This window comes from Streptomyces sp. NBC_01474, from assembly GCF_035918215.1.
Classification (GTDB): Bacteria; Actinomycetota; Actinomycetes; order Streptomycetales; family Streptomycetaceae; genus Streptomyces; species Streptomyces aureus.
The window spans coordinates 3,663,106-3,719,749 of sequence record NZ_CP109449.1 but is presented as its reverse complement, the minus strand read 5'-3'; the positions used below and the strand labels follow the sequence as shown (position 1 = coordinate 3,719,749).

The 56,644-nt window shown below is 71.3% G+C and carries 53 protein-coding genes and 2 pseudogenes (2 of these 55 running past the window's edge); 34 read left to right on the top strand and 21 right to left on the bottom strand.

Features of this window, described 5'->3' with window-relative positions; translation table 11 throughout:
* From recA to OG758_RS17140, 4 genes are all read left to right on the top strand, one after another.
* Window positions 1-340: the final stretch of a recombinase RecA gene (recA, locus tag OG758_RS17155; RefSeq protein ID WP_326710830.1), read on the top strand. It extends 785 nt beyond the left edge of the window; only the last 340 of its 1,125 coding nucleotides appear in the window; its start codon lies beyond the left edge, outside the window; the stop codon is at window positions 338-340.
* Between the two features lie 3 nt (window positions 341-343).
* Entirely contained in the window at window positions 344-1,108 is a 765-nt protein-coding gene (gene recX / locus OG758_RS17150) for a recombination regulator RecX (RefSeq protein WP_326710829.1), read from the top strand.
* A 290-nt stretch (window positions 1,109-1,398) separates the two neighbouring features.
* Window positions 1,399-2,229: a helix-turn-helix domain-containing protein gene (locus OG758_RS17145; RefSeq protein ID WP_326710828.1), complete on the top strand. Its 831-nt coding sequence runs from the start codon at window positions 1,399-1,401 to the stop codon at window positions 2,227-2,229.
* Window positions 2,226-4,766, top strand: a complete 2,541-nt coding sequence (locus OG758_RS17140) for an FtsX-like permease family protein (protein WP_326710827.1) — start codon at window positions 2,226-2,228, stop codon at window positions 4,764-4,766. The genes OG758_RS17145 and OG758_RS17140 overlap by 4 nt, the downstream gene beginning before the upstream one ends.
* 77 nt (window positions 4,767-4,843) lie before the next feature.
* On the opposite strand, the gene OG758_RS17135 is transcribed toward OG758_RS17140, so the two are convergent.
* The 7 genes from OG758_RS17135 to OG758_RS17105 all read right to left on the bottom strand — a co-directional run bounded on the left by OG758_RS17135 (window position 4,844) and on the right by OG758_RS17105 (window position 11,256).
* Window positions 4,844-5,269: a rhodanese-like domain-containing protein gene (locus OG758_RS17135; RefSeq protein WP_326710826.1), complete on the bottom strand. Its 426-nt coding sequence runs from the start codon at window positions 5,267-5,269 to the stop codon at window positions 4,844-4,846.
* A gap of 23 nt (window positions 5,270-5,292) precedes the next feature.
* On the bottom strand, window positions 5,293-5,826 hold the full coding sequence (locus OG758_RS17130; RefSeq protein ID WP_326710825.1) for a cysteine dioxygenase: 534 nt from the start codon (window positions 5,824-5,826) through the stop codon (window positions 5,293-5,295).
* Between the two features lie 209 nt (window positions 5,827-6,035).
* Window positions 6,036-7,643, bottom strand: coding sequence for an FAD-dependent monooxygenase (locus OG758_RS17125; protein ID WP_326710824.1), 1,608 nt, complete (start codon window positions 7,641-7,643; stop codon window positions 6,036-6,038).
* 185 nt (window positions 7,644-7,828) lie between these two features.
* Window positions 7,829-8,716, bottom strand: coding sequence for an amino acid ABC transporter permease (locus tag OG758_RS17120; RefSeq protein ID WP_326710823.1), 888 nt, complete (start codon window positions 8,714-8,716; stop codon window positions 7,829-7,831).
* A complete protein-coding gene (locus OG758_RS17115; protein ID WP_116509108.1) occupies window positions 8,713-9,360 on the bottom strand; it encodes an amino acid ABC transporter permease in 648 nt (215 codons plus the stop codon). The genes OG758_RS17120 and OG758_RS17115 overlap by 4 nt, the downstream gene beginning before the upstream one ends.
* 135 nt (window positions 9,361-9,495) lie before the next feature.
* Complete coding sequence (locus OG758_RS17110) at window positions 9,496-10,416, bottom strand: glutamate ABC transporter substrate-binding protein (protein WP_326710822.1); 921 nt, start codon at window positions 10,414-10,416, stop codon at window positions 9,496-9,498.
* A 63-nt stretch (window positions 10,417-10,479) separates the two neighbouring features.
* The gene (locus OG758_RS17105) at window positions 10,480-11,256 is read right to left on the bottom strand and encodes an amino acid ABC transporter ATP-binding protein (protein WP_326710821.1); all 777 of its coding nucleotides are present in this window, start codon (window positions 11,254-11,256) and stop codon (window positions 10,480-10,482) included.
* 293 nt (window positions 11,257-11,549) lie between these two features.
* On the opposite strand from OG758_RS17105, the gene OG758_RS17100 reads away from it, so the two are divergent.
* Together OG758_RS17100 and OG758_RS17095 are read left to right on the top strand one after the other, a co-directional pair.
* Complete coding sequence (locus tag OG758_RS17100) at window positions 11,550-12,236, top strand: response regulator transcription factor (protein WP_326710820.1); 687 nt, start codon at window positions 11,550-11,552, stop codon at window positions 12,234-12,236.
* A gap of 9 nt (window positions 12,237-12,245) precedes the next feature.
* Window positions 12,246-13,652, top strand: a complete 1,407-nt coding sequence (locus OG758_RS17095; protein ID WP_326710819.1) for a HAMP domain-containing sensor histidine kinase — start codon at window positions 12,246-12,248, stop codon at window positions 13,650-13,652.
* 17 nt (window positions 13,653-13,669) lie between these two features.
* Here OG758_RS17095 and OG758_RS17090 read toward each other — a convergent pair whose 3' ends face one another.
* The gene (locus tag OG758_RS17090) at window positions 13,670-14,665 is read right to left on the bottom strand and encodes a TAXI family TRAP transporter solute-binding subunit (RefSeq protein WP_326710818.1); all 996 of its coding nucleotides are present in this window, start codon (window positions 14,663-14,665) and stop codon (window positions 13,670-13,672) included.
* 147 nt (window positions 14,666-14,812) lie between these two features.
* Here OG758_RS17090 and OG758_RS17085 point away from each other — a divergent pair, with 147 nt between their 5' ends.
* Complete coding sequence (locus OG758_RS17085; protein WP_326710817.1) at window positions 14,813-15,271, top strand: nuclear transport factor 2 family protein; 459 nt, start codon at window positions 14,813-14,815, stop codon at window positions 15,269-15,271.
* A 98-nt stretch (window positions 15,272-15,369) separates the two neighbouring features.
* Here the strand turns inward: OG758_RS17085 and OG758_RS17080 are convergent, their stop codons facing one another.
* From OG758_RS17080 to OG758_RS17065, 4 genes are all read right to left on the bottom strand, one after another.
* Window positions 15,370-15,519: a hypothetical protein gene (locus OG758_RS17080; RefSeq protein ID WP_326710816.1), complete on the bottom strand. Its 150-nt coding sequence runs from the start codon at window positions 15,517-15,519 to the stop codon at window positions 15,370-15,372.
* A 65-nt stretch (window positions 15,520-15,584) separates the two neighbouring features.
* Window positions 15,585-16,517: an MBL fold metallo-hydrolase gene (locus tag OG758_RS17075; RefSeq protein ID WP_326710815.1), complete on the bottom strand. Its 933-nt coding sequence runs from the start codon at window positions 16,515-16,517 to the stop codon at window positions 15,585-15,587.
* Window positions 16,514-17,059 (bottom strand): flavin reductase family protein, encoded by a 546-nt coding sequence (locus OG758_RS17070; RefSeq protein WP_326710814.1) that lies wholly within the window; start codon window positions 17,057-17,059, stop codon window positions 16,514-16,516. The genes OG758_RS17075 and OG758_RS17070 overlap by 4 nt, the downstream gene beginning before the upstream one ends.
* A 36-nt stretch (window positions 17,060-17,095) precedes the next feature.
* Window positions 17,096-17,881 (bottom strand): SDR family NAD(P)-dependent oxidoreductase, encoded by a 786-nt coding sequence (locus tag OG758_RS17065; protein ID WP_326710813.1) that lies wholly within the window; start codon window positions 17,879-17,881, stop codon window positions 17,096-17,098.
* 207 nt (window positions 17,882-18,088) lie between these two features.
* Between OG758_RS17065 and OG758_RS17060 the strand changes: the two genes are divergently transcribed.
* On the top strand, window positions 18,089-18,580 hold the full coding sequence (locus tag OG758_RS17060; RefSeq protein WP_326710812.1) for an SRPBCC family protein: 492 nt from the start codon (window positions 18,089-18,091) through the stop codon (window positions 18,578-18,580).
* On the top strand, window positions 18,577-19,725 hold the full coding sequence (locus OG758_RS17055; RefSeq protein ID WP_326710811.1) for a hydrolase: 1,149 nt from the start codon (window positions 18,577-18,579) through the stop codon (window positions 19,723-19,725). Before OG758_RS17060 ends, OG758_RS17055 begins: the two co-directional genes overlap by 4 nt.
* A gap of 67 nt (window positions 19,726-19,792) precedes the next feature.
* On the opposite strand, the gene OG758_RS17050 is transcribed toward OG758_RS17055, so the two are convergent.
* Complete coding sequence (locus OG758_RS17050; protein WP_326710810.1) at window positions 19,793-21,061, bottom strand: NAD(P)/FAD-dependent oxidoreductase; 1,269 nt, start codon at window positions 21,059-21,061, stop codon at window positions 19,793-19,795.
* The gene (locus tag OG758_RS17045; protein WP_326710809.1) at window positions 21,061-21,384 is read right to left on the bottom strand and encodes a 2Fe-2S iron-sulfur cluster-binding protein; all 324 of its coding nucleotides are present in this window, start codon (window positions 21,382-21,384) and stop codon (window positions 21,061-21,063) included. The genes OG758_RS17050 and OG758_RS17045 overlap by 1 nt, the downstream gene beginning before the upstream one ends.
* A gap of 158 nt (window positions 21,385-21,542) precedes the next feature.
* On the opposite strand from OG758_RS17045, the gene OG758_RS17040 reads away from it, so the two are divergent.
* Window positions 21,543-23,054 (top strand): MFS transporter, encoded by a 1,512-nt coding sequence (locus tag OG758_RS17040; RefSeq protein ID WP_326710808.1) that lies wholly within the window; start codon window positions 21,543-21,545, stop codon window positions 23,052-23,054.
* A gap of 73 nt (window positions 23,055-23,127) precedes the next feature.
* On the opposite strand, the gene OG758_RS17035 is transcribed toward OG758_RS17040, so the two are convergent.
* The gene (locus OG758_RS17035) at window positions 23,128-24,354 is read right to left on the bottom strand and encodes a cytochrome P450 (protein WP_326710807.1); all 1,227 of its coding nucleotides are present in this window, start codon (window positions 24,352-24,354) and stop codon (window positions 23,128-23,130) included.
* A gap of 162 nt (window positions 24,355-24,516) precedes the next feature.
* Here OG758_RS17035 and OG758_RS17030 point away from each other — a divergent pair, with 162 nt between their 5' ends.
* From OG758_RS17030 to OG758_RS16985, 10 genes and pseudogenes are all read left to right on the top strand, one after another.
* The gene (locus OG758_RS17030) at window positions 24,517-25,563 is read left to right on the top strand and encodes a CaiB/BaiF CoA transferase family protein (RefSeq protein ID WP_326710806.1); all 1,047 of its coding nucleotides are present in this window, start codon (window positions 24,517-24,519) and stop codon (window positions 25,561-25,563) included.
* A 127-nt stretch (window positions 25,564-25,690) separates the two neighbouring features.
* Entirely contained in the window at window positions 25,691-27,340 is a 1,650-nt protein-coding gene (gene cimA / locus OG758_RS17025; RefSeq protein WP_326710805.1) for a citramalate synthase, read from the top strand.
* A 17-nt stretch (window positions 27,341-27,357) separates the two neighbouring features.
* Complete coding sequence (locus OG758_RS17020) at window positions 27,358-28,389, top strand: ketoacyl-ACP synthase III family protein (protein WP_326710804.1); 1,032 nt, start codon at window positions 27,358-27,360, stop codon at window positions 28,387-28,389.
* A 94-nt stretch (window positions 28,390-28,483) separates the two neighbouring features.
* A complete protein-coding gene (locus OG758_RS17015) occupies window positions 28,484-29,473 on the top strand; it encodes an aromatase/cyclase (protein WP_326710803.1) in 990 nt (329 codons plus the stop codon).
* Window positions 29,460-30,092, top strand: coding sequence for an antibiotic biosynthesis monooxygenase family protein (locus tag OG758_RS17010; protein WP_326710802.1), 633 nt, complete (start codon window positions 29,460-29,462; stop codon window positions 30,090-30,092). The genes OG758_RS17015 and OG758_RS17010 overlap by 14 nt, the downstream gene beginning before the upstream one ends.
* 118 nt (window positions 30,093-30,210) lie before the next feature.
* A complete protein-coding gene (locus OG758_RS17005) occupies window positions 30,211-30,390 on the top strand; it encodes an acyl-CoA carboxylase subunit epsilon (protein WP_326710801.1) in 180 nt (59 codons plus the stop codon).
* A 128-nt stretch (window positions 30,391-30,518) separates the two neighbouring features.
* Window positions 30,519-32,258, top strand: a complete 1,740-nt coding sequence (locus OG758_RS17000) for a fatty acyl-AMP ligase (protein WP_326710800.1) — start codon at window positions 30,519-30,521, stop codon at window positions 32,256-32,258.
* Window positions 32,255-33,982, top strand: a complete 1,728-nt coding sequence (locus OG758_RS16995; protein ID WP_326710799.1) for an acyl-CoA dehydrogenase — start codon at window positions 32,255-32,257, stop codon at window positions 33,980-33,982. The genes OG758_RS17000 and OG758_RS16995 overlap by 4 nt, the downstream gene beginning before the upstream one ends.
* Before the next feature lie 39 nt (window positions 33,983-34,021).
* Window positions 34,022-35,272: an acyltransferase domain-containing protein gene (locus OG758_RS16990; RefSeq protein WP_326710798.1), complete on the top strand. Its 1,251-nt coding sequence runs from the start codon at window positions 34,022-34,024 to the stop codon at window positions 35,270-35,272.
* A gap of 109 nt (window positions 35,273-35,381) precedes the next feature.
* Window positions 35,382-35,978, top strand: a pseudogene (locus OG758_RS16985) (4'-phosphopantetheinyl transferase family protein); the annotation flags it as partial.
* Window positions 35,979-36,107: 129 nt separating this feature from the next.
* On the opposite strand, the gene OG758_RS16980 reads toward OG758_RS16985, so the two are convergent.
* The 4 genes from OG758_RS16980 to OG758_RS16965 form a co-directional block, all read right to left on the bottom strand.
* Window positions 36,108-36,722 carry a response regulator transcription factor gene (locus OG758_RS16980; protein WP_116509063.1) on the bottom strand — a complete coding sequence of 205 codons (615 nt, stop codon included), beginning with the start codon at window positions 36,720-36,722 and terminating at the stop codon, window positions 36,108-36,110.
* 21 nt (window positions 36,723-36,743) lie between these two features.
* Complete coding sequence (locus tag OG758_RS16975) at window positions 36,744-37,955, bottom strand: sensor histidine kinase (RefSeq protein WP_326710797.1); 1,212 nt, start codon at window positions 37,953-37,955, stop codon at window positions 36,744-36,746.
* 87 nt (window positions 37,956-38,042) lie between these two features.
* A complete protein-coding gene (locus tag OG758_RS16970) occupies window positions 38,043-40,316 on the bottom strand; it encodes a TOMM precursor leader peptide-binding protein (RefSeq protein WP_326710796.1) in 2,274 nt (757 codons plus the stop codon).
* Window positions 40,313-40,633, bottom strand: a complete 321-nt coding sequence (locus tag OG758_RS16965) for a hypothetical protein (protein ID WP_326710795.1) — start codon at window positions 40,631-40,633, stop codon at window positions 40,313-40,315. The genes OG758_RS16970 and OG758_RS16965 overlap by 4 nt, the downstream gene beginning before the upstream one ends.
* Window positions 40,634-40,883: 250 nt before the next feature.
* Here OG758_RS16965 and OG758_RS16960 point away from each other — a divergent pair, with 250 nt between their 5' ends.
* From OG758_RS16960 to OG758_RS16910, 11 genes and pseudogenes are all read left to right on the top strand, one after another.
* Complete coding sequence (locus OG758_RS16960) at window positions 40,884-41,678, top strand: AfsR/SARP family transcriptional regulator (protein WP_326710794.1); 795 nt, start codon at window positions 40,884-40,886, stop codon at window positions 41,676-41,678.
* Between the two features lie 63 nt (window positions 41,679-41,741).
* Complete coding sequence (locus tag OG758_RS16955; protein WP_326710793.1) at window positions 41,742-43,331, top strand: acyl-CoA carboxylase subunit beta; 1,590 nt, start codon at window positions 41,742-41,744, stop codon at window positions 43,329-43,331.
* A gap of 261 nt (window positions 43,332-43,592) precedes the next feature.
* Window positions 43,593-44,858: a beta-ketoacyl-[acyl-carrier-protein] synthase family protein gene (locus OG758_RS16950; protein ID WP_326710792.1), complete on the top strand. Its 1,266-nt coding sequence runs from the start codon at window positions 43,593-43,595 to the stop codon at window positions 44,856-44,858.
* Complete coding sequence (locus tag OG758_RS16945) at window positions 44,855-46,069, top strand: ketosynthase chain-length factor (protein ID WP_326710791.1); 1,215 nt, start codon at window positions 44,855-44,857, stop codon at window positions 46,067-46,069. The genes OG758_RS16950 and OG758_RS16945 overlap by 4 nt, the downstream gene beginning before the upstream one ends.
* Before the next feature lie 112 nt (window positions 46,070-46,181).
* On the top strand, window positions 46,182-46,451 hold the full coding sequence (locus tag OG758_RS16940) for an acyl carrier protein (RefSeq protein WP_266674876.1): 270 nt from the start codon (window positions 46,182-46,184) through the stop codon (window positions 46,449-46,451).
* Between the two features lie 113 nt (window positions 46,452-46,564).
* Entirely contained in the window at window positions 46,565-48,352 is a 1,788-nt protein-coding gene (locus OG758_RS16935; protein WP_326710790.1) for an acyltransferase domain-containing protein, read from the top strand.
* Window positions 48,271-48,492, top strand: a pseudogene (locus OG758_RS49075) (DUF6059 family protein); the annotation flags it as partial. The gene OG758_RS16935 and the pseudogene OG758_RS49075, both read left to right, overlap by 82 nt.
* Entirely contained in the window at window positions 48,405-50,432 is a 2,028-nt protein-coding gene (locus OG758_RS16925; protein ID WP_442810335.1) for a 2-oxoacid:acceptor oxidoreductase subunit alpha, read from the top strand. The pseudogene OG758_RS49075 and the gene OG758_RS16925, both read left to right, overlap by 88 nt.
* Window positions 50,425-51,504, top strand: a complete 1,080-nt coding sequence (locus OG758_RS16920) for a 2-oxoacid:ferredoxin oxidoreductase subunit beta (RefSeq protein ID WP_326710788.1) — start codon at window positions 50,425-50,427, stop codon at window positions 51,502-51,504. Before OG758_RS16925 ends, OG758_RS16920 begins: the two co-directional genes overlap by 8 nt.
* Window positions 51,505-51,562: 58 nt before the next feature.
* Window positions 51,563-53,083, top strand: coding sequence for a tRNA (N6-isopentenyl adenosine(37)-C2)-methylthiotransferase MiaB (gene miaB / locus OG758_RS16915; protein WP_326710787.1), 1,521 nt, complete (start codon window positions 51,563-51,565; stop codon window positions 53,081-53,083).
* A 47-nt stretch (window positions 53,084-53,130) separates the two neighbouring features.
* Window positions 53,131-53,841 carry a class III extradiol dioxygenase subunit B-like domain-containing protein gene (locus OG758_RS16910; RefSeq protein WP_326710786.1) on the top strand — a complete coding sequence of 237 codons (711 nt, stop codon included), beginning with the start codon at window positions 53,131-53,133 and terminating at the stop codon, window positions 53,839-53,841.
* Between the two features lie 73 nt (window positions 53,842-53,914).
* Here the strand turns inward: OG758_RS16910 and OG758_RS16905 are convergent, their stop codons facing one another.
* A complete protein-coding gene (locus OG758_RS16905) occupies window positions 53,915-54,172 on the bottom strand; it encodes an antitoxin (RefSeq protein WP_326710785.1) in 258 nt (85 codons plus the stop codon).
* A 23-nt stretch (window positions 54,173-54,195) separates the two neighbouring features.
* Window positions 54,196-54,492: a hypothetical protein gene (locus OG758_RS16900; RefSeq protein ID WP_326710784.1), complete on the bottom strand. Its 297-nt coding sequence runs from the start codon at window positions 54,490-54,492 to the stop codon at window positions 54,196-54,198.
* A gap of 182 nt (window positions 54,493-54,674) precedes the next feature.
* Between OG758_RS16900 and miaA the strand changes: the two genes are divergently transcribed.
* From miaA to dapF, 3 genes are all read left to right on the top strand, one after another.
* Window positions 54,675-55,613, top strand: coding sequence for a tRNA (adenosine(37)-N6)-dimethylallyltransferase MiaA (gene miaA, locus OG758_RS16895; protein ID WP_326710783.1), 939 nt, complete (start codon window positions 54,675-54,677; stop codon window positions 55,611-55,613).
* A gap of 107 nt (window positions 55,614-55,720) precedes the next feature.
* The gene (locus tag OG758_RS16890) at window positions 55,721-56,188 is read left to right on the top strand and encodes a hypothetical protein (protein WP_326715945.1); all 468 of its coding nucleotides are present in this window, start codon (window positions 55,721-55,723) and stop codon (window positions 56,186-56,188) included.
* Between the two features lie 55 nt (window positions 56,189-56,243).
* Window positions 56,244-56,644: the start of a diaminopimelate epimerase gene (gene dapF / locus OG758_RS16885; RefSeq protein ID WP_326710782.1), read on the top strand. It continues 478 nt past the right edge of the window; the window shows 401 of its 879 coding nt (coding positions 1-401); the start codon lies at window positions 56,244-56,246; the stop codon falls past the right edge of the window.

The following is a 56,644-nucleotide window of genomic DNA, read 5'->3' as shown; positions in this document are numbered from 1 at the left end:
CCTCTACGGCCAGGGCATCAGCCGCGAGGGCGGCCTGATCGACATGGGCGTGGAGAACGGCTTCGTGCGCAAGGCCGGCGCCTGGTACACGTACGAGGGTGACCAGCTCGGCCAGGGCAAGGAGAACGCGCGCAACTTCCTGAAGGACAACCCCGACCTGGCCAACGAGATCGAGAAGAAGATCAAGGAGAAGCTGGGCGTCGGTGTGAAGCCGGAGGCGCCCACGGCCGAGCCCGGTGCCGACGCGGCGGGTGCCACCCCCGCCGAGGACGCGGCCAAGTCGGTGCCCGCGCCCGCGAGCAAGGCCACCAAGTCCAAGGCCGCGGCGGCCAAGAGCTAGTCCGTGACGCGACGAACCGACTGGGCCGATCACGCCTACCCCGCCTCTCCGACGGATCTGGGCGACGGGGGCCCGGGTGACCCGGACGGGCACGGGGCGCCGCGTGACGGCGACGGACCGAGTGACGGCGACGGGGCATGGGGCGGTGGCGGTACCCGTGGCAGCGGGCGCAGCCGTCGGCGGCGCGGCGGCTTCGGCGAAGCTGCCGGAGGGCAACAGGACAGCGGCTCCCCGTCCTCGTCGAGGGCTGAGAAGGGGGAGCCGCCTGCGGACCCGGCGGAGCGGGCGCGCGGCATCTGCCTGCGCCTGCTCACCGGGCAACCGCGCACGCGCAAGCAGCTCGCCGACGCGCTGGCGAAGCGGGACATCCCCGATGAGGTGGCGGAGGAAGTGCTGTCCCGCTTCGAGGAGGTCGGTCTGATCAATGACGGCGCCTTCGCGGATGCCTGGGTGGAGTCTCGCCATCACGGCCGGGGGCTGGCCCGGCGGGCGCTCGCCCGGGAGCTGCGGACCAAGGGGGTGGACTCGGCGGTGATCGACGAGGCCGTCGGGCAGCTCGACTCCGAGCAGGAGGAGGAGACCGCCCGCGAGCTCGTGGCCCGCAAGCTCCGCTCCACACGTGGCCTCGACCGCGACAAGCGCCTGCGCCGCCTCGCGGGCATGCTCGCCCGCAAGGGATACCCGGAGGGCATGGCGCTCAGGGTGGTCCGTCAGGCCGTGGAGGAAGAGGGCGAGGAGACCGAGGACCTCGGGCTGGGAGATTTCTGAGCTCCCCCCCGTCGGGGGACTTCCGAGCCCCTGGGCGAGGGGATTTCTGAGCTCCCCCTGGTGAGGGGCTTTCGAGCCGACGCGGCGATTGCGGCCGCGTCCGCCTGGCGAGGGGCTTTCGAGCTCGGCCGGGTGAATGGGTTGCTGAGCTCCGCCGGGTGAGGGAGAGGGCGGCGTCGGTACGGGGGTCCGACGCCGAACTCGCCCTCACCCAGGTGGGGTTAACCCCCGGGTCATGACGCCTGGTCGCCGCAGTGCACAGGGATGTGTGCACAGGCGAGTGTGTACGCATGACACCGGAACCCGGCTCCGCCACTCCCGCCGGCGGCCAGGAGCTGAGCGATCTCAGCGCTCTGAAGGCGCTGGCTCAGCCCCGCCGCCAGCAGATCCTCCAGCACCTCACCCTCCACGGCCCCGCGACCTCCGCGATGCTGGCCCGCGACCTCGGGATGAACACCGGCGCCACCAGCTACCACCTGCGTGAGCTGGCCCGCTACGGATTCACCGAGGAGAGCTCGACCCAGGGCCGGAGCGTGGGTGGGCGTGAGCGCTGGTGGCGAGCCGTCCCGGGTGACCGCCGCTTCCCGCCCCGGAGCCGCCAGAACCCCGAAACCCGGCTCGTCATGGACGAGTTGAACCACCTCTCGTACGCCGCCGACCTCGAACTCTTCGAGCGGCTCCAGCGGCAGGGGCAGGACCTGGGGGAGTGGGCCGACGCCTTCCCCTACTCGCGCGGCACGATCCGGCTCACGCTGCCCGAACTCCGCGCGTTCTTCGAGGAGTTCATCGACCTCCTCAACCGCTACAAGCGCCCCGACAGCGAGACACCGGACGGCGCACGCACCGTCCTGACCCGCTTGCTCGCCTTCCCGGCGCCGGCCCGCGCCGATGACGCACGCGCCGACGGCACCCGCCTCGACGGCACCCGCGCCGACGGCGCTCCGGCGCACCAGGCTCCGGAGCACCGGCCCTCCGCCGGCGACCCCCCGGCGCGCCAGGATCCGGCGTACGAGGCTCCCGCCGCCGACCCCCCGGCGCACCAGGCTCCCGCCGGCGGAAGTCAGGCCCCGGCCGAGGAAATCCCGGCCCCCCACACCACCACAGAGACGGACACGCCATGATGCTGCGCTACGCACTGCACACCGTCCGGGACCGCAAAGGGGGGTTCCTCGGTGCCTTCCTCGCCCTCATGTGCGCGGCCGCCCTCATCACGGCCTGCGGCACCCTTCTGGAGACCGGTCTGCGCGGCACCATCCGCACCGAGCGGTACGCGGCCGCCCCCGTAGTCGTCTCCGCCGACCAGAACGTCCACAAGACCACGGTCAAGCACAAGAAGGGCAAGACCAAGGTCAAGCACAAGGCCAAACCCATTGCCGAGCGGGCCTGGTTGCCCGAGGACACCGCGGGACGGCTCCGCGACCTCCCGGGCGTCGAGCGGATCGTCCCCGAACTCACCTTCCTGGCACAGCCCTTGGCGCCCGGAGCCGCCGCCCCCGACAGGCCCGCGTACGGCCACGCCTGGGACTCCGCCGCGCTGACCCCCTACGCCCTGACAGCCGGGACCCCACCCGCCAAGTCCCAAGACCTCGTAGTGGACCGGGACCTGGCGGACCGTGCCCACCTGACGCCCGGAGACAGCCTCACCGTCCAGTCCACCCAAGCTCCGCGCACCTACCGCGTCACCGGGATCGCCGCGCCCGCCGGGCATGCGTCAGTGACTCACCAGACCTCCCTGTTCTTCACCACTTCGGAGGCCCGCCGCCTCGCCGACCACCACGGCCAGGTCACCGCCCTCGGCGTCATCCCCGCCCCCGGCCAGAAGCCGGCAGAGCTGGCGCGTGCCGTCGCCAAGGCACTCGACGGCACGACCGCCCAGGTCACCACCGGCGACGCCCGTGGCCCCGTCGAGTTCCTCGACGCAGCGGGTGCCCGCATCAAGCTCGTCAGCATGGGTGGCGCGATGGGCGGCACCTCCCTCCTCGTCGCGGTCCTCGTCGTCGTCGGCACCTTCGCGCTCTCCGTTCAGCAACGCCACCGCGAACTCGCCCTGTTGCGCGCCATCGCGGCCACGCCCGGGCAGATCCGCAAGCTCCTGGGCCGTGAGGCGCTCATCGTCGGCGCCGCCGCGGGTGTCCTCGGCTCCCTCGCCGGGCTTCCTCTCGGAGGGTGGCTGTATCACCGGTTCGTCGAACTCGGAGCGGTGCCGCCGACCCTCGAACGGACCGTCAGTGTCTTCCCGTTGTTCGCGGCCGTCGGCGCCACGCTCCTCGGAGCCTGGGCCGCCGCCCGGATCTCGGCCCGGCGCATCGCCCGTATCCGCCCGGCTGAAGCACTCACGGAGGCCAGGGCCGAGCGTGCCCGGCCGGCCTGGGGTCGCGTCGCAGCCGGGATCGCGCTTCTCGCGGGCGGCGCTGTCCTCGTCGCCGTACTCAGCGTGCTGCGTACCGAACCGGCGTCAACTCCCGTGACGTTCCTGGCTGTTGTCGTCCTCACCTCCTCCGTCGCACTGCTCGGCCCGCTCCTCGTGAAGGGCGCAGCGGTCCTCCTGGCCGGACCGTTGCGCCTCACCGGGCCCGGCGGCAAGCTGGCCGTCGCCAACCTCCGCGGCAACGCCGCCCGCATGGCCGCCGCCGTCACCCCGCTCGCCCTCCTCATCGGCATGACCTGCACCGTCCTCTTCACCCAGCCGACCCTGGGCAACGCGGCACGGGCTCAGGCGCGCGAAGGGATCCGGGCCGACTGGATCGTCGCGGCCCAAGGCCCCGGCGTCCCCGCCGAGGCCGCACGCAGGCTCCGTACCGCCAAGGGCACCGTCGCGACCGAGGTCGTCCGTACCACCGTGCGCGTAGGACTCGACAAGTACCCGGCTCAGGGCGTCACCCGCGAAGGCCTCACACGTACGTGGGACCCGGACGTCACCGCGGGATCACTGAAGGGCTTCCGGCGGGACGGCGTCGCCGTCAGCGAACTCGCCGCCGATCAGCTCCACGTGAAGCCAGGCGGCAGGCTGAAGCTGACACTCGGGGACGGCACGCCGGCCACCCTCATCGTGGCGGCCGTCTACGCGAAGGGTCTCGGCTTCGGCGATCTGACCCTGGCCCATGACCTGGTGGCCCGGCACGTCGACAATCCCCTCGCCTCCTCCGTGCTCGTCAGGACCAGCCGTACACAGGAACAACTCACGAGCACCGTCCGGGAGTTCCCCGGTCTGCGCGTCCTCGCTCCCGAGGCGGCCGACGACCTGCAGGCCGAACGCCAGCAGGACAACGCCGAGGTCAACCTCCTCGCCATGGGCCTGATCCTCGCGTTCACCGCGATCGCCGTCGTCAACACCCTCGCGATGTCGGTCTCCGAACGCATCCGGGAGTTCGCGATGCTCCGCCTCGCCGGCGCCACCCGCCGTCAGGTCCTGAGGATGCTGCGCACCGAGGCCCTCGCCGTGCTGTTCATCGGCACGGCCCTGGGCAGCGGTATCGCACTGGCCGTCCTGTCGGCGTTCAGCGTCGGCATGACCGGCAGCGCCGCCCCCGCCGTCACACCCCTCGTCTACGTGGCAGTGGTCGCCGCCGCCGGACTCCTCGCGCTCACCGCGACCGCGCTGCCCGGCCGCGCCGCCCTGAGGCCCCGACCGGTAGAGGTGGCAACAGCCAAGGAGTAAGGGGCAGTACGCAATGGTGGGCGCCCCTTACACCGGGGGCGCCCACCCTCACGTACTCCTGCAGCCGCACGCGACCGTCACCCGGCCACCGGCAGCCCCGCCGCCTTCCACGCCTGGAAGCCGCCGACCAGATCCGTGGCCCGGTGCAGCCCCAACTGCCGCAGGGAGATCGCGGCGAGGCTCGACGCGTAGCCTTCGTTGCAGACGACCACGACGCGCAGATCGTGGCTCGTGGCCTCGGCCGCGCGATGGCTGCCCTGCGGATCGAGCCGCCACTCCAGTTCGTTGCGCTCCACCACGAGTGCTCCGGGTATCAGCCCGTCCCGCTCGCGCAGCGCCGCGTAGCGGATGTCGACGAGGAGCGCGTCGCCCGCCGTGGCGGCCGTGTACGCCTCATCGGCCTCGACCCGGTCCAGGCCGAGGCGCACCCGGTCGAGCAACTCGTCGATGCCCTCGGGCCGTTCACCGCGCGACCCGCTCACATCACTCACCCCAGCAGTCACGTCACCCACCCTGTCCCCTCCGCTCACTGCCAGTCCTCCGGCCGCTCGACCGTCTCGAGCCGCAGCACCGCGCCCGTGCGGCTGTAGCGGCGGATCTGCGGGAGCGGCGGGTGGTAGGCGTGCACGGAGATCGCGTGCTCGCTCGTGTTCTCGTTGAGAACCTCGTGCACATGGTGCTGCCCGAAGGCCCTGCCCTGGCCCGCGGCCAACGTCCGTTCGCGGTCCACGTCTTCGGACAGCTCGAGCGTCTTCCAGCCGTCGGCGGGCAGCCGGGCCGCGAGTGAGTGCTCCTTGAGCTCGCCCGACGCCGTGAGGAAGGCGCCGACGGATTCGGCGTGGTCGTGCCAGCCGGTGCCGGTGCCGGGCGGCCAGCCGATGAGCCAGGCCTCGCTGCCGCCGGGCCCTTCGAGCCGCACCCATGTGCGGCCCTCGGGGTCCAGCGGGAGCGAGGCGATGAGTTCGTGGTCCTCGGCGGTACGGCGTACGAAGTCGAGGAGGTCACGCTGCGTGGGCGCGGTGGTCACCAGGGAAGGGTTGGCTGAGACAGACACGGACACCGTCCTGAAGGTTCGCGGAAAGCGCGCGGGAAGGCCCAGAAGAACCGGTGAACCCGGGGAAAGGGGGGCGCGCAGAGGGGAGAGGCGAATTCAGCAGGACGGGCGACACACGCAGCCCACATAGCGGACGAGGTCCATATGGACCCTCCGCCACAGGCGCACATCGGTGTCGGTCATGCTCCGGAGTAGACCATGGCGGAGGGGGTCGGTCAACTTGTTCGGGCGGCGCTCCCGGCCTTCGCGCCGTCCTCCACGGGCCCCCCGAGCGCGGCTTGCGCGGCCGCGTACAGCTGAGCGGGATGCACCCCGCTCAGGGCCGTGACCAGGTGGCCGTCCGGGCGCACAAGCAGAACGGAGTGCGCCAGGGCGCCCGGGTAACTCTCCGCGACCAGCAGCTCCGCCTCGTGCGGCAGGGCCGTGACGGCGGCCGCCAGCCGTGGCATGACCCCGGCCGAGACCCAGTGCCGCCGCTCCCACACACCCGTGCCGGGCGCGATCAGGACGACGAGCAGGTGCCCGAGGCCGAGCCGGTCGCGCAGCCGGACGAAGGACCCGTCGGGGGCCGTGACCCGCACGTCCCGGACGGGCGCGCCCGGAGCCGTACCCACGTCGACCGCCGCCTCGGAGGGCTCCGGCGCGAGAGGCGATTCGGCGTACGCCCCCGGAGCGCCCAGCGCCCCGTGCCCCAGATGGCCGTCCGTGAGCAGCGCGTCATGGCCGCGTGTGGATCCGGCGACGTACGAGCGCAGCCCCTTGCCGCCCCGCAGTATCGGCAGTGCCTGGTCGGCGGCGCGCAGGCGGCCCGCGACGACGGCGCGGCGCTCGGCCTGATAGCTGTCGAGGAGCGACTCGTGCGGGCCGTCGTGCCAGGCGAGGGCCAGCTTCCAGGCGAGGTTGTCCGCGTCCCGCAGGCCCTCGTCGAGGCCCTGGGTGCCGAGCGCGCCGAGCAGGTGCGCCGCGTCCCCGGCGAGGAAGACCCGGCCGACCCGCCACCGCCGGGCCAGGCGGTGGTGAACCGTGTGCACCCCTGTGTCCAGCAGCTCGTAGGGCGGTGTCGAGCCGGCGCACCAGCCGGCCAGCGTCTCCCGGATGCGGGTCACCAGGATGTCGGGCGTGACCAGCTCGCTGCGGGGCGGCAGCAGCCAGTCGAGGCGCCATACGCCGTCGGCGAGGGGGCGGCCGACGACCTCCCCGCCGGACAGGCCCGACGTCCGCCAGGGAAGGCTCCGATGAAGCAACGCCTCGCCGGGCCAGGGAAGGTCCGTGCGCAGCGCGGCGACGGCGTGCCGCTCGACGGACGTGCGGCCGGGGAAGCGGATGTCGAGCAGCTTGCGGACCGTGGAGCGCGGGCCGTCGCAGCCCACCAGGAAGCTCCCGCGCCACCAGGTGCCCTTCGGGCCGCGGGTGTGCGCGGTCAGTGCGCCGCTCTCCTGCTCGATCGAGTCGAGACGGCTGTTCACGGCGATCTTGATGAGCCGCTCGCCGGCGGCGGCCTCCCGCAGGGCGCCCGTCAGCTCGTGCTGGGCCAGATGCAGGGGTGAGGGCATCTGCTCACCGAAGGTGAGCTCCCGCATCACCTGTTTGCGCCGCAGGGAACGCCAGCCGGTCCAGCGTGAGCCGGTCGCGTCGAACGACGTCCGGGCGAGCCGCTCCACGAGGGCGGCGGTGTCCTCGCGGAGGATCACGGTCCGTGCGGGGCGCTGTTCGTCCTTGCCGGGGCCCTCGTCGAGCACGACGGAGGGCACGCCTTGGCGGGCGAGAGCGAGGGAGAGCGTGAGCCCGACGGGGCCGGCGCCGACGACGATCACCGGGTCCACGGCGCGGCTCCTCCTGCCCCGGGGAGTGCTGTGGGAGGCGTACAAGAAAGGGCAGTTGGAGCGGGGTGCGCGATCACAGAACGTATGCAACCCATTGCGGGTGCTTGCGTCAAGTGACGGAGGCAGTGGCGATCATGCCACTGCCTCCGTTTGCTCACATCTCGTCAGTTCTTCTGCAGAGCGGGTCAGTCGGTCCCGTCCACGACGGAGGGCTCGGTGGCGGCCGCCACCGCGATGCCCGTCTTCGCGCGACGGCCGCGCCGCTCGATCCAGGTGGCGAGCCCGGCCAGGGCCAGACACAGTGCCACGTAGATCGCGCCGACGACGATGACCACCGCGGTGATGGGGTTCTCGCCGTTGACGATGATGTTGCTGGCCATCGTGCGGGCCGCGAACAGCAGCTCGCTGTACGTGATGATGTAGCCGAGCGAGGTGTCCTTGAGGGTCACCACGAGCTGGCTGATCATCGTCGGCAGCATGGAGCGCACGGCCTGCGGCAGCAGCAGCATCGTCATGACCTGCGACTTACGCAGCCCCAGCGCGTACGCGGCTTCCACCTGTCCGCGCGGCACGGCGTTGACGCCCGCCCGGATCACCTCGGCCTGCACACAGCCGTTGTAGACGGTCAGGCCGATGACCAGCGCCCAGAAGGCGGTGTTGTCGCCGACGACGCCGAGCCCGTTCTTGTAGGTCAGGAACAGGAACCACAGGGCGTAGATCGTGATCAGCAGCGGGATCGCGCGGAACAGTTCGATGAAGCCCGTGGCGGCCCAGCGGACCGTCTTGTGCTCGGACAGGCGCGCGACGGCCAGGAGCAGGCCGAGCACCAGGGAGAGCACGCCGGCGACGGCGAACACCTTCAGTGTCGTGACCACGCCGTCGCGGATGCTCGTCCGGACACCGGCGTTGTTGAAGATGTTCCAGACCTCGGGCTCCAGCTGCCCCTTGACGTTCATCCGGTAGAGGGTGAACGCGATCAGGCCGAGCACGGCCAGGGAGCCCACGACCGTGTAGATGCGGTTGCGCACCCGGGCCTTGGGGCCCGGTGCGTCGTACAGGACGCTCGAACTCATCGTGCGACCCCCATGCGCCGCTCGAGCAGCCGGAAGAGACCGCTGATGGTGAAGGTGATGACCAGGTAGCCGAGAGCCACCCAGAGGAAGATCCAGGCGATGGCGAAGCCCTGGTCGCTGAGCAGCTTCTGCACGCCGAACAGCTCGGTGACACTGAACGCGCCCGCGATCGCCGAGTTCTTCGTCAGCGCGATGAAGATCGAGCTGAGCGGCGGCAGGACGGTGCGGGTGGCCTGCGGAAGGATGATCAGGCGCAGCGTCTGGAAGAAGGTCATTCCGATGGACCGGGCGGCCTCGGCCTGCCCCAGCGGCACCGTGCTGATGCCGGACCGGACGGCCTCGCACACGAACGCCGAGGTGTAGAAGCCCAGCGCCATGAGGGCCTTGGCCCACGGGCTGAGGCCCGGCATGAAGATGACCGGAACGACGAACCACGCCACAAGGAAGAGCAGGGTCAGCGGGGTGTTCCTGAAGAGCGTGACCCAGGCGGTGCCGAAGAAGCGCAGCGGGGGCACGGGTGAGACACGGAACCCGGCGATGATGACACCCAGGACCATCGCGAGGAGCCCGCTGGCCAGGGTCAGCAGGACGGTGCCTATGAACCCCTCGCGGAATTCCGCGAGATGGTCGAGCAATACGTTCACGGGGATGTCCTCGTGGGCGGCGGCGGACAGGCAGCGAGGGCCGTGCCACGGGCGCACTGTGCGGTTGCGCCCGTGGCGGGCCGGTCACTGCCGGGGGGTCGTACGGTGCGGGCCGGGGCCCGCACCGTCAGCGCGTCAGTAGCGCTCGAGCGCCGGCGGCGCGGTGTACGCGGACTTGGACAGGCCGAGCGTCGCGTCGTACGCCTTCTTGTAGTCGCCGTTCTTCTCGTGCGCCTCGATGGCCTTCGAGACCGCCTCGCGCAGCACCTTGTCGTCCTTGTTCATGCCGACGCCGTAAGGCTCCTCGGTGAACGGCTTGCCGACGACCTTCAGCTTGCCCGGGCGCTGGGCGGCGTAGCCCTTGAGGATCGCGTCGTCGGTGGTGACGGCGTCGACCTCGTTGTTGAGCAGCTGCTGCACACACTCGGAGTACTTGGACAGCTCGACGGTCTTGGCGCCGTACTTGGACTTCTTGATCTCCTGGAGCGGGGTCGAGCCCTTGATGGAGCAGACCGTCTTGCCCTTGACGGAGTCCGGGCCCGTGATGCCCTTCTCGTCGCCGCGGACGAGGAGGTCGGCGCCGGCCATGAAGTACGGGCCGGCGAAACCGACCTGCTTCTTGCGCTCGTCGTTGATCGTGTACGTGCCTACGTAGAGGTCGACCTCGCCCTTGGAGATGGTCGTCTCACGGACGTTCGAGTCGATCGTCTTGAACTCGACCTGCGACGGCTTGAAGCCGAGGTCGGCGGCGACCATCTTGGCGATCTCGATGTCGAAGCCGGAGCGCTTGCCGTCGGTGTCCTGGAAACCGAGGTACGGCTGGTCGTTCTTGGCGCCGATGACGATCTTTCCGGCCTTCTGCGCCCGCTTCAGCGTCGCGGAGTCCAGCTTCACGCCAGAGGCGACCGTGTACGTGGGCAGCTTCGGCTGGTCCTTGCCGCCGGCGCCGCCGGCGGGCTTGTCACCGGCGTTGCCGGAGTCTCCGCCGCACGCGGTGGCGGCGAGGGCGAGCACGGCGACAGTGGCCGCCGCGGCGGCGGACTTGCGGAGCTTCATGGGGAATATCCTTAGTGTCGGCAGAATTCGGCCGTGGGAAAGTCGGACGCCCGTGCGTCGGCGTCAGTGGTGCAGGATCTTCGACAGGAAGTCCTTGGCCCGGTCGCTGCGCGGGTTGCTGAAGAACTGGTCGGGGGTGGCCTCTTCGACGATCCGTCCGTCCGCCATGAAGACCACGCGGTTGGCCGCCGAGCGCGCGAAGCCCATCTCGTGGGTGACGACGATCATCGTCATGCCGTCACTGGCGAGCTGCTGCATGACCTCGAGGACCTCGTTGATCATCTCCGGGTCGAGGGCCGACGTCGGCTCGTCGAAGAGCATGATCTTGGGGTCCATCGCCAACGCCCGTGCGATCGCGACGCGTTGCTGCTGCCCGCCGGAGAGCTGCGCGGGGTACTTGTCCGCCTGCGTGCCGACGCCCACCCGGTCGAGCAGGGTGCGCGCCTTGGCCTCGGCCGCCTTCTTGTCCGCCTTGCGGACCTTGATCTGCCCCAGCATCACGTTCTCGAGCACGGTCTTGTGCGCGAAGAGGTTGAAGGACTGGAAGACCATGCCCACGTCCGCGCGGAGGCGGGCCAGCTCCTTGCCCTCCTGGGGCAGCGGCTTGCCGTCGATCGTGATGGCACCCGTGTCGACGGTCTCCAGGCGGTTGATCGTGCGGCACAGCGTCGACTTGCCGGAGCCCGAGGGTCCGATGACGACGACGACCTCACCACGCGCGATGGTCAGGTCGATGTCCTGCAGCACGTGCAGCGCGCCGAAGTGCTTGTTGACTTGGTTCAGCACGACCAGCTCGTCGGCCGCGGGAATGGCGTCCTTGGTCACCGATACATCGGTCATCGGGGTCTTGCTCCATCCTCCTCGGTTGGGAGGACAGTAGTAATGCCGTACAACCAGCGTCATTACATCTGAGGGGAACTTGAGCATAACGATCCGGCTTCAACCGGCCACGATGTGTGAAGAGGGTGCCTCTGCGCGTACCGGCTGGATAACGGAAGGGGCCGGTAACCGGAACGCTCTTGACGGCGTCCTTATGTTTCGGAGTGGATGCCCTGGTGAGCCGCACGCGCGTGCACGAATAGCGCCCGCCGGAGTGCCGGGGCCGAACGACCGATGAACCGAAGGGGGCCGTGATGAGACTGCTTCTCGTCGAGGACGACGACCATGTCGCCGCCGCTCTGTCGGCGGTCCTCGCCCGGCACGGCTTCGACGTGAGGCACGCCCGCAGCGGCGAGGAGGCGCTCCGGGCGCTCGTCCCCGAGGCGGACGCCTTCGGAGTCGTACTCCTCGATCTCGGCCTGCCCGACCAGGACGGCTACGAGGTGTGCGGCAAGATCCGCAAGCGCACGTCGACACCGGTGATCATGGTGACCGCGCGCGCGGACGTACGTTCCCGCATCCACGGCCTCAACCTCGGCGCCGACGACTACGTGGTGAAGCCGTACGACACCGGGGAGCTGCTCGCCCGCATCCACGCGGTCAGCCGGCGCAGCGTGCCGGACGAGACCTCCGCGTCGGCCGAGGACGGTCTGCGGCTCGGGTCCGTGCACATCGAACTGCCCACCCGCCAGGTCAGCGTGGACGGTTCGGTTGTCCAACTGACCCGCAAGGAGTTCGACCTCCTGGCGCTGCTCGCGCAGCGCCCCGGGGTGGTGTTCCGCCGGGAACAGATCATCAGCGAGGTCTGGCGCACCAGTTGGGAGGGGACGGGCCGCACGCTGGAGGTGCATGTCGCGTCCCTGCGCTCCAAGCTGCGCATGCCCGCCCTCATCGAGACCGTGCGCGGCGTCGGGTACCGGCTCGTCGCGCCGGCCGCCTAGAGGCCGCGGGTGCGCGCTCGCCTCCTCCCGCTGCTCATCGTCCTCATGGCGGGCGTGCTGCTCGCGCTCGGCTTCCCGCTCGCCGTGAGCGTGGCGGCCGCCCAGCAGCAGAAGGTCGTCGTCGACCGCATCGACGACACGGCACGCTTCGCCGCGCTGGCCCAGTTCGTCACCAAGCGCTCGACGGGTTCCCGCGTGCGCGTCACGGACGAGCGCCAGCAGACCCTGCAGAACGAACTCACCCGCTACTACGAGGTGTACGGGATCCGCGCGGGCGTCTTCTACCGCAACAGCGACCCCATGGGGCGCGCCCCGGACGGCTGGCAGCTGCCCCGCGACGGAGTCGTGCGCGAGGCCTTCGACGAGGCCCTGTTCTCGCGCGGCAGCCACGACCCCCAGCAGGTGTGGCCCTGGCAGCGCGGCCGACTCGTGGTCGCCTCACCGGTCATCAGCGACGGCGACGTCGTCGCGGTCGTCGTCACCGACTCGCCCACCGGCAAGATGCGCTCCAAGACGCTCCAGGGATGGCTGCTCATCGCGGCGGGCGAGGCGGCCGCGATGCTCCTGGCCGTCGGCGCCGCGCTGCGGCTGACGGGCTGGGTCCTGCGGCCCGTGCGCGTCCTCGACGCGACCACCCACGACATCGCCACCGGACGCCTGAAGTCCCGCGTCGCCTCGGCCGGCGGACCGCCGGAACTCCAGCGCCTGGCCCGGTCGTTCAACGAGATGGCCGACAACGTCGAGGACGTCCTGGAGCAGCAGCGCGCCTTCGTCGCCGACGCCTCGCACCAACTGCGCAATCCGCTCGCCGCCCTGCTCCTGCGCATCGAACTCCTGGCCTTCGAACTGCCCGAGGGGAACGAGGAGATCGCCTCGGTGCGCACGGAGGGCAAGCGGCTCGCCTCGGTCCTCGACGACCTCCTCGACCTGGCCCTCGCCGAACACACCGAGGCGGACCTGCGGCTCACGGACATCGGCGAGCTGGTGACCGAACGCGTGGGCGCCTGGCGGCCGGTCGCCGACGAGAAGGGCGTGACGCTGAGCGAGGACTGCCCCGCGGTCACCGGCTGGGCGGACCCCGTGACGCTGTCGAGCGCTCTGGACGCGGTGATCGACAACGCCCTGAAGTTCACCCCCTCCGGCGAGGAGGTGAAGGTCTGCGTCGCCCGTAACGGAGAGTCCACGGAGATCGTGGTCGCGGACCGGGGCCCGGGCCTGCGCGAGGACGAACTCGCGCGGATCGGCGACCGGTTCTGGCGCAGCGCCGGCCACCAGAACGTCAAGGGCTCGGGCCTCGGCCTGTCCATCTCGCGGGCGCTGCTCGCGGCGGGCGGCGGCTCCATCACGTACGCCCCTCACGAGCCGCACGGGCTGCGCGTGACGGTGGCGGTGCCCCGGACCCATCGGGAAGGCTGAGGCGGCGGGTCAGGGCCCTACGGCTTCACCGAGCGGTAGTAGCGGCGGGCGCCCTCGTGCAGTGCCAGCGGGTCCGTGTAGAGCGCCGTCCGCAGGTCGACGAGCTGCGCCGCGTGCACCTGCGTGCCGATGTGATCGCGGCTGTCTATCACCGTGCGCGTCAGCGCCTCCGTGAGGCGGGGGTCCGCACGGTCCGTCGTGACCAGCAGGTTCGCCACGGCCAGCGTGGGCACCGAGACACCCTGCTGCGCGTCCGGATAGGCGTCCGCGGGCATCACCGCGGCCCGGTAGTAGCGGGACGCGCCGCCCTGCTTGTGCAGCGCGTCGACGAGGTTGCCGAGCTCGACGAGACGGATGGGGTACTTCTCCGACAGCTTGCGCACATGGGTCGTCGGCAGGCCGCCTGACCAGAAGAAGGCGTCGATGTCGCCGTCCTTGAGCGCCTGGGGCATACCGTCGATCCCGGTGGAGACCGGCTTCATGTCCTTCTCCAGGTCGAGACCGGCGGCCTCGACCACGCGCTCCGCGATGAGCCGTACCCCGGAACCCCTGCCACCCACGGCGACCCGGAGGCCGCGCAGGTCCTTGACCGACCTGATCGACGACGAGCGGGGCACGACCAGCTGCACGTAGTCGTCGTACAGGCGGGCGCAGCCGCGCAGCCGGTCCCCTCCGGCGCCGCCCTGAAGCTTGTACTTCTCCACGGCGTCGGCGGCCGCGATCGTGAAGTCGGCCTTCCCCGTGGCGACCCGCTCGACGTTCTCCTGGGACCCCTCGCTGTTCGTCAGGCGCACGTCGAGGTCCGGCAGGTCATGGCCGAGCGCGGTCTTGAGGAGATTGCCGTAGCGCTCGTACACCCCGGTCCGCTGGCCCGTACTGATGGTCACGCTGCCCCCCGGCCTCCCGTCGTCCAGCGGCAGCAGCCACCACAGGAGCAGCCCGAGGACCACGAGGGCGGCGGCCGAGCCCTCCAGGGCTCGGCGCCTGCTGATACGGGGGAGGGCCTTGGACATGCGGGCGATCCTGCCATTTCACTCACCGTGCTGGCCAGGGGCGCCGGCCGGTCACCGCGAGCGCCTCTCCAGTGACGCTGCAGCCGCGCCCGGCAGGCTGATGCCGACGACGGGCGGCCGGAAGGGCCGCCGCGAAGGGAGTTCGCCATGTCTCAGTCCGTCGGGACCCTCCGCCAGCAGGTCACGGGTGACCTGTACGCCGAGGTGCAGACGTTCTACGCCCAGCAGATGCGACGGGTCGACGCCCTGGACATCGAGGGCTTCGCCGACACGTTCACCGACGACGGGGAGGTCGTCCACGCGGGCGGTCAGCGTCAGAGCGGCCGGGTGGAGATGATCGCCGGGATGCGCGCCAACCTGCCGCGTTACAAGGACATCGCCGTACGCCACTGGTTCGGCCACCTCCTCATAGAGGCCGACCCCCAGGACGGGGACACCATCCGGGTCTCCTACTACACGCTGGTCACCCAGACCGACCGCGAAGGGAAGGTCTCCTTCCAGCCGACGTTCACCGTCGACGACGTGCTCGTGCGCCGCGACGGCGGGCTGCTGACCCGCTCCCGCGTCATCCACCGCGACAGCCCGGTCGCCCCGGCGGCTTCCTGACCGGCCGGTACCCGGACGTCCGGCACATGGCCGAGGGGCCCCCTCGACAGGGGCCCCTCGGCCATGTGCCGGACCGGTGACTCGTCCGGGGCGGCAGCTCAGTCGATGCTCCGGCAGATGTGCGGTTCACTCCCGTCGTCGTCGAGGTCCCCTGCCAGCAGCAGAGGTATCCGGCACGGCACTCCATGGAGCTCGAGGTACGACGGCAGTGCCACCTGCGTCTCGCGGTCCAGCAGAATCGTCTCCATCGACGACTCCTTTCAGTACGGCGGTTTCGGCTCAGTACGTGGGTTTCGGCCTCTCGGGTGTGAGGTCAGGCGTGGCAGGACGGCAGGGCGCCGTGGAAGGCGACCATTTCTTTGAAGGACGCCGCGACATCGATACGGGCGCCCGGTGCCAGTCCCTCGAGTTCTGCGTACGCGCGGTGCAGGTTTCCGACCAGGCGCTCGGAGTCCAGGAGCCCGGAGAACGCGCCGAGGTCCGCTTCCCGGGCCGCCTGGAGCGGGCCCACGCCGCGCCGCAGGCCGTCCCGCGCAAGGTCCTGGAGCCAGCGGACGTACGACTCCGTCGCGTCGAGGAGCTCGGGGCCGCCGACCGGACCGTGCCCGGGGACGACCACGGAGGCACCGAGGGCGCGCATCCGCTCCAGGGCCCGCAGCGAGCCGGTGACCGAGCCCATCAGGATGTACGGGGTCACCCCCGACCACACCACGTCGCCGGTGAACAGTACGCCGCGCTCCGGCACCCAAGCGATCACGTCGTTCGCGGTGTGGGCGGGGCCCACGTGGAGGAGCTCGGTGCGCAGACCGCCGTCCGCGTGCAGGGTGAGCTCGTCCCGGAAGGTGAGCGTGGGCAGCGTCAGCGGGGTCTCGCCCCACTCGACGTCCGGCCACAGGTGGCGCAGGCCGAGGCCCGCCTCCTGCGTGTCGGACCGCGTGCCCTCGTGCGCCACCACGGCCGCACGCGGTGCGAACTGGCCGTTGCCGAAGGTGTGGTCGCCGTGGAAGTGGGTGTTGACGACGTAGTCCGGGCCGCCCGGCACGACGCGCTCCACCTCCTCCCTCAGCCGACGGGTGCGGGATTCGGTCGCCGCGGTGTCGATCAGGACTGCCTGGCCGCCGCCGGCGACGAGACCGGCGTTGTTCAGGCACCAGCCGCCCTCCGGCTGGACGAAGGCGTACACCCCGTCGGCGACCTGCCGCAGCCGGCCCGGCGCCGCCACCGAGGACGTTGTGGTCGTCGTCACGCGGCCGCCCCCCGCTGCTCGTCGGACGACAGGCGGCCGAACGTGCCCTGGTGGAACAGGAGCGGGTCCGGGGACGAGGAGCCGCCGGAAAGGGCGACGACCCGGCCGATCAGCAGCGTGTGGTCGCCGGCCGTGTATTCCGCGTCCAGCACGCACTCGACGTACGTCTCCGAGGCGGGCAGTACGGCGTTGCCGGTGACGCCCTCCTCGGCACCGAGTCGCAGCATCGCGGCGCGGCCCTCCGGCCGGTCGGGCCGGCAGAACTCCACCGCCAGATCACGCTGCGCCTCGGCGAGCACGTTCACGGCGAAACTGCCCGAGCTCGATATCCGCGGGCGCATCCGGCCGGAGGCCTTGACGGACACCAGGATCAGCAGCGGGTCGAGCGAGACCGAGGTCAGGGTGTTGAGCGTCATCACGACGGTCTCGTCGCCGCTCCCCTGGGTGAGCAGGGTGACGCCCGTCGGGAATCGGGCCATCGCGGCCCGGAACGCGGCCACGTCGGGTTCGGCCAGCAGCGCGCCGGCGGTCACAGCAGTCATGTCAGACACTCCTCTTCTGCTCGTCCATCAGGGCCATCAGTAGTTACCGAGCCCACCGCAGACGTTCATGGCCTGGGCGGTGATGGACCCGGCCGGGTCCGACGCGAGGTAGCCGACGAGCCCGGCGACCTCCTCGGGAGTGGAGTAACGGCCGAGCGGGATCTTCGCGTTGAACTTCTCCTGGATCTCCTGCTCGCTCACCCCGTAGTGGCCCGCGTAGCCCTGCCGCACGCGCTGGGCCATCGGCGTCTCGACGTATCCGGGGCAGACGGCGTTGACGGTGATACCGGTCGCGGCGAGTTCCTTGCCGACGGCCTTGGTGAAGCCGATCACTCCGTGCTTGGAGGCGGAGTAGGGCGCGGCGAGCTCGACGCCCTGCTTGCCGCCGGTGGAGGCGATGTTGATGATCCGTCCCCAGGCCCCCTCGCGCATCAGGCCCGTGCTGAGTACTTCCCGGGTGACACGGAAGGTGCCGTTCAGGTTGGTCTCGATCACGTCGTCCCAGAGCGAGTCGGCCAGCTCGGCCGTCACGCCGCCACCGCCGCGGCCCGCGTTGTTGACGAGGATGTCGATGCGGCCGTACTCGGCCACGGCGGCGCGCACGGCCTCCTGGATCTGCGTCAGGGACGTCACGTCGCACACCGTGCCGGCCACCTCGTGGCCCTGTTCGCGCTGTTCCTTGACCATGGCGGCGACGTTCTCCGCGTCACGCGCCACACCGAACACCGCGACACCCTGCCGGGCCAGCAGCTCGGTCACGGCCAGGCCGATCCCGCTGGTCGCACCGGTCACGAAGGCCACTCGTCGTCCCGTGTCTGTCATCGTGCTCTCCCCATCGCTCATGTCGGTCCGGTCCACGTCGGCTCGACGGTGGGCCCGTCGCCTTGCGGGTTTCTCGCACCGGGGTGGAGCCGGCCTGGAGGCCGGCTGTTCGAGCCGTACTCGACACGGGGCCTAGCGGGGCCGGTCAGCTTGGGCGCAATTGGATGCCGTGGCCGGGCGGACACCTGGCCGGAGCGAGGAGGCCCCGTGCCCGAGCAGACGCAGACCCTGCCCGACGTCAGGAAGTCGGTGACCGTGGCGGCGACGCCCGACGAGTGCTTCAAGGTCTTCACCGAGCGCCCGGCGGACTGGTGGCCGCCGAGCCACATCCTGGTGCGCAAGGAGCGGGCCGGCCTCGCCTTCGAAGGGGAAGTGGGCGGCCGCTACTACGAGTGGGACGTGGAGGGCAACGAGATCGCCTGGGGGCGCGTGCTGGAGTGGGAGCCGGGCCGCCGCGTCGTCATGACCTGGCGGATCGACCCCAACTGGCAGTCCCTGCCCACCGACGACGGCGCCAGCCAGATCGAGGTCGACTTCGAGGCCGCCGACGCGGGACACACCCGCGTCTCACTCGCCCACGTCAAGCTGGACCGGCACGGTCCGGGCGCCGAGCGGATCTTCAAGGCGCTCGACGGGCCGAGTCCCGGCGAGACCTTGGAGCTCTTCGCCCGCGCCGTCGCGAACGGGTCCGGATCGTGAGCGTCGACGTCGGCGTGATCGCCGCTCCCGACGCCGCCCCGGCCGTTCCCGACGCCGGGCTCGTCCCCGCCGCCGACCGGCTCCGGCTGCTCGCGGCCCGCCACGCGGCGGACGCGGACACGGGCCGCAGCCTGTCCCGCGAGGTCACCGACGCGATACGGGAGGCCGGGTTCGCCCGGCATTTCGTGGCCGCGCGATTCGGCGGCACGGAGGGTTCGTTCGAAGACCTGACGCGGGCCGTCATCTCCGTCGGCGAGGGCTGCGCCGCCTCCGCGTGGTGTGCCTCGCTCGCCGCGTACTCGGCGCGCTTCGCCGCGCACCTGCCCGAGCAGGGGCACCAGGAGCTGTGGGGCGCGGGGCCCGACACGTTCGTGGCGACCGGCCTGATGCCCGCCGGGCGAGCCAGGCCGGCCGACGGCGGCTGGCGGGTCACCGGCGAGTGGGCCTACGTCAGCGCCGTCGACTTCGCCGACTGGGTGATGGTCTGCGCGGCGGTCGCGGGCGGTGAGGGCCCGCCGCAACTGCGCTTCTTCACCCTGCCGCGGGGCACGTACACCGTGCGCGAGACCTGGGACAGCGTCGGGATGCGGGCGACCGGGAGCCACACCGTCGTGGTCGACGACGTGTTCGTGCCGGCGCATCTGACCCTCGACCGCGCCGACATGCTCACCGGCCGCAACGGCTCCTCCGGCGTGCCCGCCCACAACGTGCCCTTCCAGGCGGTCGGCGGACTCACCTTCATCGCCCCCGTCGTCGGCGCCGCCACCGGCGCGCTCGCCGCCTGTACGGGATCGATCACCGGACGCCGGCGCAACCACACCGCCGAACTCACCGTCGTACGTGCCTCCGGCCGGATCGACGCCGCACGTCACCTCGTGGAGGAGAGCGCCCGGGTCCTCGACCGGCGGCTGTTCACCCCCGAGCACATGGCGCGCAACGAGCGGAACGCCCCCTTCGCCGCCGAGATCCTCCGCGAGGCCGTGACCCTGCTGGTCGGCGCCGCCGGGACCGGCGGCCTCGGCGAGGGCCACGCACTCCAGCGCTTCTGGCGGGACATCACGTCGGCGACGAGTCACGTCGCGCTCCAGTACGACACCGCCGCCCGCAAGAACTACTCGGCGGTGCTGCTCGGCCCTGAGGGCTGATCCTCCGTACAGACGGGAAACGGTCCCGGCCCTTCGGGGGGCCGGGACCGTTCTTCGTCCGGATCCCTCAGGCGTGGACGGCCGGCCTGCCCTGGGCGGTCGAGGGCGTACGGGGGAGCTTCTTGAGGTCGAAGCCCGGCTCCCGGGCCGTCGCCGGTGCCAGCTGCGTGCCGGTGGTCAGCAGCCGGCGGGCGATGCCGTGGTCCGCCGGACGGTTCATGGACTCGACACCGATCAGCCGGCCGGCGCGGAAACAGAGGACGGAGAACCGCCCGCCGTCCGGGTCGCCGACGGTCACGGTCTCGTCGTGGGCGGCCGTCAGACCGGCCATCTGGAGCCGCATCGCGTACTGCTCGGACCAGAACCAGGGCACGGCGGTGTACGCGTACGGCTCGCCACAGATCGCGGCGGCCACGCAGCGCGCCTGGTCGGTGGCGTTCTGGACGGACTCCAGGCGGATGTGCCGGCCGGCGTGCGGGCTGGGGAAGCGGGCGCAGTCACCGACCGCGTAGATGTCCGGGTCCTCCGTCCGCAGCCGCTCGTCCACGACTATGCCGTCGCCGACGACCAGGTCCGCGGTGAGCGCGAGGCGCGTGTCGGGTAGGACGCCGACACCGACCACGACGAGTTCGGCGGCGATCCGCTCGCCGTCCCCCAGCTCCATGACCTGGACCCGGTTCTCCGCGTCGCCGTACAGCGCGGACACCTCGCGGCCCAGCAGCACCCGCACCCCCTGGGCGCGGTGCTCGGCGACGACCCGGGCCGACATGTGGGGCGTCAGCGCGCGGGCCAGCGCCCTCGGCTGGGCCTCGACCACGGTCACCTCGTGGCCGAGGCGACGCGCGGTGGCCGCCACCTCGAGACCGATGAACCCGGCGCCGACCACGACGACGCTGCGGGGCGGCCCGCTGAGCCGCAGCCGCAGGTCCTCCGCGTCGGCCAGGCCGCGCAGCGAGAGCACCCCGGCCAGCGAGGCGCCGGGCACGGGCAGCGTGCGCGGGCGGCAGCCGGTCGCCAGGACCAGCGCGCCGTACGGAAGCCGCAGCCCGGACTCCAGCAGGACCGTGCGCCGCTCCCGGTCGACCGAGGACGCCCGGTCGCCCGACAGAAGCTGGATGTCCTGCGCGGCGTAGAACGACGGCGGGCGCAGCGCGATGTCCGCGGCCGCCGTCGTGCCGGCCAGATAGCCCTTCGACAGGGGCGGGCGGTCGCAGGGGCCGGACGGCTCGTCCCCGACGAGCGTGATCCGGCCCTCGTAGCCGCGGCCGCGCAGGGCCGCCGCCGTGTCGAGGCCGGCCAGGCCCGCGCCGACGACCACCACCGAGTGCGACGCCATCAGCTCTGCGCCTCGGGCAGGTGGACCAGCAGACCGTCCAGGCCCTCGGAGACCGGCAACTGGCAGCTGAGCCTGCTGAACTCGGTGCGCTCGCACGCCGTTCCGTACAGCACGTCGTCCTCGACGGGGTCCATCTCGGGCAGCGGCACGGTGCTCTCCGCGTCGATGAAGACGTGGCAGGTGCCGCACTGCGCGGAGCCGCCGCACTGGGCCTCGATGCCGTCGACGTTGTTGAGCTTCGCCGCGCGCATGACCGTGTTGGGCGCCTCGACGTCGAGGATGGTGACGGTGCCGTTCGGATGCTTGTAGGTGATCTTGGCCATGGTGAGCTCTCCTAATGGAATATCGGCCATCCGTGCGGAGGTACCGCACGGACTGTGGCGAGACGCCCTGCAATCGCGGTGGAGGAACTCTCGACCGCCTGTGCGGGCTCGACCGGGTCGCTACCGCCGGTCGACCGGTCCGGCGCAGCGTGCCTGCCATGACTGTGACCGAAGGGACCCGGGAGACGGCCGCCGAGCCCGGCAAGGGGGTCGCCGGCCATCGGCTCTCCCTCGTGCTGGCCGCCTGCTGCCTGGGCCAGTTCATGAACGTGCTGGACGCCTCGGTGGTGAACGTGGCCCTGCCCGTCATCTCCGCGGACCTGCACTTCACCCAGCACAACCTGCAACTCGTGAACAACGCCTACACGGTGGTCGTCTGCGGCTTCCTGCTGCTCGGCGGGCGGCTCGCGGACCTGTTCGGCCAGCGCCGGATCTTCGCGTGCGGGGTCGCTCTGTTCACGCTGGCCAGCCTCGTCGGGGGAGCCGCGGACGCCCCGGTCACCCTGGTCCTCGCCCGCGCCTTCCAAGGGCTCGGAGCCGCGGTCATGGCACCCGCCACCCTCACCGTCCTCGGCACGACGTTCACCGAACCGGCCGCCCGCGCACGGGCGTTCGGCTGGTGGAGCGCGGTCTCGGGAGCCGCGGGCGCGATCGGTGTGCTGGCCGGCGGCGTGATCATCGAGTGGTTCTCCTGGCGCTGGATCTTCCTGGTGAACGTCCCGATCGGGCTCGTGCTGTTCGCCGCCGTCCGCTGGGTGGTCCCGGAAACCCGCCCCCGCCGGACGGGCCGGGGCAGCGGCCTCGACCTGCCCGGCGCGGTGACCGTCACCCTCGGCCTGATGTCCGCCGTCTACGGTGTCTCCCAGTACGCCGCGCACGGCTGGGGTTCGCCACGGGTCCTTGGTCCGCTGCTGGCCGGGGCGCTCCTGATCACCGCGTTCCTGGTGATCCAGGCGAGGTTCGCCCGGCATCCCCTGGTGCCGCTCGGCATCTTCCGGAACCGGTCGGTCGCCGCCGCCAACCTCGTGGCCTTCTTCGGCATCGCCGCCCTCTTCAGCACCTTCTACTTCTTCACGCTGGTCCTCCAACAGGTCCTCGGCTACAGCCCGTTGCACACCGGGCTCAGCTACCTCCCGCTCTCCGTCGGCATGGCCCTGGGCGGCTGGGGGATCGCGCCCCTCGTGCCGAGGGCCGGCCCGCGCCCGATCCTGCTCGGCGGCCTCACCCTCGCCGCGGGCGCCCTGTTCTGGCTGTCCTCCGTGGACGCGGGCGCCGACTACCTCGGCGACGTGCTCGGACCCTGTGTCCTGCTCGGATCGGGGATGGGCGCGGTGCTCAACGCCACGACGAACGCCGCCACCGCCGGGCTCGCCCCCCATCAGGCCGGCCTGGCCTCCGGGCTCCTCAACACCACCCGCCAACTCGGCAGCGCCGTCGGCCTGGTGACCCTGGCCGCGCTGTCCGCGGCCCGCATCGACGCCCGGACCGGGGCCGGCGCGAGTGCCGTCGACGCCAGGGCGGCCGGCTACGGCCTGGCTCTCACCGGCGCAGCCCTGTTCGCCGTCGCGGGGTTCGTCGCCGCGCTCTTCGTTCCGGTCCGCAAGCAGTCCCGTATCCCTCAAGGCGACACCGGCACTCCTCGAGGCGACACCGAAAAGGCTGCCGTCTGACGAGACGGAGGGGCAATGCGCCTGGGCCGCCGACCGCTTCCGCGGTCGGCGGCCCAGGCGTGGTCGGCTGGACTCACCACTTCACGGGCAGTTCCCACAGCCCGTAGATCACGGCCCCCTCCTTGCGGGGTATCTCCAGGAAGGGCTTGGCGAGTTCGAGGGTGGGGATGCGCTGGAACAGCTTGCTCCACACGATCTCCAGCTCCAGGCGGGCGAGGTCCGCGCCGATGCAGTGGTGCACGCCGTGCCCGAAGCCGAGGTGCTTGCGGCTGCCGCGGGTGATGTCGAGCTTCTCCGGCTCGGGGAAGACCTCCGGGTCACGGTTGGCCGCGAGACCGAGGCACAGGATGCCGTCGCCCTTGCGGATGACCTGGCCGCCGATCTCGATGTCCTCCAGGGCGACGCGGGGCACCGCCGTGTCACCGATCGTCGCGTACCGCACCAGCTCCTCGACGGCCGGCTTGACCAACGACGGGTCGGACAACAGGAGTTGAAGCTGATCGGGGTTCTCCAGGAGGCAGGCGGTACCGAGCGAGATCTGGCTGGCGGTGGTCTCGTGGCCGCCGTTCATCAGCAGCCGCACCATGTTGAACAGATCGCGGTCGGTGTACTCCTCGCCGGACGCCTCGTAGTCGGCCATCGCGCGGCTCAGCAGATCCTCGCCGGGCTCGCGCTTCTTCAGCTGGATGAGGTCGTTGACGTACTCGTTCACCTCGACGATGGCCGCCTGCCGCTCCTCCGTGGAGCTGTGGCCGCCGAGCAGCGCCGTGCCGTGCTTGATGAAGAACTCGTGCCGGTCCTGCGGGATCCCGAGGAGTTCGCAGATGACCGTCATGGGCACCGACAGCGAGAACGCGTGGTGGAAGTCCACGACCGGCGTCATCGCGAGGAGCTTGTCGAGGTGGTCGTCGACGATCTCCTCGATCCGCGGCCGCAGCCGCCGCACCTGCCGGCTGGTGAACGTCAGAGCGGCCTTGCGGCGGGTGTCGCTGTGCTCCTTGCCGTCGTACCCGATGAACGACGTCTCGGTGCGGTACTCCGGCGGAGCGATGAAGTAGAAGGGGAAGTTGTCATGCTTGCGGGACGCGCTGACCCGCGGGTCGGTGAGCAGGCGGCGGATGGTCTCATAACCGGCGACCGTCCATATCCGCAGGCCGGATCCCCTGAGCGTGACCTGGGAGACGTCCTTCTCGACGATCTCCCCGTACTCCTTCGGGGGCGTGAACGGGCACTGGCGCGCGTAGGGAAAGGGTTTGGCCTCCGACTCTGCGGCGCCCTGCTCCGTGGCACTGGTGGTCACAGTGAATCCTTCCTCCTGGGGGAGTTTCCTCATGAAGAACCGGACAGACAGCAGTTCCCGGAGCACGCTGCCAGCGCGCGCTCGGGCACAGGTGGAGTCGCCGCCGCCCGCGCTCCAGCCGGGCGCGAGAGGGGATCCGGCGCGGCTCCCTAGCCTCACGGCATGGGCATAACGACAAGTGAGGGGCGGTCCGGGGGGACCGGCCCGCTGAGCGGGCTGCGGGTGGTCGAACTGGCGGCGATCGGGCCGGTGCCCTTCGCCTGCATGATCCTCGCCGATCTCGGCGCCGAGGTGATCCGGGTCGACCGGGCCGACGGCCGGCGCTCCTTCGAGCAGTGGCACCAGGAACTCGACCGGGGCCGGCACCGCATCGCCCTGGACCTGAAGAGCCCGGACGACGTCGCGGAGCTCCTGAGTCTTGTGGAGAGCTCCGACGTCCTGGTCGAGGGCTTCCGGCCGGGCGTGGCGGAGCGGCTCGGCATCGGGCCCGAGGTGTGCCTGGAACGCAACCCGGCGCTGGTGTACGCCCGGATGACGGGCTGGGGCCAGGACGGGCCGCTCGCCACGGCCCCCGGACACGACATCAACTACCTCGCCCTGACCGGCGCTCTGTACGCGATCGGCGAGTCCGGCGGCCCGCCCGTCGTCCCGGTGAACTTCCTGGGGGACTTCGGGGGCGGCTCGATGTTCCTGCTCGCCGGCGTCCTCGCGGCCCTGTACGAACGCCGGTCGACCGGAGCCGGCCGGGTCGTCGACGCGGCGATCGTGGACGGAGTCGGTGCGATGCTCGGCATGCTCGTCGGCATGGGGTCGGCCGGACAGTGGCAGCACGAGCGCGGCACGAACCTGCTCGACGGCGGCGCCCCGTTCTACACCTGCTACGCGTGCGCCGACGGAGGATACGTCGCGGTCGGCGCACTAGAGGAGCGCTTCTACGCGGCGCTGGTCCACGGCCTCGAACTCGACGCGGCGGCGCTGCCCGACCGCGACGACCCGCGTAACTGGCCCGCTGTGCGACGGGAGTTCGCGAACCGCTTCGCCGGCGCGACCCGGGACCACTGGGCGCAGCTGTTCGAGGGGACCGAGGCGTGTGTGACGCCGGTGCTGAGCGCCGCCGAGGCCGCCTCGCATCCGCACCACCAGGCACGCGGCAGCGGTCCCGCCGCGGTGGCCCCGCGCTTCAGCCACGCGCCCGCCCAGCACCACTGACGACGGGCGTCTCCGGTCCCGCCGCGCGGTCCATCACCGCTCGAGCCGTTCTCCGGTCCGCCGCCGGACGGTGGGGTGACCATCCGGAGGCCGGTATCACCGGCGCATACAGGACAAGGGAGGGGCGATGGCCGAGCAGAGCTTCCAGCTCTACGACACGACCCTGCGCGACGGCGCCCAGCAGGAAGGCATGGTGCTGACGGTCGAGGACAAGCTCGCCGTCGCACGTGAGCTCGACGGACTCGGTGTCGGCTTCATCGAGGGCGGCTGGCCCGGGGCCGTACCCCGGGACACCGAGTTCTTCCGCAGGGCCCGCACCGAACTCGACCTGAAGCACGCCGTCCTCGCCGCGTTCGGGGCCACCCGCAGGCCCGGCGTACCGGCCCCCGTCGACCCGCAGGTACGGGCCCTGCTCGCGGCCGAGACCCCCGTGGTGACCCTCGTCGCCAAGAGCCACACGGGCCATGTGCGCGACGCGCTGCGCACCACCCTCGCGGAGAACCTCTCCATGATCGGCGGCACGGTGCGTCACCTGGTGCACGCCGGGCGGCGGGTCTTCGTCGACGCGGAGCACTACTTCGACGGCTATCAGCTCAACCGCGAGTACGCCCTCGCCGTCGTCCGTACCGCGGCCGAGGCCGGCGCGGAGACCGTCGTCCTGTGCGACACCAACGGCGGCTCCCTGCCCGACGAGGTGGCGGCCGTAGTCGCCGAGACCCGCGCCCTGACCGGCGTACAGCTCGGCATCCACTGCCACAACGACACCGGCTGCGCCGTCGCCAACACCATGGCGGCGGTGGACGCCGGTGCCGTCCAGGCCCAGGGAACTGCCCATGGCTACGGCGAACGGTGCGGCAACGCGGACCTGTTCACCGTCATCGCCAACCTCGTACTCAAGCGCGGCCGCGAGGTCGTCCCGCTGGAGCGGCTGGCGGGCCTGGCCGCGACCGGCCGGGCCATCGCCGAACTGACCGAGCTGCCCGGCAGCGGCGCCGCGCCCTACATCGGCGAGTCGGCGTTCACGCACAAGGCCGGACTGCACGCCTCGGCGCTGCGGGTCGACCCCGACCTCTACCAGCACACCCGGCCGGCGCTGGTCGGCAACGCGATGCGCACGCTCGTCTCCGACATGGGCGGCCGCTCCTCCATCGAGCTCAAGGCGCGCGAGCTGGGCTACGACGTCGAGGCGGGGTCCGACGAAGTGGCCCGCGCCGCGACCCGCGTCAAGGAACTGGAGAACGCCGGCTACAGCTTCGAGTCCGCCGACGCCTCGTTCGAGCTGCTGCTGCGCGAGGAGCTCACGGGCGCCCCGCGGCTCCACCCGTTCGAGGTCGAGTCGTGGTCCGTCAGCGTTCTTGGTGTCTTGGGGGCGCACGGCGACGAGGTCCGCACCGAGGCCACCGTGCGCCTGTCCGTCCAGGGCCGGGCCATCACCGCGACCGGACACGGCAACGGCCCGGTCAACGCGCTCGACACCGCGCTGCACGCCGCTCTCGACCCCTGCTTCCCGGCCCTGTCCCGGCTCGAACTGGTCGACTACCGGGTTCGTGTGCTCAGCGGCGAGACCGGCAGCAGCGCCGACGCCCGCGTCCTCGTCTCCTACCAGGCAGGCAGCCGCCGCTGGGGCACCGTCGGCGTCGGCCCGAACACGACCGCGGCCAGCTGGCACGCGCTTCTCGACGCCGTCCACTACGTCCTGCTCGACGAACCGCCGGGCCAGGCCCCGGACGCGCCCGCCCACCGTGTCATGGCCTCGGTCCAACCGATCCGCCCCTGACCTGCCTTGGAGAGACTGTGCGTCTGGAAGACGTCTACATACGGGGGACCTCCACACGGCTTCCCACCCGCCTCAAGATCGCCGAAGCCGTCGCCTCCGGGGCCTGCCCGCCCCGGACGGCCGCGGCCACCGGCATGGAGTCGGTGGCCTACTCGCCCGACGAGTCGGCTGCCGAAATGGCCGCGGCCGCCGCACACACCGCTCTGAGCCGGGCCGATACGCACGGCGGCGACGTGGATCTCCTGCTGCACGCGGACACCTACCACCAGGGCCAGGACCTCTGGCCGGTCGCCTCGTACATCCAGCGCGAGGCACTCGGCAACACCTGCCAGGCCGTCGAGATACGGCAGATGTCCAACGGCGGGCTCGCCGCACTCGACCTGGCGAGCGCCTACCTCACCGCGGGCCACGGCCACAGCGACGCCCTCATCACCACCGCCGACCGCTTCTGCGCCCCCGGCATCGACCGCTGGAACACCGACCCCGGAACGCCCTACGCGGACGGCGCCACCTCGCTGGTGCTCTCCCGGCGCGGCGGCTACGCCCGCCTCGTCTCGCTCGCGCTGCACGCGGACCCCGACCTGGAGCCGCTGCACCGCGGCGACGACCCCTTCACCAAGGCCCCGTTCGGCCACCGCATCCCCGTCGACTTCGAGGCGGCCAAGCGCGCCTTCGTGGGCCGTGCCGGAATGTCGTACGCCATCTCCCGGGCGCACAACGGCCAGCAGACGGTGATCAAACAGGCGCTGGCCGACGCCGGATCCGAACTCGCGGAGGCCGACTGGGTGGTACTGCCGCACTTCGGCCGGCGGCGCCTGGCGTCGATCTACTACAAGCCGTTCGGCATCGACCCCGCGCGCACCACCTGGGACTACAGCCGCACCGTCGGGCATCTCGGCGCGGGCGACCAGTTCGCCGGCCTCGACCACCTGACCGTCTCGGGGCGCGCGGCGCCCGGTGACCGGGTCGTCCTGGTCAGCGTCGGCGCCGGTTACAGCTGGGGCTGCGCCGTGCTCGACATCCTCGAACGCCCCGACTGGGCCCAGTAGTTGACCGCGGGTCCACCGGTTCTCCAGCCCCGCTCGATCACCTCATGCCAACCTTGTGATCCGCCCTGGAGCGGACAGTCCGAAGGGAATTGCCGTGGCGCCGACCACCACCACGTCCGAGACCGCAGCGCTCCACGTCACGGAGCACTCCATCACCGTGGCCGCGTCTCCCGCCGCCGTGTACGCGCTGGTGGCCGATGTCGCCGAGTGGCCGCAGGTGTTCGGCCCCACCGTGCACGTCGAGGTGCTCGAGGAGGCCCCCGCCGAAGGCGGCGAGCAGCTCCTGCGCATCTGGGCCGTCGCCGGTGACAAGGTGCGCACCTGGACCTCACGACGGGTCCTGGACCCGGCGGCCCGCACCATCACCTTCCGCCAGGTGGTCACCGCCGCCCCCGTCGCCGAGATGGGCGGTGAGTGGCGCGTCCGGGAACTGGAGGACGGCACCACCCGCGTCACGCTGCTGCACGACTACCGTGCCGTCGACGGCGACCCGGCCGCGGAGGAACTCATCGAGAAGGCCGTCGACGGCAACAGCCGCGCCGAGCTCCTCGCCCTCAAGAACACCGCCGAGCTCGCCGACGCGCGCGAGGAACTCCACTTCACCTTCAGCGACTCCGAGACCGTCTTCGGCGCGGCCGGCGACGTCTTCGCCTTCCTGGACCGCGCCGACCTGTGGCCGCAGCGGCTGCCGCACGTGGCCCGCCTCGACCTCACCGAGGACGAGGCCGGCATCCAGCACATGGACATGGACACCGCGAGCCCGGACGGATCGACGCACAACACCACCTCGGTCCGCGTCTGCTTCGAGGACCGCAAGGTCATCGTCTACAAGCAGCTCAGGGTGCCGGTCGCGATGAGCGGTCACACCGGCCGCTGGGTGATCGAATCGCTGGGAGACGGCAGCGTCCGGGCCACGTCGTGGCACACCGTGACCCTGGACCCGGGGGGTGTACGCACCGCGCTGGGCCCCGACGCCACGCTCGCCGAGGCCCGCGCCCTGGTGCGCAAGGCGCTCGGGACCAACAGCTCCACCACGTTGCGTCATGCCAAGCAGTTCGCGGAGGAAGCGCGTGCACATTCGTAGTAAAGACACACCGCTCACGGTGGTCAACCGGTTCGAGGTCAAGGGCGACACCGCATGGTTCGAGCACGAGTTCCGGGACCACTCCCAGTACCTGCGCAGACGGGAGGGCTTCGACTTCCTCGTGACCGTCCAGCTCGTCGAACGCCCTGACGTGTACGTCCACCTCGGGCACTGGCGGACGATGCGGGGCTTCCTCGACACCGTCCACGACGACACCTTCCAGACCCACGTCAAGAATCTCGGTCCGCTCGTCAACACCGAGGTGGACCAGGCCGTGAGCGTGGGGCGGGTGCTCAAGGAGAACGCCGTCGTGGGAGCGGAGAACGTCATCCTGACCCAGGCCAGGAGCTTGGGCGCCACGTCGTCCTCGTTCGAGCGGCTGTTCGCCGAGACCAATGAGCACTTCGACCGGCTCGGCGGCTTCGGAGGCAGCGATCTGCTGCGCTCGACGCTCCGTCCCGACACCTACACGGCCATCCAGTGGTGGCGGGACACCGCGGACTGCGAGCGGGCCCTGGCCGACAGCGGTCACCGTGCGCTGACCGAGCAGATGCGCCGCACGGCGGACGTCGAGGTGGTACGGGGCCGGCACGTGGCGTACGAACGCGTCGTCGCCTGACACGAGCGGCACTCCACCCGCACCGGAGCCGAGGGCCATCAGGTCCTCGGCTCCGGTGCGTCCGGGGCACGAGCACGCTTCTAGCGGGTGCGCGCACAGTGTCCTCATGGTGAACCAGATGCGTATCACTGTGGTCCGCGGCCTGCCCGACGAGGCCGAGCTGGCGGCTGTGACCGCCGTGCTGCTCGCCCTCGTGCGGCGCGCGGGTGAGCCCGACGACGAGACCAAGGCCGCCTACGCGGGCTGGACCGTCAAGGGCGGCGGCCACGTGCCCCGCGCCATCGGGGACACGCCGTGAACGCGAGTTCGCCGTACATCCACCGGCGAGGCGCAGGCCCCATCCAGGGGCACACCGCCGCCTCGCCGACAGCAGAGCCGGCCGTCGGCCGTCCCCGGGGACGGCGCCACGGCACGGGAGGGGGAGGCGTGAGCGGTCACCAGACCTTTACGGAGCACATCCAGGCCCAGGCGGCCGAGACGCCGGACCAGGAGGCGTTGATCCTCCTCACCGAGCACGAGGGCACCTTGCGGCCCGAAACGATCACCTACGGCCAACTCGACATTCAGGCACGCCACTTGGCGGCCGCGCTCGGCCGGCACGTCCGCCCGGGGGACCGGGTACTGATCGCACACCGCTCCCGCGCGCTGTTCGTCACCAGCTTCCTCGCCTGCCTGTACTCGGGAGCGATCGCTGTCCCCGTCGCCCCGACCGGCGGGCACGGCCACCACGACGAACGCTTCGGCGGCATCGTCAAGGAAGCCGCCGTGGCGTGCGTGCTCACGTCCACCGCGGAAGCGGCCGACGTCTCCCAGCTGCTCGCCCGCACCGGACACGGCGACGTCGTCTGCCTGCCGGCCGACGGCCCCGCGGCGGTCGCCGGAGCCGGGCCCTGGGAGCCCTTCGCGCCGGGCCCCGACACGGTCGCCTACCTCCAGTACACCTCCGGCTCGACCCGCGACCCGCGCGGCGTGATCGTCACCCACCGCAGCCTGCTCGCCAACCAGCGGGCCATCCGGGAGGCACTCGGCACACGCCCCGGCACGCGGCTCGGCGGCTGGCTGCCGCTGCACCACGACATGGGCCTCGTCGGCCAGTTGCTGCACGCGCTGTGGCTCGGAGGCACCGCCGTCCTGCTGACCCCGACGGCGTTCGTCAAGCGTCCGGCGAACTGGCTGGAGACCGTCTCGCGATACGGCCTGACCGTCAGCGCCGCCCCCGACTTCGCGTACGAGATGTGCGTGCGCCGCGTCAACGACACGCAGCTCGCGGGCCTCGACCTGTCCGGCTGGGAGACCGCCGTCAACGGCGGCGAGCCCATAGACGCCGCGACGCTGGACGCGTTCGCCGAGCGGTTCGCCCCCGCCGGGCTCCGCCCCGGAGCCCTGGCGCCCTGCTACGGCCTGGCCGAGGCGACCCTCATCGTCTCGGGCACGCGAACGGCCCCGGCCGGGCGTGCCGTCGACGCCGCCGCCCTGGAGAAGGGCCGGCTGACCGACCCCGTCGGCCCGGGCCGCACCGTCACGCACTGCGGCCCGCCCGCCTCCGTCGACGTACGCATCGTGGACCCGGACACGTGCGCCGAGGTGCCGGACGGTCTGATCGGCGAGATCTGGGTCCGCGGCGAGAGCGTCGGACCCGGCTACTGGGCCCGGCCGGCCGAGACCGCCGCGGCGTTCGACTGCCGGATCAGCGGCGGCGGCAGCGGCTTTCTGCGCACCGGCGACCTCGGCGCGCTCCAGGACGGCCTGCTCCATGTCACCGGCCGGCTCAAGGACATGATCGTCATCGCCGGACGCAATCTCTACCCGCAGGACCTGGAGCGCACGGCGCAGCAGGTCAGCGGCCTCTTCGGCGCGGCCACCGCCTTCGCGTTGCCCGGCGTCAGGGAACGGATCGTCATCATCCAGGAACTGCGCTCCGGCAGCCGCTACGACATCGACCTCGCCGGGCTCGCGGCCGCCGTACAGGAGCGGATCAGCGAGGAGTACGAGGTGCGGACCGCCGGTGTCGTGCTCGTCAGGCCGGGCACGGTCCGCCGGACCACGAGCGGCAAGGTGGAGCGGGCGGCGATGCGGCGGCTCTTCCTGCGCGGCGAGCTCACCCCGCTGCACCAGCGGATGGAACCCGAGGTGGAACAGCTGATGGCGACCGGGAGCCGGCGATGACGACGGCACAGGACCGGATCGATGCCCTGGAGCTGGCGTTCGGCTCCCTCGACGACCCCGGTAACCCGCTCGGTGCCGCCGCCCTGCTCGCCGCCGACGCGGCCGGCACGGTGCTGCCGGAGGCCGAGCGGGTACTCGACGACTTCGGCCTCAACGCCGAGTTCGTGCCCGCCGACGTAGGGGGCAGGCTGGAACGGATGGACCTGCTCGGCCGGCTCCTGCGCCCGGTGTTCCGCCGGGACGCCTCCCTCGGATTCGGCTACGGACTCAACTGCTTCTTCGCCGCCGCCCCGGTGTGGACCGCGGGCGACGACGCGCAGCGCCGCCTCGCCGCCCGGCTGCTCCTGAGCGGCCGGCGGCTCGCCGTGGCCCGCCACGAGGTCGCCCACGGGAACGACTTCGTCCGCGACGAGTTCACCGCCAGGGCCGTCCCGGACGGTCTTGTCGTCGACGGCAGCAAGTCCGCCGTCGCCAACGCCTCACGCGCCACCGGCCTGGTCGTCTTCGCCCGCACGGAGGGAGCCTCGCGCGGGCGCAGCCACACCGTCCTGCTGCTCGACCGCGACGAGCTGCCGGCCGGCGCCGTGGAGAACCTGGCCCGCCGCACGACGACCGGGATGCGCAGCGCGGAGTTCGGCGGACTGCGGATCACCGACTGCCTCGTCCCCCACAGCGCCGTACTCGGGGAGGCCGGGGACGGGTACGAGCTGTCGCTGCGCTCCTCCCTGCTCATTCGCGGCCTCATCCCGTCGATCGTGCTCGCGGGCGCCGACACCGCCCTGCGCACCGTGGCCCGGTTCGCGGGCCGCAGCCGGGCGGACGGCCGTTCGTCGCTGGACGTGCGGCATGTGCGGGACGTGCTCACCGGCGGCTTCCTCGATCTGCTGATCATCGACTGCCTCGCCCTGGTCGCGACCCGGGCCCTGCATCTGCTGCCCCGGCAGATGAGCGCCTACGCGGCGGCCGCCGCCTACCTCGCCCCGAAGCTCGTGGCCGAGAGCATGGACGAGATGTCGGCGGTGCTCGGTGAGGAAACGTTCGCCCAGGACGGCGCGTACGCGATGTTCCAGAAGCAGCGGCGCGACCTGCCCGTCACCTCGCTGGGGCACGCGGGCAGCGCGGGACGGCAGGTCAGCATCCTGCCCCAACTCCCTTACTTCGCACGGCACGCCTGGTTCGCCGACCCCGAGCCGCCGCCGGACCTGTTCCGGCCCGACCGGGAGCTGCCGCCGCTGGACCTGTCCCAGCCCGCGCTGCTCGGTGACGGCGACCCGCTCGCCGCGACCCTGGTCGCCTGCACCGACCTCCTCGAAGACGCCGACGACGGTGTCGGCCCGGGCGGCCCGGCCCTTCGCTTTCTCGCCCGGGTCCTCACCGGTGAACTCGCCGAGCTGAAGAAGGCGTTCGAGAATGTCGCGGAGGGCGACCGCGAGGCCCTGTCCAGCCCGCAGAGCTTCGGCCTCGCCGACCGGTACACCCTGGTCCTCGCGGCGGCGGCCTGCCTCGGCGTGTGGCGCGAACAACGCAGTGCGCCCGCCGGCCGCGCGGACGCCTTCCTCGCCGCCCCCGCCTGGGTCACCGCCGTCCTCTACCGGCTGGTCGCGCGGCTCGGGCTGCCGCTGCCCGACCGGCCCGTCGAACCGCAACGGCTGGTGCTCGAAGAGGTCGTGGCCCGCCTGCACGACCGCCGCAGCTACGACCTCTACGCCTCGCCGCTCGCCTGACCCTCGCCCCCCACCCCCCGCCCGACAGGGAGCACACCCATGCAGGAGCAATTCCCCGGCGCCCAGGAAGACTTCGCTGTCGCCCACCGCGAATGGCTGACCGAGAGGGTCGCCCACTACCTCGGCCACCCGGTGGAGGACACCGTGCCGCTGACCGAGGAAGGTCTCGACTCGGTGGCGGCCCTCAGCCTCTACGGAGACATCGAGGAGGAGTTCGGCTCGCTGATCGAACCGGACGACATCTGGGCGTTCCCCACCGTGCGTCAGCTCGCGAACGTGCTGGCGATGCGCGACGCCGGCCGGGGCGCCGGCCAGGTCAGGGCCGCGTTCGTCTTCACGGGCCAGGGTTCCCAGCACCCCGGGATGACCTCCGGCCTCTATCTGAACTCCACCGGGTACCGCACCTTCCTGGACGAGGCCGACGAGGCGATCCGCCCGTGGACCAAGGAGTCCATGGTGGAGCTGATCCTGTCCGACGACCCGCGCATCCATCGCACCGCGCTCACCCAGCCCGCCCTGTTCGCCGTCGAGTACGCCCTGGCCCGGACGCTGGAGGAGGCCGGGGTGCGCCCGGCGGCCGTCCTCGGCCACGGAGTGGGGGAGTTCGCCGCCGCCACGATCGCCGGCGCGCTGACGCTGACCGACGCCGCGAAGCTGGTGTCCATGCGCGGCGCCTTCATGCAGTACCTGCCGCCGGGCGGCGGCATGATGGCCGTCTGCATCACCCCGTACGAGGCCGCCGAACTGGTCGGTGCCGAGCCGGACGTGGGCATCAGCGCCATCAACGCCGCCAAGGCGATCGTGCTCTCCGGTGACCGCGGCGCGCTGAACCGCATCGAGGCCCGCCTCGCCGAGCGCGGCATCCGCTGCCGCCATCTGGCCGTCTCGCACGCCTTCCACTCGCCGCTGATGGCTCCCGTGGTCCCCAAGTTCGAGGCCGTCCTGCGCAAGATGCCCGGCGGCACCCCCCAGGTGCCGTTCTACTCGACGGTCTACGGCCGTCTCGCCACCGAGCCGCTCTACGCCCCGTACTGGACCGAACAGATCACCGCCCCCGTCCGGTTCGCCGACGCGGCGCGCAGCCTCCTCGCCCAGCAGGCACCCACCCACGTCGTGGAGATCGGCCCGCAGGCCGTCCTCACCCCGTATCTGCGGCGGATGGGCGGCGGCCTGCGCGGCCCCGCCTGCATCCCGGTGTGCCAGGGGCCGGCGAGCGACGCCGTCGACCTGGCGGGTGTCATCTCGGCGCTCGACGCGGGACCGCTGGCCGCGGCCCTGCCCGGAGCCTGACGTGGGGGAACGGGTGGGACGCCCGTTGCCCGCGCCAGGACCCGGCGCACTCTGGGACGACATCCACGGCGAACTGCGGCGCACCGGCAGCGTCGTGCTCTACGCGTCGATGCCCGACTGGCTGCCCGGCGACGGGACGGAAGAGGAGCTGCGCCGCCGCCTCGGCCGCGACTGGCGGCGCTACGAGGGCCTCGCCCAGCCCCGCGCCCGGGAGCGGTTCGTCGCCTCCAGGCTGATGCTGCGCTATTCGGCGGCTGCGGTCCTGCGCACCGCCCCCGACCTGGTGGACCTGGCCTACCAGCCGGGAGGGCGCCCGTACGTCCGCGGCTGCGACCAGATCGATGTCAGCCTGAGCCACACCGAGGAGATGATGGTCGTCGGGATCACCCGGCGCGGCCGTATCGGCGTGGATGTGGAACGGGCGGACCGGCGACTCGCGTACACCGGCTCGGAGAGCCAGGCGTGCACGCCCTACGAGAAGGCGCGCCTTGACGAGGGCGGTGACGGGGTGCGCAACGACACCATGGTGCAGCTGTGGACGCTCAAGGAGGCGTACAGCAAGGCACTGGGGCAGGGACTGCGTTTCCGCTTCACCGAGTTCGGCTTCGCGCTGGACGACGGGGAACCCCGGCTGACCAGACCGGACGGCTCCCGAGTGCCGGGCGGAGAGTGGCAGTTCGGCACGTACCCCGCCGGGGCGGGGTACGTGCTGAGCGTCGCCGTCTGTGACGCGGGCTTCGGTGAACTCGTGGACCTGTCGGTCGGGACGACGCTGGACGACGGCATGTTCGACGCGTTGCTCGGCGCGCCCGGCCCGGCCCGCGGGCCGGCCCCGTCACGGCAGCCAGCCGGCCTCCTCGGCGATCCGGATGGCGTCGATGCGGTTGCGCGCGCCCAGTTTGCCGACGATGGCCGTGAGGTAGTTGCGGACGGTGCCCTTGGACAGATAGAGGCAGCCGGCGATCTCGGCGGCGTCGGCGCCCCGGGCGGCGAGGCGTAGGACCTCCAGCTCGCGCGGGGACAGCGGGTTCTCCGGTGAGTCCCAGGCGGACAGCGCGAGCTGTGGGTCCACGACCCGGCGCCCCGTCGCCACCGACCGTACGGCCAGGGCCAGTTGGCTCGGCGGCGAGTCCTTGAGGAGGAAGCCGGACACCTGCGCGGACAGGGCGCGGCGCAGGGTGCCAGGGCGCCCGAGCGAGGTGAGGATGAGTGTGCGGCAGCTGGGCAGCCGTTCATGGAGCTCGGCTGCCGCCGTGAGCCCGTCGATGCCGGGCAGATCGATGTCGATCACCGCGACGTCGGGCTTGGACTCGAGTGCGGCCGCGACGATCGTGTCGCCGCGGTCGACGGTGGATACGACGTGCAGATCCGGCTCCAGCTGGAGCAGCGCGACGAGCGCGCCCTGGATCATGTGTACATCCTCGGCGAGGAGGATCCTGACGGACAACATCTTTACCCCCGGTTAGATGTGTCAGGCTACGGCGGTTCTCTCCGGGCGCGTGGGCTCGAACACCAGCAGCTCGTTCTCGTCATGGCCCGTGGGCCTGAGCGGTGCCCAGACCTCGAGATGGAATCGGCCGTCCTCCCGCAGCCCCGCGGAGAGCCCGCCGCCGATGGCGGCGAACCGGCAGCGCAGGTTGTCCAGACCCGTGCCGCCCGAGCGGGCGGCGACGAGGTCGCGCTGTTCATGCGGATGGTCGTTGGTCAGGCCGAGACGGACCGTTTCTTCGTCGATCTCCGCCCTGATGGTGCAGACGCGCACCTGGCTGTGCCTGAGGATGTTGGTGACCCCTTCCCGCAGTGCCGTGGCAAGCACGGTGTCGACCACCGGATGCAGTCGCCCGCACTCCACCTCGACCTCCGCGCGGATGTCGGCTGCGGACAGCACCGTCCCCGTCGACTCCGCCTCCTCGACGAGAGACATGTTGCGGTACCCGCTGGACACCAGCCGTACGTCGGCCAGGGCCTGCCGCGCGACCTGGAGGACCGCGACGGTCTCCTGACGGGCCTTGTCCGGACGGGTGTTGATCAGCCGCTGGATCAGCTCGCCCTTGAGCGTGATCGCGGAGAGGCTGTACCCGAGCAGGTCGTGCAGGTCCCGGGCGAACCTCAGGCGTTCCTGCGCGACGGCCATCCGGGCCAGTTCCTCACGGTTGTCGTGCACCTCGCTGATCAGGTCGGTGAGCCGGGTCAGGCCGTAGATGACGAGTCCGGTGAGGGTGCTGGCGATGGTGAAGTAGAGCACCAGGTCGACCGGGGCTCCGGCCAGCACGTTGTACACCGGGATGAAGGCGATCAGCAGTGCGTAGCTCGGCCAGGCGAACCGGGCCGGCAGGGTCAGCAGCAGCGAGGCGGCCAACGGCCCTTCCATGCTGCCCCAGTTGATGCTGAACCAGGCGAGCGGTGCGAACGTGAGCACCGCCTGGAGGATCAGGACGAGCGCCTTTCGCCGGGTGGGCCACCGGCGGGCCTGCGGCGAGGAGACGGCCAACTGCGTGCCGAACAGCGCCAGTACGAGCACGACGCACAGGACCAGTTCTCCCGTTGTGGGGCGCGTCCGCACCACGTTCAGTACGGTCATGGTGGCGTAACAGACCAGGGCCACGACGATGATCGCGTGAGCCAGCCGCGGGGCGGGCGCCTGGGACCGTGGTGAATACGGAACGACGTCCCTCGTCGGCATTGCCGCCTCCTCGCGAAGGGTCGGTAGTGGCCGCATGCTATGTCGTTTCGCTGGCTCTGAGCCAGCGAAACGAACCGACGGCCGAAGTCAGACGAAGAGGGGAATTGGGTTGAGTTCCTCGTACGGAAGAGGGCGGGAGCGGAGTCCGAGCTCCACCGGTATGTCGAAGAGACGGCCCGGGGCGAAGCGTGCCCAGAAGTGCCGCATTCCCGGAATGATCACCTTCACAACAGGAAGTCCCACGTCGGGGCGTGTTTGATCGAGGATCAACATTTCCATGCCGTGGGCACGTACGAGGGTTTCGGCCAACTCGACCTCGTCCCGCAGGTCGGTGTGTACCGGAAAGGAATAGGAGCCGATGGTCCTTGGAGCTTCGGCTGGATCCGCGCGAACGTATGGCTGATTTTCCACCGTCGCCCCCCGCCACCAGGCAGATAGATCACGGTCTGCTGACAGGAATTCAGCCGAGTCGCCTTCCGGGGGAAGCAGTTGGGCCATTTCCGTGACCGCCCGCCGCAGGGCGAGCCGGGGATCGAAATGAGCCCCGAATCCGAACGAGATGCTTTGGGCCGGTCCGTCGGTCCTCCGGGACATGGCCACCATGACCGGAATGCCGAAGTCCGAGGTGAGGTCGAGCACCCAGACGTCCCGGTGGAGCCGTTCGTACGTCTGCCGGGTGCGCGCCAGCCACGGCTCGTCGAAGGCGTCGAGGTCCACCGCGGGCCGGCGGGTGCGGTTGTACCACCACAGCGCCACCGCGTCCCGTTCCACCAGTTCCAGGAAGCCCTGGACGACGGCGTCCTCCGGACTGCTGCCCGCCGCGTTGCCGTTGGAGTCGGCCCACGGCGTCGCCGTCACACCGTCGGGCCCGGGCCCGAAGTACAGCATCGACGTGGGCAGCATCCGCTGCGTGCCCGAGGTGAGCGACCACACCGGCGTCCAGTCGGCCGGAGCCTGCGGGTCGAACGGCGGCGGGATCTGCTGGAAGCGCGAGTGCCGCGGATTCCACCGGTGCCGCTCCCGGAACTGCCGGTCGTCGAACAGCTGGCAGAGGTTGGGGTGCAGAGCGGCGTCGCCCAGCCCGGCGAGGGTGTCGCGCACGGTGGGCTCGTCGCCCTGCCGGGTGCCGCAATAGCGTTCCAGCGCCTCGCACAGCGCGCCGACCTCGGCCTCCTGCGGCGTGGTCCCCTTGCCTCCGCTCTGGCCGCGCAGGCCGCCGCGCAGCCCGGCCAGGGAACGGTTGTCGCCGAGTGCCAGGTTGCGCCCGGCGACGTACCGGTTCAGTCCGTCCGGCGAGCCGGGGGCCGGCCGGAGCTCGTCCACGACGCCGGTGACCGGATCGGCCAGATGCCGGTAGCGGGACAGCACCGCCTCCGCGCTCTGGGACCGGTGATTGCCGCCCACCGTGAGGGACTTGGGGCTGGAGCGCGGCGTGAAGGGCTTGCTCACCCGCTGTGCGACGAGTTCCGGATCCCCGCACGTGGAGCACTGCGGACGACGGATCACCGGGTGGCGGCGGGTCGCGAGAGTACGGGTGTCCAGAGTGCAGACGGCGCCCTGGCCCTCGTACCGCATGCCGGCCACCCACTTCGTCGCCTCCAGCACCGCGGTGTGCAGCCCCAGGGCGCGCACGGTGGCGAACGAGGCCTCGGGGACGGGCACCATTCCCCTGAGCCCCAGGGCCTGGCGGACCGGAGCCGTGGACGACCGGTGGCCGCGCAGGCGGTGCGCCAGACACTCCCAGCACGCGTTCTCCCCGCCTGCGAACACCGGGCCCACCCAGGTCTCCGCCCCGCTCGGCTTGGCCAGCAGCCAGGCGCGGCCCGAGGCCCGGTGCCGGGCATCGATCTCGGCGAGGCGGGGATCCAGGTAGTCGTCGCACAGCACGAGCGACAGTTCGGCCGACTCCTCCTCGCCGGGGCCGGCCATCCGCAGGCCCGCGGCCAGGCACTCGGCCCGCGCCGCCCCGGGATCCCCCCTGCCCAGGTGCACGAGCGCCACCCGCGTCTCCCGGAACGAGGCGGCGGCACGGGGCCCGTGCAGGCCGGCGGTCTCCCAGTAAGCCTGGGTCGAGGCGTCGGTGGCCGGGTCGTGATAGCCGACCAGATCGGCCCGGGCGAGTTCGGCGATCATGCGGGCCGCGGTCGCCGGCGGCAGGGTCGTCGCCGCGTCCCGCAGCACGCCCGCCAGCGTGCGGGTCCCGTCCAGCAGGGCCGCGAGGTGCTGAACCTCACGGCCCTGCAAGGCAGTTGTCTCCCGCTCCGACAGCAGGTAGACGGCGTCTCCTTCGATCGCCTCCACCCGCAGATGTCTCTTGAACCCCACCAGATGGTCGGTGGGTACCCCCCCGGATATGTTCATGCACGCGCCGCTTCGGCCTCTTCGCCGGGCAGGGGCGCCATGCCGGTGGCGCAGCCGTAGAGCATGACGGTGCCCGGCCGGTCCAGATGGTCGATGACCAGGCCGCGGTCCGCGCTCCCGCTCCGGTACACCTCCCCGAAGAGGTCCGCGAAGTCGTCGCCGTACACCGGCTCCATGGCGGGGAGACCGAACTCGGTGAGGACGGCGACCGGGTCGCTCGTGTAGCGCTGGGCCAGGTCGGGCTCCAGGCCGGCCCGAGCGGTCAGGAGTGCGAACTGGTGATCCGAGGTCAGCTGAGCGTGCGTGGCGGTGTCCATGGTGATCCCCCTGCTGAGTCGATCCTGCGAGACGTTGTTCGCTTGCCGAATGCCAGGATTCTGCGGCCCGCCGCGTCGCACGGCACAGTGCCGCTGTCACCAAGGAGGCATGACATTTTCATGCCCGGCCTCGTGACCACCTCACTGGGACTCGGATGCCTCTGGTGCGAGGCTCGACGCCAGACTCCGCAACCTGTGCAGGCCCGCCGACGGACCTGCCGCACCAGCCCACGAAGGGGAGGGCGTCATCATGGAGATCAATGTCCTGGGACCATTGACGGCCCGTGAGAACGGAGTGTCCGTCGTACCGACCGCCGCCAAACCGCGCCAGATCCTTTCCCTGCTCGCCCTCCAGTCCGACCGGGTCGTGACCGTGGCGACGCTGATGGAGGAGATCTGGGGCGAGGACATCCCGCGCAGCGCTGCCACCACTCTGCAGACGTACATCCTCCAGCTGCGCCGCAAGATCGCCGCGGCGCTCGACGGCGACCCGTCCCGTCATGCCAAGGACGTCCTCGTCACGCAGCACGGCGGCTACCTGCTCCAGGTGCAGCCGGGCCAGGTCGACGCGCACGAGTTCACCCGCATCACCGCGTCGGGCCGGGCCGCCCACGAGGCGGGGGACTACCTCGCGGCCTCACGGCTCCTCGGCCAGGCACTGAAGATGTGGCGGGGCTCCGCCCTCGTCGACGTACGCGTCGGCACCGTGCTCGAGCTCGAGGTGCTCCGTGTGGAGGAGGACCGGATGGCCGCTCTGGAGCGGCGGATCGACGCCGATCTGCTGCTCGGCCGGCACACCGAGATCGTGCCGGAACTGAGGGTCCTGGTCGCCCGGCACCCGATGCACGAGAACTTCTGCGCCCAGCTGATGACCGCCCTTCACCGGTCGGGCAGCGCCTGGCGGGCACTCGAGGCCTACCAGCGGCTGCGTGTGACCCTCGTCGACGAGCTGGGACTCGAGCCCTCGGCCCGGCTGCAGCAGCTCCACCAGGCGGTCTTGTCCGCCGACCCGGCCCTGGACGTCCAGGTGCCCGCGTCCGGCTGACCGGCGGACGGTCCAGGCGGTCCTCTCCAGCAGGTCTCTAGCCGGCGTTCCTACGTTCGGCCGATGACGATCCTCGACGACCTCACCGTCACTCAGGCAGCCCCCGACCTCCGCCGCGCCACCGCCGAACTGCGGCGGCTCAAGGAGGAGGTGAGTCGCGGGCCCGATCCCGCGGCCACCCTGCGGCAGCACGAGAAGAACAAACTCACCGCGCACGAGCGCCTTGAACTCCTCTTCGACGAGGGCACGTTCACCGAGATAGAGCCACTGCGCAGGCACCGCGCCTCCGGCTTCGGCCTGGAGGACCGCAAGCCGCACGGCGACGGGGTCGTGATCGGCTGGGGTCTGGTCCACGGCCGGACGGTCTTCGCCTACGCGCACGACTTCCGGATCTTCGCCGGAGCGCTCGGCGAGGCGCATGCCGCGAAGGTGCACAAGGTGATGGACCTCGCGGCGGACGCGGGTGCACCGCTCGTCAGCCTCAACGACGGGGCGGGAGCCCGCATCCAGGAGGGCGTCACCGCGCTCGCGGGCTACGGCGGCATCTTCCGCCGCAACGTCGCGTCCTCGGGGGTCATCCCGCAGATCAGCGTGATGCTCGGCCCCTGCGCCGGAGGAGCCGCCTATTCGCCGGCCCTCACCGACTACGTCTTCATGGTCCGCGACACCGCGCAGATGTTCATCACCGGACCCGACGTGGTGCAGGCGGTGACCGGCGAGAAGATCACCCACAACGGGCTCGGCGGTGCCGACGTGCACGCCACGACCTCGGGTGTCTGCCACTTCGCCTACGACGACGAGGCCGACTGCATCGAGGACGTGCGCTTCCTCATCGCGCTCCTGCCGTCCCACAACCGCGAGTTGCCGCCCGCGGTCCCCTGCGACGACCCCGCCGACCGGCGCACCGACCGCCTCGTCGACCTCGTGCCGGCCGACCCCGGGCGCAGTTACGACATCCGCGCGGTGATCGAGGAGATCGTCGACGACGGCGAGACCTTCGAGGTCCACGAGGCGTGGGCGCCCAACGTCGTGTGCACGCTGGCCCGCCTCGACGGCCGCACGGTCGGCATCGTCGCCAACCAGCCCGCGGCCCTCGCCGGCGTCCTGGACATCCACGCGAGCGAGAAGGCCGCGCGCTTCGTCTCCACGTGCGACTCCTTCAACATCCCGCTCGTCACCCTGGTGGACGTCCCCGGCTTCCTGCCCGGCGTGGACCAGGAGCACAACGGCATCATCCGGCACGGCGCCAAGCTCCTGCACGCGTACTGCAACGCGACCGTGCCCCGGATCTCCCTCGTCCTGCGCAAGGCGTACGGCGGCGCGTACATCGTCATGGACTCCCGGTCCATCGGTGCCGACCTCGCCTTCGCCTGGCCCACCAACGAGATCGCCGTGATGGGCGCGGAGGGCGCCGCCAACGTCATCTTCCGCCGCGAGATCGCCGCGTCGGACGACCCCGCGGCGGTACGCGCCCGCCGCGTCGACGAGTACAGGACCGAGCTCATGCACCCCTACTTCGCGGCGGAGCGCGGCCTGGTGGACGACGTCATCGATCCGGGGGACACCCGCAGCATCCTCATCCGCTCACTCGCGATGCTGCGCACGAAACGCGCCGAAGTGCCCTCGCGCAAGCACGGAAATGTCCCTACATAGGCGTGCGGTCCGGCAGGTCCACGCACACGCGAGTCCGGTTCTAGGGCACGGACGTTCCATAGCTTCACCGGTCAGGGCGGCTCGCTACGAGCGAGTCGCCGACCGGCTCAGGCCGGCCGAGGGGGTTCCCACCCCGAACCCCCTCCGGCCGCCGTCTCCGACCCATGATCAGCACGGACGAAGGGATCGACAGTGACCCCCAGAGTGCCAACCGGCTGGTGCGCAGCGACGTACCCGGCCCCGTCGAAGGCCAGGTAGACCATGCGACGAGTCGCCATCACCGGCCTGGGCGTCGTGGCCCCGGGTGGGGTCGGTGTCAAGGAGTACTGGGAGCTGCTCACAGCGGGCCGTACCGCCACCCGCCGGATCTCCTTCTACGATCCCTCACCGTTCCGCTCGCAGGTCGCCGCCGAGGTCGACTTCGACCCCTTCGCGGCCGGGCTCTCCCAGCAGGAGACCCGCCGGCTCGACCGGGCCGCGCAGTTCGCGGTCGTCTCGACCCGTGAGGCCCTGGCCGACAGCGGCCTGGAGATCTCCGCCCTCGACCCCGGGCGCATCGGCACGGCGGTGGGCAGCGCGGTCGGCTGCACCACGAGCCTCGAGCGCGAGTACGCCGTCGTCAGCGACGGCGGCCGCAAGTGGAACGTCGACCACGAGTACGCCGTACCCGAGCTTTACCGGCATTTCGTGCCCAGCTCGCTGGCCGCCGAGGTCGGCAGGGCCGCCGGGGCGGAGGGGCCGGCCGCGGTCGTGTCCACCGGATGCACCTCCGGTCTCGACTCGCTCGGCCACGCCGTGGAACTCATCCGCGAAGGCACGGCCGACGTCATGATCGCCGGGGCCACCGAGGCGCCCATCTCGCCGATCACGTCGGCCTGCTTCGACGCCATCCTGGCCACCACGCCCCGTAACGACACCCCGGAGAGCGCCTGCCGGCCCTTCGACAAGACCCGCAGCGGCCTCGTCCTCGGTGAGGGCGCCGCCATCCTGGTCCTGGAGGAGCTGGAGAGCGCGAAGCGTCGCGGCGCCCACATCTACGCCGAGATCTCCGGGTTCGCCTCCCGCTGCAACGCTTACCACATGACCGGCCTCAAGCCGGAGGGCCTGGAGATGGCGGAGGCCATCGACGCAGCTCTGGCCGAGTCCCGACTCGCCCCGGACACCGTCGACTACGTCAACGCACACGGCTCCGGCACCAAGATGAACGACCGCCACGAGACGGGTGCCTTCAAGCGCAGTCTCGGCGAGCACGCCTACCGCACACCCGTGAGCTCCATCAAATCGATGATCGGCCACTCGCTCGGAGCCATCGGTTCGCTGGAGATCGCCGCCTGCGCCCTCGCGATGAAGCACGGCGTCCTGCCGCCCACCGCGAACCTCCACGAGCCGGACCCCGAGCTCGACCTCGACTACATCCCGCTCGTCGCCCGCGAGCAGCAGACCGACGTGGTGCTCAGCGTGGGCAGCGGGTTCGGCGGATTCCAGAGCGCCATGGTGCTGGCCCGCCCGGACAGGAGGACCGTATGACCGCCGCAGTGGTGACCGGCCTGGGCATCACCGCCCCCAACGGCCTCGGCACCGAGGAGTTCTGGAAGGCCACCCTGGCCGGCGAGTCGGGCCTCGGCCCCGTCACCCGGTTCGACGCCACCCAGTACCCGTCCCGTGTCGCGGGCGAGGTGTCCGGATACGTCGCGGAGGACCACATCCCCAGCCGGCTGATGCCGCAGACCGACCACATGACGCGCCTCGCGCTGACCGCGGCGGACTGGGCGCTGAAGGACGCGGGGATCGCCACCGACGAACTCCCCGAGTACGGCATCGGCGTGGTCACGGCCGCGTCCGGCGGAGCCGTCGAGTTCGGCCAGCGCGAACTCCAGAACCTGTGGAGCAAGGGCAAGGAGTACGTCAGCGCCTACCAGTCCTTCGCCTGGTTCTACGCGGTCAACACCGGACAGATCTCCATCCGGCACAAGCTGCGCGGCCCCAGCGGCGTCCTGCTCACCGAGCAGGCCGGCGGTATCGACGCCATCGGGCACGCCCGCCGGCACATCCGCAAGGGCTTCCCCGCCGTCATCGCCGGCGGCGTCGACGCGGCCATCTGCCCCTGGGGCTGGGTGCCGCAGATCGCCTCCGGCCTGATGAGCACCGTCGACGACCCCACCCGCGCCTACCTTCCGTTCGCCGCCGAGGCCGGCGGATACGTCCCCGGCGAGGGCGGCGCCATCCTCCTCGTCGAAGATGCCGGGTCGGCCGGCGCTCGGGGCGCCGAGCACGTCTACGGCGAGATCGCCGGATACGCCGCGACCCTCGACCCGGCTCCCGGCTCCGGCCGCCCGCCCGGTCTGCGCAGGGCCGCCGAGAACGCCCTCGCCGACGCCGGGATCACCGCCGAAGACATCGACGTCGTCTTCGCGGACGCCTCCGGCGTACCGGACCTGGACCGGGCCGAGTCCCAGGCCCTGACCGAGCTGTTCGGACCGGCCGGCGTCCCCGTCACGGCTCCCAAGACGATGACCGGCCGCCTGCTCGCCGGCGGCGCCGCCCTCGACGCGGCGACCGCGCTGCTCGCCCTGCGCGACGGCGTCATCCCGCCCACCGCCCATGTGACCGCTCCGGCCCCGGAGCACACCATCGACCTGGTCACCGAGGCACGCGAGGCCGACCTGCGCACCGCACTCGTCCTCGCCCGCGGCCACGGCGGCTTCAACGCCGCACTCGTGGTGCGCCGCACCAACTGAACGGGTCCGCGGCAAGTTCCACCGCGGCACACCAGCACGGTCCCGCTTTCCAGTTCCCAAGTCGCTTCATCCGGCTGCATCAGTGCGCCCAACCGAGAGGACGGCACCAACCATGACCACCTCCACCGCCACCGTGACCCTGGCCGACCTGACCCGCATGCTCCGCGAGAGCGCGGGCGAGGAGGAGGGTGTCGACCTCGACGGCGATGTCATTGACACGCCGTTCATCGAGCTCGGCTACGACTCCCTCGCCCTGCTCCAGGTCATCGGCGAGATACAGCGCGACTACGGCATCAGCATCCCCGACGACGCCGTGGTCGACGCGGAGACCCCGGGCGCGCTCCTCGCCCTCATCAACTCCGGCCGGACGCCCGCCGCCTGACCGGAATCCTCGCGGCCGCCCTGCCTACGTTCCCCCGGCGGGCAGGGCGGCCGTTCTCGTCCTGATCCCTTTGACATCCATGCGGCCGGAGCACGGTCCACGAGGAGGGAACCATGTCACTCACGTCCCACAGTGCGGTGGTCCGCCGGCTGATCGTCAGCCCCGGCCCGGCTCCGCAGGAGCAGGCACCGGTCGTGGCATCGGCCGCCGCCGTCTCGGCCGTACTGCGCGCCTTCGGCCGTTCCCCCGAGGACCTGCCGGCCCGAACCGTCGTTCTGATCGGCTCCGCCGAGGTCGACCCCGGCCTGCGGACCGAACACGAGGGGTTCGGCGTCGTGACGACGGCCACCCCCGGTCTCGCCCTGCGCCGCGCCCACCACGAACTCCACGTGGGCACCGCCGACCTCGCCCTCGTCGCGGGCTTCGGCGAACCCGATGCCCACACCATCACCGTGTACGCCGTGAAGCGCGCCGCGGAGGCGGTGGCCGACGGGGACGCCGTCCTCGGCCTGCTCGACGTGACGGCGCCCCAGGGCCCGGAAGCCACCCCGGCCCTGCGGCCCCTGCACCAGAACCCGCGCGGTACCGACCCCGACCGCCACCGTCTGATCCTCTGGTCGGGCCGGAACGCGGACGACGAGGCCCGGGTGCGCGGCGAACTCCTGCCGATGCTCAGCGGCATCCACCGGGAGGCGTACCCCGCCCTGCCGACCGCGGTTCCCTGCGGGACCCCTCCCGGCCCGGTGCGCGGTGCGGCCGTCGCCGTGTCCGCCCTCGCCGCCCGCACCGTCCACCAGGCCCGCGCCGTCGACGTGTCCCGCCCGCGCCCCGTCGTCCTGCTGTTCCCCGGCCAGGGCTCGCAGCACGCCGGCATGGCGGCGGGCCTCTACCGTCGCGAACCCGTCTTCACCGCCGCCGTCGACGCGGCCTTGTCCCACATGGGCGAGGAAGGTTCCCGAGTACGTGCCGACTGGCTCGACCCGAAGCGCGCCGCCATCGGCATCGACGACGTACGCCGGGCCCAGCCGCTGCTGTTCGCGATCGACTACGCACTGGGCAAGATGATCCTCAGCTGGGGAGTACGCCCCACGGCTTTCCTCGGCCACAGCGCGGGCGAACTCGTGGCGGCCACCTTCGCCGGCGTGGTCTCCCTGAGCGACGCGGTCGCGATGGTGCAGGCCCGGGTCCGGGAGGCCGTGAAGATCCCGGCGGGCGGCATGCTCGCCGTCGCCGCGAGCGAGGAGCAGCTCCACCCCTACCTCACGGACGGCGTGGGCATCGCGGCCGTCAACGCCAACCAGCAGGTGATGCTGGCCGGTTCGCGCGGGCCCCTGGCCGACGTCGCCGACCGCCTCCGCGCGGACGGACTGACGGTGGTGACGGTCCCCGCCACCAGCCCGTTCCACTCCCCGGCGATGGCACCGGCCTCCGACGCGATCGAGACCGACTACCGCGACATCCCGCTGCGCGAGCCCAAACTGCCCCTCTACTCCGGTTACACCGGCACCCTGATGAGCGCGGAGGCCGCGCGCAGTCCGCGCTTCTGGGCCGATCAGATCACCGACACCGTCTACTTCCGCAATGCCCTGGACGAGCTTCTCGCGGCCGACGACGTCCTGCTCGTCGAGGCGGGCCCCCGTCAGACCCTCACCGCCTTTGCCCGCAGGCACCGTTCGGTCCGCCTCGGCGCCGGCGCCGTCTCCCCGCTCCTCCCGGCCCGCGCGGGCACCCCCGAGGCCGACCGGCAGTCCGTGCTCAACGCGGCAGCCCGCATCTGGACCGAGGGCCACGACCTGGACCTGAACGCGATCGCCCGGCTGTGGACGTGGTGCGACGAGGACGCAACCGCGACGGCCGGCACCACGGTGCCGCACCTACCCGCGAAGACCCTGGTCGCATGAGAATCGTCACGAAGATCCTGTGCGAGATCTACAACTCGCTGACCACCGCAGGGTGGATGTGGCTGGGGATCCCTCCCCTACTGGACCCACCGCAGGTCCGGCCTGCGCCGAACCTGGACGAGCCGCCGCGGGGCCACCCCGAGCGGCTTCGCCCGGACCTCGCGCTGACCACGACCGAACTCGCTCTGCAGAGGCAGCTCGTGGCGCCGGTCGGGGAGCAGCGGTGAAGGAGACTCTCCGTCTGGACCGGGTGATCATTCGGTTCGCGGGTGACTCGGGCGATGGTATGCAGCTGACGGGTGACCGGTTCACTTCGGAGACGGCGTCGTTCGGGAATGATCTGTCCACGCTGCCGAACTTTCCCGCCGAGATTCGGGCGCCCGCGGGCACGTTGCCGGGTGTGTCGTCGTTCCAGTTGCATTTCGCGGACCATGACATTCTGACGCCGGGTGACGCGCCGAATGTTTTGGTGGCGATGAATCCGGCGGCGCTGAAGGCGAACATCGCGGATGTGCCGCGTGGTGCGGAGATCATCGTCAATACGGACGAGTTCACCAAGCGGGCGATGCAGAAGGTCGGTTACGGCACGTCTCCGCTGGAGGACGGTTCGCTGGACGGCTATCAGGTGCATCGGGTGCCGTTGACGACGCTGACGGTTCAGGCGCTGGAGGAGTTCGAGCTGTCGCGTAAGGACGCGGGCCGTTCGAAGAACATGTTCGCGCTGGGTCTGCTGTCGTGGATGTATCACCGGCCGACCGAGGGCACGGAGAGGTTCCTGCGTTCGAAGTTCGCGAAGCAGCCGCAGATCGCGGAGGCGAACATCGCGGCTTTTCATGCGGGCTGGAACTTCGGTGAGACGACGGAGGACTTCGCGGTCTCCTACGAGGTCGCCCCGGCCACGTCCGCGTTCCCGACGGGCACCTACCGCAACATTTCGGGGAATCTGGCGCTGTCCTACGGGTTGATCGCGGCGTCCCGGCAGGCGGACCTGCCGTTGTATCTGGGCTCGTATCCGATCACGCCGGCCTCGGACATCCTGCATGAGCTGTCGAAGCACAAGAACTTCGGTGTGCGCACGTTCCAGGCGGAGGACGAGATCGCGGGGATCGGGGCGGCGCTGGGTGCGGCGTTCGGCGGTTCCCTGGCCGTCACGACGACTTCCGGTCCCGGTGTGGCGCTGAAGTCGGAGACGATCGGGCTCGCGGTCTCCCTCGAACTGCCGCTCCTGGTCGTGGACATCCAGCGCGGCGGCCCCTCGACGGGTCTGCCGACGAAGACCGAGCAGGCGGATCTGCTGCAGGCGATGTACGGGCGTAACGGTGAGGCGCCGGTTCCGGTGGTGGCGCCGAAGACGCCGGCGGACTGTTTCGACGCGGCGATCGAGGCGGCCCGGATCGCGATCACCTACCGGACCCCGGTGTTCCTCCTCTCGGACGGCTATCTGGCCAACGGTTCGGAGCCGTGGCGTATCCCGGAGATCGACCAACTCCCCGATCTGCGGACCCAGTTCGCGTCGGGGCCGAATCACACCGACGCGGACGGTGCGGAGGTGTTCTGGCCGTACAAGCGCGATGCGAAAACCCTGGCCCGTCCGTGGGCGATCCCGGGCACGCCGGGTCTTGAACACCGTATCGGCGGGATCGAGAAGCAGGACGGCACAGGCAACATCTCCTACGATCCGGCCAACCACGAGTTCATGGTCCGCACCCGGCAGGCCAAGATCGACGGGATCGAGGTGGCGGACATCGAGGTCGACGACGCCCGCGGCGACGCCGACACCCTGGTGCTGGGCTGGGGTTCGACCTATGGACCGATCACCGCGGCGGTGCGCCGGCTGCGCACGGCGGGCGAGAACATCGCGCAGGCCCATCTGCGCCACCTCAACCCGTTCCCGAAGAACCTCGGCGAGGTCCTCGCCCGCTACGAACGCGTCGTCGTCCCGGAGATGAACCTCGGCCAGCTCGCCACCCTCATCCGGGCCAGATATCTGGTGGACGCCCACTCCTACAACCAGGTCAACGGCATGCCGTTCAAGGCCGAGCAGCTCGCCACGGCTCTCAAGGAGGCCATCCATGGCTGACACCGGCACGAAAGGCACGGGCACGATCGAGGCGCTCTCGCTGGTACCCAAGGCCGAGGCCGAGCAGTCCATGAAGGACTTCAAGTCCGACCAGGAAGTGCGCTGGTGCCCCGGCTGCGGTGACTACGCGATCCTCGCCGCCGTGCAGGGCTTCATGCCCGAACTCGGCCTGGCGAAGGAGAACATCGTCTTCGTCTCGGGCATCGGCTGCTCCTCCCGCTTCCCGTACTACATGAACACCTACGGGATGCACTCCATCCACGGCCGCGCCCCGGCCATCGCGACCGGCCTGGCCTCCAGCCGCCGCGACCTGTCCGTGTGGGTGATCACCGGAGACGGCGACGCCCTGTCCATCGGCGGCAACCACCTCATCCACGCCCTGCGCCGCAACGTGAACCTGAAGATCCTCCTGTTCAACAACCGGATCTACGGGCTCACCAAGGGCCAGTACAGCCCCACCTCCGAGGTCGGCAAGATCACCAAGTCCACGCCGATGGGCTCCCTCGACGCACCCTTCAACCCGGTCTCCCTCGCACTGGGCGCGGAAGCCTCCTTCGTGGCCCGCACCGTCGACTCCGACCGCAGACACCTCACCGACGTGCTGCGGCAGGCGGCCGCCCACCCCGGCACCGCCCTCGTCGAGATCTACCAGAACTGCAACATCTTCAACGACGGCGCCTTCGAAGTCCTCAAAGACAAGCAACAGGCCGAGGAGGCGGTCATCCGCCTCGAACACGGGCAGCCGATCCGCTTCGGCACCGACCTCGCCAAGGGCGTCGTACGGGACCCGCAGACCGGTGACCTGGAGGTCGTCGACGTGAACGAGGACAACCAGTCACAGATCCTCGTCCACGACGCACACACGGCCTCACCCACCACCGCGTTCGCCCTGTCCCGCCTGGCCGACCCGCACACCCTGCACCACACACCCATCGGCGTCTTCCGCTCCACCGAGCGGCCCGTCTACGACGTGCAGATGTCCGACCAGCTCGACGAAGCAATCGAACAGAACGGAAAGGGCGACCTGGCCGCCCTGCTCGCCGGCGGCGACACCTGGACCGTCGTGGGATGAATCCCGGGGTCCGGCGGCGGGAGCAGAGGGGCTCCCGGCACCGCCTACCCTGGAGTGCATGACCAGCAGCGACCGGAGCCAGGCAGTGGACGTTCAACAATTCAAGACGTACGAGGTGCGCACCTACGGGTGCCAGATGAACGTCCACGACTCCGAGCGGCTCTCCGGCCTCCTTGAGGACGCCGGATACGTCCGTGCGCCCGAGGGCGCCGACGGCGACGCCGACGTCGTCGTCTTCAACACGTGCGCCGTCCGCGAGAACGCGGACAACAAGCTGTACGGCAATCTCGGCCGCCTGGCGCCGATGAAGACGAAGCGGCCCGGCATGCAGATCGCCGTCGGCGGCTGCCTTGCGCAGAAGGACCGCGACACCATCGTGCGGCGGGCCCCGTGGGTGGACGTCGTCTTCGGCACGCACAACATCGGCAAGCTGCCCGTCCTCCTGGAACGCGCCCGCATCCAGGAAGAGGCGCAGGTCGAGATCGCCGAGTCCCTGGAGGCCTTCCCCTCCACGCTGCCGACCCGCCGCGAGAGCGCGTACGCGGCCTGGGTCTCCATCTCCGTCGGCTGCAACAACACCTGCACCTTCTGCATCGTGCCCGCCCTGCGCGGCAAGGAGAAGGACCGCAGGACCGGCGACATCCTCGCCGAGATCGAGGCGCTCGTCGGCGAGGGCGTCAGCGAGATCACGCTGCTCGGCCAGAACGTGAACGCGTACGGCTCGGACATCGGTGACCGCGAGGCCTTCAGCAAGCTGCTGCGCGCCTGCGGGAAGATCGAGGGCCTGGAGCGGGTGCGCTTCACCTCCCCGCACCCGCGCGACTTCACCGACGACGTGATCGCCGCCATGGCCGAGACGCCGAACGTGATGCCCCAGCTGCACATGCCGATGCAGTCCGGCTCGGACACCGTCCTGAAGGCGATGCGCCGGTCCTACCGGCAGGAGCGCTACCTCGGGATCATCGAGAAGGTGCGCGCCGCGATCCCGCACGCCGCCATCTCCACGGACATCATCGTGGGCTTCCCCGGCGAGACCGAGGAGGACTTCGAGCAGACGATGCACGCGGTCCGCGAGGCCCGCTTCGCGAACGCCTTCACGTTCCAGTACTCCAAGCGGCCCGGGACCCCGGCGGCGACCATGGAGGGCCAGATCCCCAAGGAGGTCGTCCAGGAGCGCTACATGCGCCTGGTCGAACTCCAGGAGGAGATCTCCTGGGACGAGAACAAGAAGCAGGTCGGCCGCACCCTGGAGCTGATGGTCGCCGAGGGCGAGGGCCGCAAGGACGGTGCCACGCACCGCCTGTCCGGCCGCGCCCCCGACAACCGCCTGGTGCACTTCACCAAGCCGGACACCGAGGTGCGTCCCGGTGACGTGGTCACCGTCGAGATCACCTACGCGGCCCCGCACCACCTGCTCGCCGAGGGCGACGTCCTCGAAGTGCGCCGCACGCGCGCGGGTGACGCCTGGGAGAAGCGGAACGCGGAGCCCGAGCAGAAGCAGGGCGTCATGCTCGGCCTGCCCTCGGTGGGCGTCCCGGCCCCGCTGCCGGCGGCCACGGGCGGCTGCGCCGTCAACTGACGGCACCGCTCCCTGCGTGCCGCATGAGGCGCAGTAGGCTGCCGATCATGCTTGTCGCCGCCGCCGTCTGCCCCTGCCCGCCCCTGCTCGTGCCCGAGGTCGCCGCGGGTGCGGCCCCCGAGCTGGACGCCGCGCGCGCGGCCTGTGACGAGGCCGTCCGCACGGTCCTGGCCGCCCGGCCCGACCTGATCGTGGTCGTCGGCGAAGGGCCGGTGACCCGCACACACGAGCAGGGTGCCAAGGGCAGTTTCCAGCCGTTCGGTGTGGACCGCGAGGTCCGCCTCGGAGCGGCTCCCGAGGGCGCCGAGGCGTCGGCACACCGGCTGCCCCTGTCCCTCACCGTGGGCGCCTGGCTGCTCGACCGGGCCGGGTGGACCGGCCCTGTGGCGGGCTATGAGGTGGAGGGCGACAGGTCCTGGCCGACCAATGGCGAGGACGGCGTCCACCTTGCGGCGCGGGCCGACCGCGTGGGATTCCTGGTGATGGGCGACGGGACGGCCTGCCGCAGCGTCAAGGCACCCGGCTACCTGGACGACCGTGCCGAGGGGGTCGACGCGTCGATCGCGCAGGCCCTGGGCAACGGCGACCGCGACGGCTTCTTCGCGAACCTCGACGAGGACCTCGCCCGCGAACTCAAGATCTCCGGCCGCTCCCCGTGGCAGATCCTCACGGCAGCCTCAGAAGAGGACGGCAACTGGCGCGTTCTGTATGAGGACGCTCCCTATGGAGTGGGCTACTTCGTCGCCGACCGGTCGTAGGCGAGCGGCTGCCGCTGAACGGCGACGGCCGCGGAGCCGCAAAAGGCTCCGCGGCCGTCCGCAGCGTGCCGGCTCAGGAAGCGGGAGGTGACGGCGGGGCGCCGCCGCCCGAACTCCCGCCCTTGTCCTGACCCTGCCCGAAGCGGTCCATAGCGTCCTTGGCCTTGCTCGTGCCTGTCTGGATCTGGTCGCTGTACTTGCCCTGGGTCTTCCCGTCGGCCGTCTTCGCGGCCTTGTCCAGACCCTGGTCGATCTTGTCCCCGTGCTGGCGCGCGAGGTCCGAGGCCTTGTCCTTGTTGAGCTTGGCTTTCAGCGTGTCCAGGATGCCCATGGGTTCACCTTCACTCGCGGGTACTACTTACGGGCGCCGTCACCGGCCTCGTTGTCGGCGGCCTGCTCCGCGGACTGCTGCTGGGGAATCTCCACGGGCTCCGCCGCGGCGGGCTCGGGGGTATCGGCAGCCTCCGCGGACTCCTCCGGGGCCGCAGTGTCGGCGGCAGCGGAGGTGTCGGCAGTCCCGGCAGTCCCGGAGGTCTCGGGGGAGGAGCCCTCGGCCTCGGGCTCGGCCGTCAGAGTGGCAGCCTGCGCCTCGGCGGTTGACGCCGCCTCCGTGTCCTTGGACTTCCGGCGAAACCTGGCAAAAACACCCATTTCAACTCCATACGTTACTCGTGCGGGCGAAATCCCGCGTCGCCCGATGCGTCCGATTGCGTCGCCCGGGCCTGAGGCACTCGAAACCGGCGGTCGGGACCTCGCAACAGGGAACGACCCCGGACCTGCGGCGTCACGTAGCTCGTTCGGGAACATGCCCCGAGGTTTGCGAGACTGGGGCGGTGAGTAGTGCAGCTCCCGCTCCGCGGGTCATCGCCGTCGTCGGACCCACTGCGGCCGGAAAGTCCGATCTGGGCGTTTTTCTCGCCAGAGAACTCGGCGGCGAGGTCGTCAACGCCGACTCCATGCAGCTCTACCGGGGGATGGATATCGGCACCGCCAAACTGACGCCCGAGGAACGCGGCGGCATCCCGCACCACCTCCTGGACATCTGGGACGTCACCGAGGCGGCCAGCGTCGCGGAGTACCAGAAGCTCGCCCGCGCCGAGATCGACCGGCTGCTCGCCGAGGGGCGCTGGCCCGTCCTGGTCGGCGGCTCCGGCCTCTACGTCCGCGGAGCGGTGGACCACCTGGAGTTCCCGGGCACCGACCCCGAGGTGCGCGCCCGCCTGGAGGAGGAGCTCACCCTGCGCGGTTCCGGCGCCCTGCACGCCCGCCTCGCCGTCTCCGACCCCGGGGCCGCCAAGGCGATCCTGCCGACCAACGGCCGCCGCATCGTCCGCGCCCTCGAAGTCATCGAGATCACGGGCAAGCCCTTCACTGCCAACCTGCCGGGACACGAGTCCGTCTACGACACCGTCCAGATCGGCGTCGACGTGGCGCGCCCCGAACTCGACGAGCGCATCGCGACCCGCGTCGACCGCATGTGGGACGCCGGGCTCGTGGACGAGGTGCGCACCCTGGAAGCGCGCGGCCTGCGGGACGGGCGTACGGCGTCGCGTGCGCTCGGCTACCAGCAGGTGCTCACCGCGCTGGCGGGGGAGTGCACCGAGGACGAGGCGCGCGCCGAGACCGTCCGCGCCACCAAGCGCTTCGCACGCCGTCAGGACTCCTGGTTCCGGCGTGATCCGCGCGTCCACTGGCTCAGCGGCGCGGCGGCCGAACGCGGGGAACTCCCGGCCCGGGCAATGACGTTGATCGAACGACCGGTCACAGCCTGATCACGTGATGGCATCGGGACGCTCCGGCCGTCATCGCGGCCCCTGGGAGCGTGCCATCATCGACCATCGATCGACCAGTGGAGTCCGAAGTGGGAGGGCGCGTGGCGATGGAGGCCGGCCCTCGTGACACCGCACCCGGCGGGGAACAGCTGAGCCCTGACGGACCGGACGCGACCCCGGACGGTGTGATCGCCGACGGCCCCACGGCCGAGGAGCTCGCATCGCAGGCCGGGGGCGCCGAGGTCGAGGTGGAGCTGCGCCCGCAGCGCCGCCTGCGTCTGTGGCAGCTCGCGCCCATCGTGATCCTCTCCGCGATCGGCTCCCTGATGTTCGCGTTCCCGCTCTTCTTCGAGTTCGGGGACGGCGGGGCCGTCGTGGCCATGCTGGGGCTGCTGATCAGCTCCTGCGCCGCCGGCTGGGGAATGATGGCCGCGCGCCGCGTCGGCTACACCTGGCCCGGCTTCCCGGCCCGCGGATCGGGCCGGCGCCCGGACTGGCGGGTCGTCGGCGCGTACACGGTCGTGGTCGCCGCCGTCGCCGTCCTCGCCGTGTGGCGCGTTGCCCGCCTGCGCTAGTCCACGTACCGGGCCGTCCCGGCGGGTCGTCGGCGCCACCCCGTACGATCGAGGGATGAGCACGCGGATCGCCTTCCTCAAGGGTCACGGGACCGAGAACGACTTCGTGATCGTCCCCGACCCGGAGAACGCCCTGGAGTTGCCCCCGGCGGCCGTCGCAGCCCTGTGCGACCGCCGCGCCGGAATCGGCGGCGACGGCCTGCTGCACGTGGTGCGCTCCGCTGCCCACCCCGACGCGCGGCACCTTGCTTCCGAGGCCGAGTGGTTCATGGACTACCGCAACGGCGACGGCTCGATCGCCGAGATGTGCGGCAACGGCGTGCGGGTGTTCGCCCACTACCTCCAGCGCGCCGGTCATGTCGGCGAGGGCGACCTCGCGGTGGCCACGCGCGGAGGCGTGAAGAGCGTGCACATCGACAAGGAGGGCGACATCACGGTCGGCATGGGCAAGGCCCT

What these genes read in the sequence shown, in the direction of transcription:
- OG758_RS17105 (WP_326710821.1), bottom strand. Translation starts at nt 11,256, where the DNA reads ATGACCGATGTATCGGTGACCAAGGACGCCATTCCCGCGGCCGACGAG.
- OG758_RS17070 (WP_326710814.1), bottom strand. Translation starts at nt 17,059, where the DNA reads ATGACTGCTGTGACCGCCGGCGCGCTGCTGGCCGAACCCGACGTGGCC.
- OG758_RS16980 (WP_116509063.1), bottom strand. Translation starts at nt 36,722, where the DNA reads ATGTTGTCCGTCAGGATCCTCCTCGCCGAGGATGTACACATGATCCAG.
- OG758_RS16955 (WP_326710793.1), top strand. Translation starts at nt 41,742, where the DNA reads ATGACGATCCTCGACGACCTCACCGTCACTCAGGCAGCCCCCGACCTC.
- OG758_RS16995 (WP_326710799.1), top strand. Translation starts at nt 32,255, where the DNA reads ATGACGACGGCACAGGACCGGATCGATGCCCTGGAGCTGGCGTTCGGC.
- OG758_RS16935 (WP_326710790.1), top strand. Translation starts at nt 46,565, where the DNA reads ATGTCACTCACGTCCCACAGTGCGGTGGTCCGCCGGCTGATCGTCAGC.
- OG758_RS16950 (WP_326710792.1), top strand. Translation starts at nt 43,593, where the DNA reads ATGCGACGAGTCGCCATCACCGGCCTGGGCGTCGTGGCCCCGGGTGGG.
- OG758_RS17080 (WP_326710816.1), bottom strand. Translation starts at nt 15,519, where the DNA reads ATGGAGACGATTCTGCTGGACCGCGAGACGCAGGTGGCACTGCCGTCG.
- OG758_RS17040 (WP_326710808.1), top strand. Translation starts at nt 21,543, where the DNA reads ATGACTGTGACCGAAGGGACCCGGGAGACGGCCGCCGAGCCCGGCAAG.
- cimA (WP_326710805.1), top strand. Translation starts at nt 25,691, where the DNA reads ATGGCCGAGCAGAGCTTCCAGCTCTACGACACGACCCTGCGCGACGGC.
- OG758_RS16940 (WP_266674876.1), top strand. Translation starts at nt 46,182, where the DNA reads ATGACCACCTCCACCGCCACCGTGACCCTGGCCGACCTGACCCGCATG.
- OG758_RS17005 (WP_326710801.1), top strand. Translation starts at nt 30,211, where the DNA reads ATGCGTATCACTGTGGTCCGCGGCCTGCCCGACGAGGCCGAGCTGGCG.
- OG758_RS16990 (WP_326710798.1), top strand. Translation starts at nt 34,022, where the DNA reads ATGCAGGAGCAATTCCCCGGCGCCCAGGAAGACTTCGCTGTCGCCCAC.
- OG758_RS16900 (WP_326710784.1), bottom strand. Translation starts at nt 54,492, where the DNA reads ATGGGTGTTTTTGCCAGGTTTCGCCGGAAGTCCAAGGACACGGAGGCG.
- miaB (WP_326710787.1), top strand. Translation starts at nt 51,563, where the DNA reads ATGACCAGCAGCGACCGGAGCCAGGCAGTGGACGTTCAACAATTCAAG.
- OG758_RS17110 (WP_326710822.1), bottom strand. Translation starts at nt 10,416, where the DNA reads ATGAAGCTCCGCAAGTCCGCCGCCGCGGCGGCCACTGTCGCCGTGCTC.
- OG758_RS16920 (WP_326710788.1), top strand. Translation starts at nt 50,425, where the DNA reads ATGGCTGACACCGGCACGAAAGGCACGGGCACGATCGAGGCGCTCTCG.
- OG758_RS16965 (WP_326710795.1), bottom strand. Translation starts at nt 40,633, where the DNA reads ATGGACACCGCCACGCACGCTCAGCTGACCTCGGATCACCAGTTCGCA.
- OG758_RS17050 (WP_326710810.1), bottom strand. Translation starts at nt 21,061, where the DNA reads ATGGCGTCGCACTCGGTGGTGGTCGTCGGCGCGGGCCTGGCCGGCCTC.
- OG758_RS17030 (WP_326710806.1), top strand. Translation starts at nt 24,517, where the DNA reads ATGGGCATAACGACAAGTGAGGGGCGGTCCGGGGGGACCGGCCCGCTG.
- OG758_RS17085 (WP_326710817.1), top strand. Translation starts at nt 14,813, where the DNA reads ATGTCTCAGTCCGTCGGGACCCTCCGCCAGCAGGTCACGGGTGACCTG.
- OG758_RS17065 (WP_326710813.1), bottom strand. Translation starts at nt 17,881, where the DNA reads ATGACAGACACGGGACGACGAGTGGCCTTCGTGACCGGTGCGACCAGC.
- OG758_RS16890 (WP_326715945.1), top strand. Translation starts at nt 55,721, where the DNA reads ATGGAGGCCGGCCCTCGTGACACCGCACCCGGCGGGGAACAGCTGAGC.
- OG758_RS17145 (WP_326710828.1), top strand. Translation starts at nt 1,399, where the DNA reads ATGACACCGGAACCCGGCTCCGCCACTCCCGCCGGCGGCCAGGAGCTG.
- OG758_RS17140 (WP_326710827.1), top strand. Translation starts at nt 2,226, where the DNA reads ATGATGCTGCGCTACGCACTGCACACCGTCCGGGACCGCAAAGGGGGG.
- OG758_RS17090 (WP_326710818.1), bottom strand. Translation starts at nt 14,665, where the DNA reads ATGTCCAAGGCCCTCCCCCGTATCAGCAGGCGCCGAGCCCTGGAGGGC.
- OG758_RS16960 (WP_326710794.1), top strand. Translation starts at nt 40,884, where the DNA reads ATGGAGATCAATGTCCTGGGACCATTGACGGCCCGTGAGAACGGAGTG.
- OG758_RS16975 (WP_326710797.1), bottom strand. Translation starts at nt 37,955, where the DNA reads ATGCCGACGAGGGACGTCGTTCCGTATTCACCACGGTCCCAGGCGCCC.
- OG758_RS17045 (WP_326710809.1), bottom strand. Translation starts at nt 21,384, where the DNA reads ATGGCCAAGATCACCTACAAGCATCCGAACGGCACCGTCACCATCCTC.
- OG758_RS16910 (WP_326710786.1), top strand. Translation starts at nt 53,131, where the DNA reads ATGCTTGTCGCCGCCGCCGTCTGCCCCTGCCCGCCCCTGCTCGTGCCC.
- OG758_RS16970 (WP_326710796.1), bottom strand. Translation starts at nt 40,316, where the DNA reads ATGAACATATCCGGGGGGGTACCCACCGACCATCTGGTGGGGTTCAAG.
- OG758_RS17100 (WP_326710820.1), top strand. Translation starts at nt 11,550, where the DNA reads ATGAGACTGCTTCTCGTCGAGGACGACGACCATGTCGCCGCCGCTCTG.
- OG758_RS17120 (WP_326710823.1), bottom strand. Translation starts at nt 8,716, where the DNA reads ATGAGTTCGAGCGTCCTGTACGACGCACCGGGCCCCAAGGCCCGGGTG.
- OG758_RS16905 (WP_326710785.1), bottom strand. Translation starts at nt 54,172, where the DNA reads ATGGGCATCCTGGACACGCTGAAAGCCAAGCTCAACAAGGACAAGGCC.
- OG758_RS16945 (WP_326710791.1), top strand. Translation starts at nt 44,855, where the DNA reads ATGACCGCCGCAGTGGTGACCGGCCTGGGCATCACCGCCCCCAACGGC.